Annotated in this window: 61 protein-coding genes (2 of these 61 running past the window's edge); 13 read left to right on the plus strand and 48 right to left on the minus strand. The window is 44.1% G+C overall.

Features of this window, described 5'->3' with window-relative positions; genetic code table 11:
• The 4 genes from HMPREF1534_RS20985 to HMPREF1534_RS09475 all read right to left on the minus strand — a co-directional run.
• On the minus strand, positions 1-158 hold the 5' end (the start) of the coding sequence (locus tag HMPREF1534_RS20985) for a hypothetical protein (RefSeq protein ID WP_258462133.1). 490 nt of this gene lie to the left of the window's left edge; only the first 158 of its 648 coding nucleotides appear in the window; the start codon lies at positions 156-158; the stop codon falls past the left edge of the window.
• A 301-nt stretch (positions 159-459) separates the two neighbouring features.
• A complete protein-coding gene (locus HMPREF1534_RS09485; RefSeq protein WP_005940344.1) occupies positions 460-924 on the minus strand; it encodes an N-acetylmuramoyl-L-alanine amidase in 465 nt (154 codons plus the stop codon).
• A gap of 4 nt (positions 925-928) precedes the next feature.
• Complete coding sequence (locus HMPREF1534_RS09480) at positions 929-1840, minus strand: hypothetical protein (protein WP_005940346.1); 912 nt, start codon at positions 1838-1840, stop codon at positions 929-931.
• A gap of 27 nt (positions 1841-1867) precedes the next feature.
• A complete protein-coding gene (locus HMPREF1534_RS09475; RefSeq protein ID WP_005940349.1) occupies positions 1868-2854 on the minus strand; it encodes an HK97 family phage prohead protease in 987 nt (328 codons plus the stop codon).
• A 172-nt stretch (positions 2855-3026) separates the two neighbouring features.
• Between HMPREF1534_RS09475 and HMPREF1534_RS09470 the strand changes: the two genes are divergently transcribed.
• The 6 genes from HMPREF1534_RS09470 (at position 3027) to HMPREF1534_RS09445 (ending at position 9017) form a co-directional block, all read left to right on the plus strand.
• Positions 3027-3479 carry a helix-turn-helix domain-containing protein gene (locus tag HMPREF1534_RS09470; protein WP_005940352.1) on the plus strand — a complete coding sequence of 151 codons (453 nt, stop codon included), beginning with the start codon at positions 3027-3029 and terminating at the stop codon, positions 3477-3479.
• Entirely contained in the window at positions 3467-4987 is a 1521-nt protein-coding gene (locus HMPREF1534_RS09465) for a hypothetical protein (protein ID WP_005779449.1), read from the plus strand. The genes HMPREF1534_RS09470 and HMPREF1534_RS09465 overlap by 13 nt, the downstream gene beginning before the upstream one ends.
• A 2-nt stretch (positions 4988-4989) precedes the next feature.
• On the plus strand, positions 4990-5415 hold the full coding sequence (locus HMPREF1534_RS09460) for a phage protein Gp36 family protein (protein WP_005779451.1): 426 nt from the start codon (positions 4990-4992) through the stop codon (positions 5413-5415).
• A gap of 3 nt (positions 5416-5418) precedes the next feature.
• Positions 5419-7944 (plus strand): phage portal protein family protein, encoded by a 2526-nt coding sequence (locus HMPREF1534_RS09455; RefSeq protein WP_032932247.1) that lies wholly within the window; start codon positions 5419-5421, stop codon positions 7942-7944.
• A 162-nt stretch (positions 7945-8106) separates the two neighbouring features.
• Complete coding sequence (locus HMPREF1534_RS09450; protein WP_005940359.1) at positions 8107-8583, plus strand: phage virion morphogenesis protein; 477 nt, start codon at positions 8107-8109, stop codon at positions 8581-8583.
• Positions 8584-8585: 2 nt separating this feature from the next.
• Positions 8586-9017, plus strand: a complete 432-nt coding sequence (locus HMPREF1534_RS09445; protein ID WP_005940362.1) for a hypothetical protein — start codon at positions 8586-8588, stop codon at positions 9015-9017.
• Here HMPREF1534_RS09445 and HMPREF1534_RS09440 read toward each other — a convergent pair.
• The 16 genes from HMPREF1534_RS09440 to HMPREF1534_RS09370 form a co-directional block, all read right to left on the minus strand.
• Positions 9014-9361, minus strand: a complete 348-nt coding sequence (locus tag HMPREF1534_RS09440; RefSeq protein WP_005779459.1) for a hypothetical protein — start codon at positions 9359-9361, stop codon at positions 9014-9016. The genes HMPREF1534_RS09445 and HMPREF1534_RS09440 overlap by 4 nt on opposite strands.
• A gap of 107 nt (positions 9362-9468) precedes the next feature.
• Positions 9469-9711 carry a hypothetical protein gene (locus tag HMPREF1534_RS09435; protein WP_005779462.1) on the minus strand — a complete coding sequence of 81 codons (243 nt, stop codon included), beginning with the start codon at positions 9709-9711 and terminating at the stop codon, positions 9469-9471.
• Positions 9695-9979 (minus strand): hypothetical protein, encoded by a 285-nt coding sequence (locus tag HMPREF1534_RS09430; protein ID WP_005940365.1) that lies wholly within the window; start codon positions 9977-9979, stop codon positions 9695-9697. Before HMPREF1534_RS09430 ends, HMPREF1534_RS09435 begins: the two co-directional genes overlap by 17 nt.
• Before the next feature lie 12 nt (positions 9980-9991).
• Complete coding sequence (locus tag HMPREF1534_RS09425; protein WP_005940368.1) at positions 9992-10660, minus strand: DUF3164 family protein; 669 nt, start codon at positions 10658-10660, stop codon at positions 9992-9994.
• Positions 10661-10691: 31 nt separating this feature from the next.
• Positions 10692-11114, minus strand: a complete 423-nt coding sequence (locus HMPREF1534_RS09420) for a hypothetical protein (protein ID WP_005779468.1) — start codon at positions 11112-11114, stop codon at positions 10692-10694.
• A 2-nt stretch (positions 11115-11116) separates the two neighbouring features.
• Entirely contained in the window at positions 11117-11386 is a 270-nt protein-coding gene (locus HMPREF1534_RS09415; RefSeq protein ID WP_005779469.1) for a hypothetical protein, read from the minus strand.
• Positions 11383-11556 carry a hypothetical protein gene (locus HMPREF1534_RS09410; protein WP_227201719.1) on the minus strand — a complete coding sequence of 58 codons (174 nt, stop codon included), beginning with the start codon at positions 11554-11556 and terminating at the stop codon, positions 11383-11385. The genes HMPREF1534_RS09415 and HMPREF1534_RS09410 overlap by 4 nt, the downstream gene beginning before the upstream one ends.
• A gap of 46 nt (positions 11557-11602) precedes the next feature.
• Entirely contained in the window at positions 11603-12313 is a 711-nt protein-coding gene (locus HMPREF1534_RS09405; protein WP_005940374.1) for a DUF7168 domain-containing protein, read from the minus strand.
• Between the two features lie 8 nt (positions 12314-12321).
• Positions 12322-12549, minus strand: coding sequence for a hypothetical protein (locus HMPREF1534_RS09400; RefSeq protein WP_005940377.1), 228 nt, complete (start codon positions 12547-12549; stop codon positions 12322-12324).
• An 11-nt stretch (positions 12550-12560) separates the two neighbouring features.
• Positions 12561-13181: a GTPase domain-containing protein gene (locus HMPREF1534_RS09395; RefSeq protein WP_018452403.1), complete on the minus strand. Its 621-nt coding sequence runs from the start codon at positions 13179-13181 to the stop codon at positions 12561-12563.
• A 3-nt stretch (positions 13182-13184) separates the two neighbouring features.
• The gene (locus HMPREF1534_RS09390; RefSeq protein ID WP_005940382.1) at positions 13185-13628 is read right to left on the minus strand and encodes a hypothetical protein; all 444 of its coding nucleotides are present in this window, start codon (positions 13626-13628) and stop codon (positions 13185-13187) included.
• A 57-nt stretch (positions 13629-13685) separates the two neighbouring features.
• On the minus strand, positions 13686-14555 hold the full coding sequence (locus tag HMPREF1534_RS09385) for an ATP-binding protein (protein ID WP_005940383.1): 870 nt from the start codon (positions 14553-14555) through the stop codon (positions 13686-13688).
• 23 nt (positions 14556-14578) lie between these two features.
• Positions 14579-16651, minus strand: coding sequence for a hypothetical protein (locus HMPREF1534_RS09380; protein ID WP_005940386.1), 2073 nt, complete (start codon positions 16649-16651; stop codon positions 14579-14581).
• A gap of 114 nt (positions 16652-16765) precedes the next feature.
• Positions 16766-17173: a hypothetical protein gene (locus HMPREF1534_RS19825; protein ID WP_005940388.1), complete on the minus strand. Its 408-nt coding sequence runs from the start codon at positions 17171-17173 to the stop codon at positions 16766-16768.
• Positions 17174-17175: 2 nt separating this feature from the next.
• Positions 17176-17394, minus strand: a complete 219-nt coding sequence (locus tag HMPREF1534_RS09375; protein WP_005940390.1) for a hypothetical protein — start codon at positions 17392-17394, stop codon at positions 17176-17178.
• Positions 17391-17576 carry a hypothetical protein gene (locus HMPREF1534_RS09370; protein ID WP_005940392.1) on the minus strand — a complete coding sequence of 62 codons (186 nt, stop codon included), beginning with the start codon at positions 17574-17576 and terminating at the stop codon, positions 17391-17393. Before HMPREF1534_RS09370 ends, HMPREF1534_RS09375 begins: the two co-directional genes overlap by 4 nt.
• 150 nt (positions 17577-17726) lie before the next feature.
• Between HMPREF1534_RS09370 and HMPREF1534_RS09365 the strand changes: the two genes are divergently transcribed.
• Positions 17727-18383, plus strand: coding sequence for a S24 family peptidase (locus HMPREF1534_RS09365; protein WP_005940394.1), 657 nt, complete (start codon positions 17727-17729; stop codon positions 18381-18383).
• A gap of 729 nt (positions 18384-19112) precedes the next feature.
• Positions 19113-19409 (plus strand): thioredoxin, encoded by a 297-nt coding sequence (trxA, locus tag HMPREF1534_RS09360; RefSeq protein WP_005940396.1) that lies wholly within the window; start codon positions 19113-19115, stop codon positions 19407-19409.
• 72 nt (positions 19410-19481) lie between these two features.
• On the opposite strand, the gene HMPREF1534_RS09355 is transcribed toward trxA, so the two are convergent.
• Both HMPREF1534_RS09355 and HMPREF1534_RS09350 read right to left on the minus strand, forming a co-directional pair.
• Complete coding sequence (locus tag HMPREF1534_RS09355; protein ID WP_005940397.1) at positions 19482-20033, minus strand: NADH peroxidase; 552 nt, start codon at positions 20031-20033, stop codon at positions 19482-19484.
• A gap of 56 nt (positions 20034-20089) precedes the next feature.
• Positions 20090-20518, minus strand: a complete 429-nt coding sequence (locus HMPREF1534_RS09350) for a Fur family transcriptional regulator (RefSeq protein WP_005940398.1) — start codon at positions 20516-20518, stop codon at positions 20090-20092.
• Between the two features lie 170 nt (positions 20519-20688).
• On the opposite strand from HMPREF1534_RS09350, the gene HMPREF1534_RS09345 reads away from it, so the two are divergent.
• Positions 20689-22614 carry an NAD(+) synthase gene (locus HMPREF1534_RS09345; RefSeq protein WP_005940399.1) on the plus strand — a complete coding sequence of 642 codons (1926 nt, stop codon included), beginning with the start codon at positions 20689-20691 and terminating at the stop codon, positions 22612-22614.
• Positions 22615-22802: 188 nt separating this feature from the next.
• Here the strand turns inward: HMPREF1534_RS09345 and hisB are convergent, their stop codons facing one another.
• The 6 genes from hisB to HMPREF1534_RS09315 form a co-directional block, all read right to left on the minus strand.
• A complete protein-coding gene (gene hisB / locus HMPREF1534_RS09340; RefSeq protein ID WP_005940400.1) occupies positions 22803-23921 on the minus strand; it encodes a bifunctional histidinol-phosphatase/imidazoleglycerol-phosphate dehydratase HisB in 1119 nt (372 codons plus the stop codon).
• 14 nt (positions 23922-23935) lie between these two features.
• A complete protein-coding gene (gene hisC / locus HMPREF1534_RS09335) occupies positions 23936-24988 on the minus strand; it encodes a histidinol-phosphate transaminase (RefSeq protein ID WP_005940401.1) in 1053 nt (350 codons plus the stop codon).
• 13 nt (positions 24989-25001) lie between these two features.
• Positions 25002-26282, minus strand: a complete 1281-nt coding sequence (gene hisD / locus HMPREF1534_RS09330; RefSeq protein ID WP_005940404.1) for a histidinol dehydrogenase — start codon at positions 26280-26282, stop codon at positions 25002-25004.
• A gap of 43 nt (positions 26283-26325) precedes the next feature.
• Positions 26326-27177 (minus strand): ATP phosphoribosyltransferase, encoded by an 852-nt coding sequence (hisG, locus tag HMPREF1534_RS09325; RefSeq protein WP_005940406.1) that lies wholly within the window; start codon positions 27175-27177, stop codon positions 26326-26328.
• A gap of 228 nt (positions 27178-27405) precedes the next feature.
• Positions 27406-27897 (minus strand): PaaI family thioesterase, encoded by a 492-nt coding sequence (locus HMPREF1534_RS09320; RefSeq protein ID WP_005940409.1) that lies wholly within the window; start codon positions 27895-27897, stop codon positions 27406-27408.
• 10 nt (positions 27898-27907) lie between these two features.
• Positions 27908-28207, minus strand: a complete 300-nt coding sequence (locus HMPREF1534_RS09315) for a Dabb family protein (protein ID WP_005940411.1) — start codon at positions 28205-28207, stop codon at positions 27908-27910.
• Positions 28208-28311: 104 nt separating this feature from the next.
• On the opposite strand from HMPREF1534_RS09315, the gene udk reads away from it, so the two are divergent.
• A complete protein-coding gene (gene udk / locus HMPREF1534_RS09310; protein WP_005940413.1) occupies positions 28312-28923 on the plus strand; it encodes a uridine kinase in 612 nt (203 codons plus the stop codon).
• Positions 28920-30296: an MltF family protein gene (locus HMPREF1534_RS09305; RefSeq protein WP_005940415.1), complete on the plus strand. Its 1377-nt coding sequence runs from the start codon at positions 28920-28922 to the stop codon at positions 30294-30296. Before udk ends, HMPREF1534_RS09305 begins: the two co-directional genes overlap by 4 nt.
• On the opposite strand, the gene HMPREF1534_RS09300 is transcribed toward HMPREF1534_RS09305, so the two are convergent.
• From HMPREF1534_RS09300 to HMPREF1534_RS09240, 13 genes are all read right to left on the minus strand, one after another.
• Positions 30286-31587 carry a sensor histidine kinase gene (locus HMPREF1534_RS09300; protein ID WP_005940417.1) on the minus strand — a complete coding sequence of 434 codons (1302 nt, stop codon included), beginning with the start codon at positions 31585-31587 and terminating at the stop codon, positions 30286-30288. The two genes, HMPREF1534_RS09305 and HMPREF1534_RS09300, sit on opposite strands and share 11 nt — an antisense overlap.
• An 8-nt stretch (positions 31588-31595) precedes the next feature.
• Entirely contained in the window at positions 31596-32951 is a 1356-nt protein-coding gene (locus tag HMPREF1534_RS09295) for a sigma-54-dependent transcriptional regulator (RefSeq protein WP_005940419.1), read from the minus strand.
• A gap of 30 nt (positions 32952-32981) precedes the next feature.
• Positions 32982-34472, minus strand: a complete 1491-nt coding sequence (locus HMPREF1534_RS09290; RefSeq protein WP_018452400.1) for a TolC family protein — start codon at positions 34470-34472, stop codon at positions 32982-32984.
• A 408-nt stretch (positions 34473-34880) separates the two neighbouring features.
• Complete coding sequence (locus HMPREF1534_RS09285) at positions 34881-36161, minus strand: ABC transporter permease (RefSeq protein WP_005940424.1); 1281 nt, start codon at positions 36159-36161, stop codon at positions 34881-34883.
• A 4-nt stretch (positions 36162-36165) separates the two neighbouring features.
• Complete coding sequence (locus HMPREF1534_RS09280; RefSeq protein WP_005940426.1) at positions 36166-37440, minus strand: ABC transporter permease; 1275 nt, start codon at positions 37438-37440, stop codon at positions 36166-36168.
• A 185-nt stretch (positions 37441-37625) separates the two neighbouring features.
• Positions 37626-38291, minus strand: a complete 666-nt coding sequence (locus HMPREF1534_RS09275) for an ABC transporter ATP-binding protein (protein WP_005940428.1) — start codon at positions 38289-38291, stop codon at positions 37626-37628.
• Between the two features lie 173 nt (positions 38292-38464).
• Positions 38465-39778 carry an ABC transporter permease gene (locus tag HMPREF1534_RS09270; protein WP_005940430.1) on the minus strand — a complete coding sequence of 438 codons (1314 nt, stop codon included), beginning with the start codon at positions 39776-39778 and terminating at the stop codon, positions 38465-38467.
• Between the two features lie 15 nt (positions 39779-39793).
• Complete coding sequence (locus HMPREF1534_RS09265) at positions 39794-41098, minus strand: ABC transporter permease (protein WP_005940433.1); 1305 nt, start codon at positions 41096-41098, stop codon at positions 39794-39796.
• A 138-nt stretch (positions 41099-41236) separates the two neighbouring features.
• Complete coding sequence (locus HMPREF1534_RS09260; RefSeq protein WP_005940435.1) at positions 41237-42484, minus strand: efflux RND transporter periplasmic adaptor subunit; 1248 nt, start codon at positions 42482-42484, stop codon at positions 41237-41239.
• 165 nt (positions 42485-42649) lie between these two features.
• Positions 42650-43543, minus strand: a complete 894-nt coding sequence (locus HMPREF1534_RS09255) for a glucosaminidase domain-containing protein (RefSeq protein WP_005940437.1) — start codon at positions 43541-43543, stop codon at positions 42650-42652.
• Positions 43544-43546: 3 nt separating this feature from the next.
• Entirely contained in the window at positions 43547-44518 is a 972-nt protein-coding gene (locus tag HMPREF1534_RS09250; RefSeq protein WP_005940438.1) for a M48 family metallopeptidase, read from the minus strand.
• A gap of 5 nt (positions 44519-44523) precedes the next feature.
• Positions 44524-45081 (minus strand): LemA family protein, encoded by a 558-nt coding sequence (locus tag HMPREF1534_RS09245; protein ID WP_005940440.1) that lies wholly within the window; start codon positions 45079-45081, stop codon positions 44524-44526.
• Between the two features lie 85 nt (positions 45082-45166).
• Positions 45167-45808: a carbohydrate-binding family 9-like protein gene (locus HMPREF1534_RS09240; RefSeq protein WP_005940442.1), complete on the minus strand. Its 642-nt coding sequence runs from the start codon at positions 45806-45808 to the stop codon at positions 45167-45169.
• 184 nt (positions 45809-45992) lie between these two features.
• On the opposite strand from HMPREF1534_RS09240, the gene HMPREF1534_RS09235 reads away from it, so the two are divergent.
• Positions 45993-47963, plus strand: a complete 1971-nt coding sequence (locus HMPREF1534_RS09235; RefSeq protein WP_005940444.1) for a family 20 glycosylhydrolase — start codon at positions 45993-45995, stop codon at positions 47961-47963.
• A 106-nt stretch (positions 47964-48069) separates the two neighbouring features.
• Here HMPREF1534_RS09235 and HMPREF1534_RS09230 read toward each other — a convergent pair whose 3' ends face one another.
• Genes HMPREF1534_RS09230 through HMPREF1534_RS09220 form a run of 3 tightly spaced genes read right to left on the minus strand, consistent with a single transcriptional unit; the run spans position 48070 to position 49490 of the window.
• Positions 48070-48558: a hypothetical protein gene (locus HMPREF1534_RS09230; protein ID WP_005940447.1), complete on the minus strand. Its 489-nt coding sequence runs from the start codon at positions 48556-48558 to the stop codon at positions 48070-48072.
• A gap of 25 nt (positions 48559-48583) precedes the next feature.
• Entirely contained in the window at positions 48584-48946 is a 363-nt protein-coding gene (locus tag HMPREF1534_RS09225) for a hypothetical protein (RefSeq protein ID WP_005940450.1), read from the minus strand.
• A gap of 7 nt (positions 48947-48953) precedes the next feature.
• Complete coding sequence (locus HMPREF1534_RS09220; RefSeq protein ID WP_005940453.1) at positions 48954-49490, minus strand: RNA polymerase sigma factor; 537 nt, start codon at positions 49488-49490, stop codon at positions 48954-48956.
• Between the two features lie 207 nt (positions 49491-49697).
• Here HMPREF1534_RS09220 and HMPREF1534_RS09215 point away from each other — a divergent pair, with 207 nt between their 5' ends.
• Positions 49698-50375, plus strand: a complete 678-nt coding sequence (locus HMPREF1534_RS09215; RefSeq protein WP_005940455.1) for a DUF4476 domain-containing protein — start codon at positions 49698-49700, stop codon at positions 50373-50375.
• A gap of 115 nt (positions 50376-50490) precedes the next feature.
• Here the strand turns inward: HMPREF1534_RS09215 and HMPREF1534_RS09210 are convergent, their stop codons facing one another.
• The 4 genes from HMPREF1534_RS09210 to HMPREF1534_RS09195 form a co-directional block, all read right to left on the minus strand.
• Positions 50491-51834: a sulfatase gene (locus HMPREF1534_RS09210; protein WP_018452394.1), complete on the minus strand. Its 1344-nt coding sequence runs from the start codon at positions 51832-51834 to the stop codon at positions 50491-50493.
• A 121-nt stretch (positions 51835-51955) separates the two neighbouring features.
• Positions 51956-53470 carry an arylsulfatase gene (locus HMPREF1534_RS09205; RefSeq protein ID WP_005940459.1) on the minus strand — a complete coding sequence of 505 codons (1515 nt, stop codon included), beginning with the start codon at positions 53468-53470 and terminating at the stop codon, positions 51956-51958.
• A 141-nt stretch (positions 53471-53611) separates the two neighbouring features.
• Positions 53612-55534, minus strand: a complete 1923-nt coding sequence (locus HMPREF1534_RS09200; protein ID WP_005940461.1) for a RagB/SusD family nutrient uptake outer membrane protein — start codon at positions 55532-55534, stop codon at positions 53612-53614.
• A gap of 22 nt (positions 55535-55556) precedes the next feature.
• Positions 55557-57671: the 3' portion of a TonB-dependent receptor gene (locus HMPREF1534_RS09195; protein WP_005940463.1), read on the minus strand. It continues 1401 nt past the right edge of the window; the window shows 2115 of its 3516 coding nt (coding positions 1402-3516); its start codon lies beyond the right edge, outside the window — the gene reads right to left on this strand; the stop codon is at positions 55557-55559.

Raw genomic sequence — 57671 nt, forward strand, 5'->3', positions numbered from 1 at the left:
TGCTCTCCGGTTACTCCGGTGGTGGTTCCGCTTTTCGTCTGTTCCGTCAGCGTGTGTGACTGCTGGCTCTTGGTTAATTTCGCCGTGGCACATCCCATCAGGCAGAACACGGCTATAAGTAGCACGAGGGTTACCCCTCGGATTGGATTTCTCATCATTTCCTGTTTGTTTATTGATTACTTTTCTTAATCTCTCCACCTCTTTGGTAAGACGGGAGAGCTTTTGGATCATCTCCTCCTGATTCGCTTTCAGGTCGGCATTCTCTCTACGGAGTTGGATATTCTCATCCAATATCTTCCGGTTCTCACTACTGAGCATATTGATGGACGCCTGAAGCTGGGATAACATATCATTGTTCTGCTTTCTACGGCCAACAAACCATGTGAAGATGCTCCCGATAAAACCACCCGGCAGGGCGAACATTAAAAAATCCATCAGACCGTCCATCTCTTTGCTTTGTTATTGGTTAATGCCTATTTTCCTGAGCCATGCCTGAACGTCAAATGACGGGCACGCCTTGGCCGCAATCTCGTTATGACCGATGATTCTCACCCGTGGGAAACGGCGGTGGAAGTCTTTCACGTAATCCTCCAACGCTTTCAGCTGGCCGGGAGTACGGGTGTCTTTGGGAGTCTTGCCGTCAGCGGCCACACCGCCAACGTACACAATGTGCCGGGAAATGGAATTGTACCCTTTTGCTCCATTGGTAATCTCCCACGGATCCACCCGTGCGTCCTCGTTGTTCCGGGCCAATCGCTCCACCGTTCCGTCAAGGTGAAACATATCGGTATATCCCACCTGCTTCCAGCCACGCCCACCCTTACTCACCGGGTTCGTGTGCCATGCCCGGATATCGTTACCCGTTACCTTACGGCCTTGAGGCGTGGCGGTACAGTGGATTACCAAATATTTCAATTCTGCCATAACCTTATCCCGCTGCAGGGGTTCCCTGCACTAAAGCGATTACACCCTTTTTATCTTCCCGCATGATACGGCCACCGGCACGTACAAGGAATGAATAAATATCACCGTAATAGGTTGCGTCACCCTCGTTCTCGAACGCTTTCACCTCACCCAGCGCACGGCAGACGCTTTGCTCGTGCCATGCAAGACCGGCGGCGAGGTCGGTGGCTGCACCGGCGGTACTCCATGTTTTGGGAGCTTTGGCCGCAGTGTAAAGGGCTGCCCTGCTACGCATCATGATATTAAAGCTGAACAGCTTACCGAGGATACCGTTCTGCGCATCGGCGGAAGCGAGGAACGCCGTGTTCTCGTTCTCCGTCAGGCTATTCAACAGCTGGGAGTACATCTGCGCATCCAGCAGCAAATAACGCCCCTCCTGCGGAATATCATCATTATTGAACTTGGTCATCAAGCCCAACACGTCTGCCTTGCAGATACCTTTGCGCTTACCGGTGGCCTTATCTGTGTAAGCATCAATCTCCGCACCGGTGGTTTCAATGCACTGTGCGGCGGCGGGACTCCAGTTGAAAATGAAATCGAGTGCCACATCATCCTGCAGTTTGAGTTTATCCTGACGCAGGACGGACTCCCGTTTGTCATAGCTGAGTTCCACCGTGTCGGCGTTAGGGATAAGTACCGGATCAGTGGTGTATTCATCCAGCGGGAACGTCACATCGATATCCGTTCTTTTGGTTACCTTAGCGGGAAGTTCGGTTCGGTTTTTCTTGGTTCCGGATGCTGCACCGGCATTCGGAATGTGAACAATTTTTCCGTTGTTCACGTACTCATCGGCGTTGAACGCCTTGCTCAGGAAGCTATTGGAGGCAAACAAGCCCTCCACGATAGCCGCCATCCAAATTTCTTTCTGAATTGCCATTTCTATTCTTGTTTTACTGGTTAATAATTACAGATTCGGTTCGATGCCGAAACGTTCCTTAAACTTGGACTTATACAAGTCCGGGGCGGCATCTTTCAGCTCAACGAGCTTACCGGCCTTATCCAGTTCGTCCCATGACTTGTCTTTCCAATCACCGAGAGTCACACCGGATCCTTTATCCGTGTTGATTTGACCGGCCACGTTTGCACGACACGGGATAGCTGCCAGCATAGCCTTTGTTCCCTCGAAATCCTTATCGAAAAGGTTCAGCAGGTTCTCACGGCCTTTCGCATCATAGCGTCCGTCTTTAATGGCCGCATCGGTCAGGGAAACCGCCTCCCGCTTTTGGGATTCCTTTTTGGCCTCGTTCATTTTATCCACTGCGGCGGCCAGCGTCTTGTTTTCTTTTTCCAAGCGGTCGGCATTGGCAATGATTCCCTGAATGGCGGTTACGATTTCCGCCTCGCTTGCAGAGTCCTGCAGCTTCAATACTCCTGTAAGTACGCTCATTTTTAATTGTTTTTTTGGGTTATTACTGTGATCTATCAACCGGATAAGATTACCCTTATCATTCAGGTCGATAATCTGTTTGCTCTCTCTGTCATAGAATACCAGCGCATTGTGATTGGCTCCGATTGTAACGACACTGCCCTCCCGAACCGTCCATCTCGTAACGGTAGGGAGTGTTTGTCCGGGGAGCATCAGGTCATAGGCATCGCTTTTCTCCTCCGGAGGCCACGCACCGATAGAGGCCATACGGATAAAGTCATTCTCAACTTTACGCTTTACCTCTGCGGCACGGGCATCTCCCTCATCGAACACGGCATCGGCTAAAATCTTACCTCCCTCAACACGGATATTTTCCCACCGGCCAATCGGCAGGGAGTAATCATCGTGATTCAAAAGCATCACGGGATTCTTTTTAAACTCCTCCAAATTGGCTCCGCTGGTGAGCATCCTAAACCCGTAGGTGTTCACCGACTCATCGTGTAATACAAAGGTTAATTTACCCATTTCGCTCGTTTGATTTTGTGACAAAATTCAGGGTAAAAAACGGGCTGTACAAATCGGTCTGTAACGGTTTCAGATTAAACTGCAACCATTACAGTTTAAACGTAAAACATTACAAACCAATTATTTTCACTCATTACAAGGCTTTACCTTTGGGCTATTAAATGATATAGTCATGGCGGAAGAATTGAAAGCAAATCAACGGAAAGAATGGGCGAAATTGATGTATCTCAAAGAGAACATCACCCAGCAGGAAATTGCAGACCGGGTAGGTGTTTCCCGTGTCACGGTGAACAAATGGGCTAAGGAATGGGAGGGCTTAAAGCTCAATCTCCTGCAGACACGGGAGGAACGGATCAGCTCCACGCTCACGCAGTTGGACGAACTTGACCGTTCCATCGCAAGCAAGGAGGAGGGCAAACGGTTCCCGTCAGCGGCGGAGGCCGATATCCGGCGCAAGCTGACGGCTGACCTTGAGGCATTGGAGCAGGATGCCTCCATCAGGGATATATACAACGTGTCCCGTGGGCTGCTCGATTGGCTCCGGCAGCAGGATCTCGAAAGGGCAAAGGAATTGAGTGATTATTTCGATGCGTACATAAAGGAGAAAATGAAATGGGTAAAATAGATGATATTCAGGCGTACAAGGAGTGGACTGAATACCACCGTTCACTCAAAAGGGACAAAGCCGCCGACAACCTCTCGCCGGTGGAACGAAAAAAGAAGCTGGAAAAGCTGGAGGCGAACGTCATCGAGTGGATCCTTTTCTTTTTCTCGGAATTCGCAAAGTACCCCTTTACCAAATTCCATAAAAAGGCCATCAAACGCATCACCACGAATATGGAATGGTACGAGGTTCTATCGTGGTCACGTGAGCTGGCAAAATCCACCATCGTGTTCATGTGCATGATGTACCTCGTGCTGACCGGAAAGAAAAAGAACGTGCTACTCATCTCAAACAGTCACGAGAACGCCGTCCGGCTTTTGGAACCTTATAAAAAAGCCTTTGAGAGCAATTCCATGCTAAAGGCATATTATGGTGATTTGAGGGAGTTCGGGAGCTGGACGGCGGACGAATTCACGCTCACTACCGGGGCAACGTTCCGGGCTATCGGTGCGCTGGAGTCACCCCGTGGTACGAGAAAGGACGCTGTACGTCCGGACACGGCTCTCGTGGATGACTTCGATACGGATGCAGACTGCAGGAACCCGGACATCCTGAAAAAGAAATGGGAATGGTTCGAGGAGGCTCTGTTTCCAACCCGATCCATCAGCGAGGATTTGCTGGTGATATTCTGCGGAAACCTGATCGCTCTCGACTGCTGCGTGAAACGTGCCGGTGATAAAGCTGACCATTGGGATATCGTGAACATTCGGGACAAGGATGGCAAATCCAGCTGGCCGGAAAAGAACACGGAGGAACGCATTAACCGCATTCAGTCCAAAATCAGCACAAAGGCGTTCCAGCAAGAATACATGAACAACCCGCTCTCCGAGGGTGACACGTTCAAAGAAATGGTATGGGGCAAATGCCCGCCACTCTCAAAGCTGCAGTTTGCCGTTGTTTACGGGGATCCGGCTCCGTCCAACTCAAAGAACAAGGCCACCTCTTTCAAAGCCTGTTTCCTTATCGGGTATTATGACGGTAAATTCTACGTTTACACCGGTTATCTTGACCATGTGGTAAACGAGGAGTACGTGAACTGGTATTATTATCTTCGGGATTACGTGGGGCAAAAAACGCAGGTATATAATTACATCGAAAATAACAAGCTGCAGGATCCTTTCTATGAACAGGTGTTCGTTCCGCTATTTAGCGAGAAAGGAAAACAACTCGGATTTATCGGGATCATACCGGATACCCGGAAGAAACCGGAAAAGTTTGACCGTATCGAGGGAAACCTTGAGCCGATCAACCGGCGAGGACAACTCATCCTCAACATTGACGAAAAGGATAATCCGCACATGAAAAGGCTGGAGGAGCAGTTCCTGCTCATCAACCGAGCTATGAAATCACCCGCTGACGGCGTGGACTGCATCGAGGGTGGCGTGTGGATCATCAACCAAAAGATAAGCACGCTCTCGGCTGGATCCTACACCGTGGGCGCACGTGTAACCAATAAAAAGAGATTTTAATCATGGCATTTATCACACCCAAAGAATTGGAAACGCACCTCTATAAAGAGAATATAGAGGCTATCAGCAGGGAGGATGAAACAATCCTCACGGCAGCCATAGACGCTGCCCTGCAGGAAGCATACGGATATCTTGGTGCGTATGACCGCAAAAAGATTTTCGAGGCCACAGGGAGCCAAAGAAACGCCCTCCTGCTCATTTTTGTAAAGGACATAGCCGTGTGGCATTTCGTGAACCTATGCAATGCCGGTACTGACCTGCAGCTCCGGCAGGATAGGTACGAGCGTGCCGTGGCATGGCTCCGGCAAGTGCAGAAATCAGACATTAAGCCTAACCTCCCCATTATAGACGAGGACGGTGACGGGAAACCGGATACTGCAGGTGAATATATCTACGGGAGCAATCCCAAGCGTAATCAACATTTTTAATATATGACTATGGCGAACAAGAAAAAAAAGACGGCCACGACAAATGCCGGGGCAAAATCAAAGGAGCAGCTGGTCATCCATCAGATCGTTGTCAAGGCTCCCCAGCGGAAAGTGTATGACGTGGGGAATTGGCGGACGGCTCTCTCCTCTGCAGACAATGGACGAACAAAGCAGCTGTATGACCTGCTCGATGATATCATGATTGACGGCGTTTTGAGCGATGCCGTTCAAAAGCGCATCGATGCGGTCACGAACTCGGAGCTTACTTTCCAAAATGCGGCTGGGGAGGAAGTGGAGGAGATCGCAGACCTGATGGACACCACCGCATGGGAGGATCTGCTGACTGAAATCCTGAAAAAGAAAATATACGGGCGTTCAGGCATTGAAATGACCTTTAATGACGGTTTCAACGTGGAACCGATTCCGGCAAAGCATATCAACCTGAAAAACCGCACAATCCTCCGGCAGGACACGGACGAAATAGGCATACCATACGAGGGAGATTCACAGCTGCTCATTCTCGGCAAAGACCGGGATTTCGGTTTGTTACTCAAGGCGGCTCCCTATGCCATCTACAAACGTGGAGGCTTTGGGGATTGGTCACAATGGATCGAACTTTTCGGGATGCCCCAGCGCATCGGTAAATACAACACGTATGATCCGGAGAGCCGCAAGCTGCTGGAGGAGGCTTTCGATAAAGCCGGATCCGCACCGTATGTGGTCATCCCAAAAGAGGCGGATGTGGAAACCAAAGAGGGCGGAACGGGTTCAGGATCCTCGTACAACGAATTCCGGCAGGCCAACAACGAGGAGATGCTGATCACTATCCTCGGACAAACCATGACCACCGTACAGGGAGAGAAAGGCGCACGTTCATTGGGTGAGGTTCACAAGGAGGTAGAGGAGGGAAAGAATAAATCTGACCTCCGGTACGTACAGCGTGTCCTCAACCAAAAGGTACTCCCCATGCTGGAGGCGAGAGGGTATCCCGTTGCTGGCGGAAAGTTCATTTTCCCCAAAGCGGCGGAGCAGCTCTCCGTTGCCGAGGTGGTGCAGCTCTCCGACATCATGGATATCCCGCAGAGCTACCTGCATGAAAAATATTCGATTCCCGTGCCTAAAGACGGGGAGCCGGTCGCAAAACGTGCCTCCGCTCAGTTCGATATAGGAGAGGATTCGGAGGAGGACACAATCAGTAATGCAGACCGTAATTTCTTTATGCGCTTATGGGATTTTTTCGTGCAAGCCCCGCAGGTCGGGGCATCCATTGGAAAAGCCCCCATCAGGCTGAATGATAACGCTCCGATGTCGGAAAAGCTGGCCGCAAGGATTGCAAACGGCGAAACCGGGAAGTTCGATGCGGAGTTGTTCTCCTTTATTGCTACCGACTTTTTGAACGGTGTTCAAAGTGCGTTCAAACGTTCAATGAACCATGCGGATGTAAGATTCGCATACGGCCTGCAGGATGACGCTTTCATCACCGCTTTGGAGATGAACCTGTTTCATTTCTCCGCCGGTAAGACGCTGGCGGAAATTCAGGAGCTGAACAAGGCGTTCAGGGAGAGCGGTAATTTTCAGGAGTTCTCCAAAAAAGCGGAGCAAATATGTGGCACGTTCAATAAAACGTGGCAAAAGACGGAATACGAAACGGCGGTACTAACGGCGGAGTCCGCCAGCAATTACCACCGGCTCATGGGAAAAACGAAAATGTTCCCTTATTGGAAATATGTCACTGCCGGGGATGAAAAGGTAAGGGAGGAACACCGGAAGCTGGACGGGGTGATATTACCGGCCAATGATCCACGGTGGAAAAAGATATTCCCGCCCAATGGCTGGAAATGCCGTTGCCGGGTGGTTCCGCTCATGAAACACGAGGTAGAGGGTATAGACATCAACGCCATGCGTGCCATTGTCGATGAATACCTCGGTACGAGTGAATGGAAAATGAACGAGGCTCAGGGCTGGGATTCAAACCGGGGAGAAACGGCTGAGGTGTTTTCCAAGAACCAGCATTATATCCGCAAGTTTCCCGATAAAGCCGCCTCCTTGCTGGGTGACCTGCATTATAATGATTACGGGCTGGAGTCCTTTGGAAAGAAAGCGGCGGCAGCGACCGAAAAAGCACCGGTGTTTGCCGGGGATCCGAACCAGTGGAGGGATTCGCATCAGGTGATGGATGACTACAAAGGCCGAAAGGTGCAACTTACGGAGGAGGTGTTCAAACGCCACACCACAAAGAAATACGAGGAGGCTCGTGTTCCTCTCGTGGAGTGCATCCCGGACGTGCTTAAAAACCCTGACGAGGTATGGATAAACGACTATCAAAAGAAGTTCGACAACCTGAACTTTATCAAGTTTTACGAGGATAAGGTGATTAACGTGGTTTGCGAGGTTAAGAACGGAACGCTCTATCAGGTCACGACATGGTTCGAGATAGAACAAAACGCCAACATCAAGGTGAAAGGCCGCAGGAGCAGAAAGATAGATCCACGATGGAGATATCGCCGTGGTCTGCTTATCAAAAAGTAAAAGGAGGCTCTGAGAACCTCCTTTTATATACGGATTAACATCCCGCTCCGCCGTATAAAGCCCGGACTTTTTGATGCCCCCGTCATCCGTCAGGTGTTGGCATATTCGATTCATCCCCGGAGCGATATGCTTACGGAAGCAAATATACAAAATTATTTCAATATGAATATCAAAGAATTAAATAATTATCTGCAATCGCTCCCGGAGGAGATAATCTCCGATGCGGCAGAAATCGTGGTGGAAACGGCCACGGAATACTATAAATCAGCTTTCAAGAAGAAAGCATTTGACGGGAACCCGTGGACTCCGGCAAAAGCACCGAAAACAACCGGTTCCCTGCTGATCGACTCCGGTGCGCTGGTGAACAGTATCAGACCGGCGGTGATAACTCCCCAGCGGGTGGTTATCTCTGCAGGGAATGAAAAGATAGATTACGCTCAGGTACACAACGAGGGATTCAAAGGTATAGTACCCGTACCGGCACACACCCGGAAAACAAAACGGAAAGATGTACCGGTCAAGGCGCACACCCGGAAAACTAACATCCCGAAACGTGAATTCATGGGAGATTCCGAAGAATTGAACGAGCAGATACACGCACGGATAGAGGGATATATTGACTCACTTAACAATGAATAGCTATGAACAAAGAAATTTTTATTGCCGTTTGTGACCGGCTGAAAACAGAAGTACCACAACTCCGGTGGATAGATGCCGAGGAGGGACAACTTAACACGGGAGAGCGGCCTGCTGTGGCTTTCCCGTGCTGCCTGATAGATATATCTTACCCGTCCTGCGAAACCCACATGGGTGGACGGCAAAAGATAAATGCGCAAATACAACTCAGGGTGGCCTTTCAAGCCGGAGGGAGTACAAATGCGGCAGCCCCTAAACTTGTCAGGGAACACGCTCTCTCCTGCATGGACACGTTGGATAAGATACACGAGGCTTTGCAATGGTGGAACGGCGGGAACCTTTTCAACCCGATGCGCCGCCTCCGGGGTGCGCCGGAAAAAAGAGCGGACGGTCTGAAAGTGTATAACGTGATCTATGAAACCGAGTTTATGGATTAGTTCCAATCAAAGCCGGGAAACATCGCTTTGAGCTTGCGGGTGGACGCTTTGGAACGCAGGAGTTCATTGTAAAAATCATCCTGTTCCACCAGCGTGTTGCTGATGGTTCGCTCTTCGACAAAGAACTCGTTATCGGAAAGGATTCTCAGCACGTCATCGAAGCGGCGGCGTTTGATCTCAGTCCAATAGTAATAACGGGCGGTCATGATGCGGTTCCGCTTTTCGAGGCGGTCACGGCGGGAGGTGATGGCAGCATCGGAGGAGGCAACCGTGCGTGTTCTGCGGCGGTTACCGGCTTTCTCTATTTCCGGGCAAAAAAACGGTATTACGAGCTGCTCCTGCATATTGATTTGATTACTTAATACAAAGGTACATTATTTGCACCATAGTACGAAAAAAGTCCGCTGAAAATTAGGATTTCAGCGGACTTTTATTATTGATTAAAGGGCTTTTACATTGCAAGCATACCCTCTTTGTCATCCTTACCCGGAACGAACGGCTTTATAGTGGTTATCACCGAGCTGGTCACTTTCACTCTGCCGGATCCGAGGCAGGTCGGACATTGGCAGGATCCGGATACCTTTGTCCTGTTCTCATCGCTGTACTCGAATACAACGCCTTTTCCCTCGCAACGCTTGCATACAGCCACACGGGTGGGAATATACCGGGCTTTCGCATTATTCGTCTGTTCCATCTGATTCCTCCTTTATTATGGTTAATTCTTCACTTGATTTCGGGTGATACATGAAATCGGTTTTGAGCTTTTTGAAAACCGTCAGTTCCACCTGAAAATCCTCAAATTCCTTGTTCCGGCTGGAAAGCTGGCGTTTGATGAACTCGGTAACGTCACGTTTCATTTCAGGAACCGACATCTCGACACCGGTTTCCGGCACGTATAAGCCCTCAAGCCGGAGCTTGCGGTAACCTCTGCGGTGGATTTGGAATTGAACTTTGTATATCATGACCGTCCCTCCTTATGCTTCTGTCATACCCAGAGGAATGGTCACCCACATACCGTCCTCGTTCTTCATTTCCGCTCTCACAAACTGTTTGCTGATCGCTGGCTGGTATGCCTCCTCGATGATGCGGACACCCTCCATGAAACGGTCATTGTTGCTTTCTTCCGCAATCTTACGGAGCTGGACGATACGGCTGGCTTTTAACGTGCCTTTGGCATCACGTGCCAGCAGCTTCAAAACCATGCTCACGAGTGATTTCGTTTTAGCATTGTCGGCGAGGCTCTCGATGTATTCTTTCACGATCACGATTCCGTCCTCCACCGTGTCACGGTAGCCGTCCGTCACGTACACTCCGAGAGTGATGCGCTTGGTTCCCTCCGAATTGGTAAAGGTATGGCTGCGCTGGTCATCCTTTACGACTTTCAGAACCTCGCATTTCATGTCAAGGATACTCTTAAAGTTCTCCAGCACCGTCTTTTTGGTTTCCTTGATATCCTCACTCAAGGAGAGGAGTACCGGGATTGCGCTGTTCACTTCATCATCCACCATTTGGCGGTACGTTTCACGTTCGGCTTTCGCCTTTTCCTGAGCCTCTTTTTTGGCCTTTTCTTTACGGAAAGCCTCGAATTGAGCCTTTTCCTCTGCCGTCATTTCAACGGTCTGCTTTTCTTCAATCTGTGCCATAATATCACATTTTAAATGGTTTATAAATAAGTTAATTGAGTTCTTTCTTTGCTTTCTGCATATCCTTTTGCCGGATGGAGCGGATCCGGAGCAATACCGCATCCAAATCATCAGCGGACAACTCCCTGAATTTCTTTCCTGCGATACGAACGCCCAAACAAAAGTTATCCACCGCCGCCCAATTTGCCGTATCAATACCCATCAACTGCATTTGGTGGAGAACGGCAGAGCGTTTCTTTTTCAGAACCTCGTAACTGACCGGACGGCTGGATCCGGTCTGCTTCTCCATCTCCCGTATCATCGAGTTATATTCACTCAAAGTCATTTCTCTCAGTGAGTCCGTCCGCCCATTCGTAAAGCTGGATACAAGCTGCAGCTTTAAACCGTCCCTGTCAGAACAGGGCATTTTCGCCAGCAGCGTCCAAAAACGTGAATAACTGTTTGTCTTTGCCATAATCAATCAAGTTCAGGGGTTTCACTCTCTTTTAGGGATTGCAGAACGTACAATTCGGTAATGGCCGGGTTCGTCCCCAAATTACTTTCGCCGGAGTCATAGGCCAACTCAAATTCACGCTGACAAATGGCTCGCTGCTCCTGCAGCTTGGATGCCGCATACTCTTTCATGGCATCGACAATACGTTTCAATTCTTCGGGAGAGAACTTTCTGCCGAGTTCCTCGTTCTTTTTCAGGCTGAATACCTGTCTTAATGCTGATAACGCTTTCATATTTGCACGACTTTTACAGGTTGTTGTACTACTTTTACCATTGCCTCCGGCACATCCTTGATGATAGCTGCGGCCAGCTCCGGGTTCCGGAGTTCAACCACCGCCCAATCATCTTTCTTGGCCGGGCTGATCAGCAATTTCTCCGGTCGGTTAAAGCAAGTCCAATTCATAAGGACTGTACTTAAAGAGGCCACCGGTAAGCCTATTTGATAAAGATCATTTCCCATTGATTTGCTTGTTTAAATTGATCTTTGAACCGTCATCGTACCCGGAACAATAGGCGGAAGTGTTCACTTTATTCCGGTTCTTGGATTTATGGGTGGTTGTGCCTATCGATTGAAAATAATCATCAATCAAATGGTTGTGACACAGCATCAGTCCGGTTTCCTCCGCTGTTTTCCGAATGCTCTCAAATTGTTTCCGCAAACCGGTGCAACATCCCAACAAATAAGATTTTATATAATTCCGTTTAAACTTCTTTGTCCGGTAATACCCTCTGCGGGTAGCCACATACTCGGTGCAACGTTCTACCGACAACCGGCGGAATACAGACCTCAAGTAATTATAAAGCGAGAGCACAACTTCCGCATTTTCCCGTGTACCGACTACCACCATGTAAGTCGTACCTCCATGCAACAAAATCCGGCAAAAATTATACTCGCATATAATCCGCAACAAATCCCTTTTCCAAATATTCCCATACGTGTCCTGATAGGTTATTTTCTCCGATTCACTCACGGATATCATATTCTTTTGTTCTTCCGGGGTAACATCCATCAATGACAAGTTATAGGATGTCAGCAGCCGGTTTACAGCCTCCGCAGCTGCATGGGCTTCTCCCTCGGATCCGATTTTTATGGCGGATTCTTTTAACCGGAGCAGCTTTCTAATTTTCGCCAATATATTTTCAGGTACTTCTTTTTCCATCGTTCATTCTATTTTGCAGGTTTCCACTCGATAGTTATCACGGCATCGAGTTTACCGCTACCTTTGCAGACCGGGCAATCAACTTTCACCCGTTCCCGTTGTTCCTCTCCCCAAAAGAAACCGTTACCGTGGCAATAGCTACACCGGTGGCCTTTGCTGGAGATACTTTCTTTCTGATTTCCCTCTCCGATAAACATGGGAGGCGAAATCGTTATAACTTGATTATTTTTACTCATTTCCGTTCGTTTTAAGCGTTATCTCCCCAATATCTTACCGCACCCTCATCCCAAATTGTAAAATGCCCCACGGAGCCGAAAAAGCGGCCTTTCGAGAAAGCCCGAAACCCCTCCACGTAAATTTTCAGGGCGGCATCATACATCACTTTCTTTGCGCTCCGACCATCAGGGTTCCGGCCATCTGCATGGCTGATAAAAATCAGCAGCTTGTTCCGGTGCGCCTCCTTAAATTTGATGTATTCTTTATAGCTCATTTGGGTGTATTGGAAACTGTCAATGACGTAAAAATCGGGGCTTTTATGCTTATCCATTCTTTCACCAAGCTCGGACATCGGCTCACAGTCAAGCAGCTGGAAACGGCGGTTTACCTCGGCCATGTTGAAACGGCGGAGCGTGTTCTGCATGGTGAGGCTCGCACCCTCTTCGAGGCTGTCATAAGCCACCCGCCCAAACTTTGCCAGCTCTTTACAAAGCTGCATGACAAAGCTGCTTTTCCCGTTACCACTATTGCCCCAAATAAACCAAACGCCAATCCGTTCAGGCTCTCCGAAAACGTCCGCCCATGCGCCTGTCAGCTTGAGCGTTTCTTTCTTCATGCTTACTGCTTCTGTTACCGATAATGCCCGTGCCATAAATCAATATCTGAAATCTGTAAAATGAATAATCACTCCCTCGAATGTGTTGGAGGTCTTAAAAAACCAGCTCACGAAATCATCGAGAGTCATCCCGTCATTAGCAGCCAGCTGCTCCACGTTTAGGATACGTTTTCCGTCTATGAAAACGGTCGGCTGCTCGACATCGGAGTCCCATGTCATTTGCACCTGCTGGATACCGATTTTTTTCAACCTTTTCACCTCCAGCTGCGGAGTATGATAAGGACGGCCAATCCACCGGCGGATAGATAGCTCCGCATTATGGGAGTTGATAAGCTCCATGTTGTACGCCCATTTGCCCGGATCCTCACGAAACGTGTGGATCTTGGTTCCTTTAATCACTTTCTCAGGAAAGCCGGTGAGCTGGCCTCTTTTCAAATGGCCTGCCGGGAACCGGCTTGCGAGTGGTAAAACAATTTGTTTCATATACTTTTTGAATTACGTTCAAACGCCGTTCAACCAGCGTTTGAACAGGGTTTTATACTATTTCGCTGCCGCCACCTTTTTCTCCCGGTGAATGGCATCTTTCACGCATCGCAAATCAAACTCCGATTTTTCCGTCACATCGATCACGTTTGCAATAAGTTTTTTATCCATCAGTCCGTTGGCTTGGCAAATGGCAAATACATCATTATGGGAGGTTGGTTCCAGCTCAAAGAACTTACGCCCAATGCGGGAATAAATCTCGTTATAGCCTTTCCGGTTGTGGTTCAAACCGCAGTCAATACGATGCTGGATGTAATCGGTGGATAAGAAAGTAATCCCGCATTTGCCCTCCAGCCGGTTATACAGGTTGATAAAGTAGTGAAACACGTTATCATTCAACTTATCACCCTCATCGAACACCAAAAGTGGATTTTCCATCTGTATGATGCTCTCGATGGCCAAGTCCAATATTTCACGGATACGCATCCCGCAAGTCTTAAAACCGAGTTTACGGGCGATCTCCCGAACAAAATCACCTTTCCGCATATCCTCATCACAAAGGATGACGAACACCTCATGATTCTTTTGTGCGTACATGGTGGCTGTCGTTGTTTTGCCACATCCCGCACCACCCACGATCCAGCGGACTTTTTTAAATTCCTGCGCATCGCTCAGGGCATACCATATCTCCTGAAAGGAGTTCGTTTCCACGAGCTGCCAACCGGTGGCCGCAGCTGCAGGGGTTATCTGAGAGATGATATTGCGGAACATATCATCACTGATACTCTCATACTTGCCGTTAACCACGGCACTCAATGTCCCGGCAGATACGCCGTTCAAACTTGCCGCAGCCTTTTTTTGGCTGGAATACTTTGCTGCATATACCCGGAGAGCTTCACGGATACTGTCTTTCTCTTGCTGTGTCATTGTACTGTTCATTTTATTTAGAATTATAATTTTCCTGCTACTTTCTTTTCATTCAGGCGGATGTCACCATTCAGCTGGTCAAACGTGATGTTGCTTATTAGCTTTGTCACCTTACCGGCGGAGAGCTGTTCCGGATCCTGACTGTACCGGCGGACTCGGCGTTCAATTTCACGCTCCGTTTCGCTCTTTGCACCTTTCAATTTCGGACGTTTGAGTCCCTGTTGTTCCATACTCACGCCGTGCGCCTGCTCGATGATACGTGCATCAACCTGACGCTCGATGCGATCCTCCGTGTTCGCCTCTATATTCCGGCGGATAAAGGACATTTCGCCCTCGGTCTGTTCCTGAATATTCCGGTGGATGACGATATAAGGCTCTGCAGTTCGTACAAATCGCAGCTCTCCGGCTTTATCTTTCTTGTATAGCCGTACCGAAGTATGGTCATAAGGATCGTACATGGTGTAGAACTTTTGCCCTCTGTTTTTTCTTAGGAATTCATGGTCGGGAACACCCGGAACCTCGTAAACCTCGTATGTAAACTCACGTTTTTTAATGGTTATTTTCAGACCGTTATCTGTGTAAGTGGAGGGTTTATCAGTCATCACCCAAAACATCTCGATCATGTCGAGAACACCCACTGTCGGGGTATCAGGGTTCACGCTATTTTGGTACATCTCGATGCGGTTCACCCCGGTAGCAAAATGCTTGCTTTCGTTCCATTCTTTCCGGGCGGCAGCGTATGCTGCTTTCAGTTCGGCCAAAGTGTAAAGTTTATCCTTGTTCGCCTCGATACGCTCTAAATTCGGGCGGCTCGTGTCCTTTTTGGTGGTGATATTTTGACCGGTGAACCTCCAATCCTTATGCAGAACCTCAGCCTGAAAACGTCCGAAAACGCTCTCTATCGTTTTGGATTGCCCGCTGTATGGAGCCGTGGTTCTATGAACATGGCCGACAATCTTATCAAAGAAATGGCTATTCTGCAGTTTCTTGTGGCCTCCCTGATTATCATGCACCAGCTCGTAAGGCTTATGACCTGATACCTGAATGGCCATGCGGTAGGCATTATATTGCGCCTCGTAGTCCTCGCTGTCTGAAATATGGTATCCCAAAAATACCTCCGAATAAGCATCGATGACCTCGTAAACCTGAGTGGTACGAACCACCAGCTTACCGTCCTTGTCATAGTCTTTATAGTACAAATTGATTTTCGTACCATCACCATACCACAAGGAGTCACGCATCGAGGGAAGCTCGGTTTTATTCTTGCGGCTGTAACGCTGGTGAGCTTTCAGCTCCCCGTGAACGGCATCGTACCATAACGGTTCGATGTCAGGACGGTTCAGGAATTGCCGGAGGCTCTGAATGCTCCGGAGCTGCTTCCAACCTTTCTCATCTGCAATCCGGTTGAATTCCACGAATATTTGAGCATCTGTATAAACGGGAACGCTGCTCCGCTTTAACGCTATAATCATGTTACCGGCTTCCTCGGTTATTTTCAGGGTATTGCCATTTCCCATTTTCTTGCTGATCAAGCAGGAGTAACCCTCTTTTTTGTATTGGTTTATTTTGTCTTTCAGCCGGGCGGCGTTTTCAGGTAGCGTATGGCCATAAGAGTCACGGAGGCGGTCTGCCGTTCCGATAATCGTTTCCCATACTTTCTTTGTACTTCCACCCAAAGCCTTGCGATAGCCCTCCCGGTCATTCAGGATCGATATCAACTCGTTCAGTACCGAGGCGTTTATGGTGTATTCCTCTTTTTTCCTTTCGGTAAGGCTCACCATCTCGCCGGCCTTGTCATACCGGTAATCCTCAAAGAATGTTCGGGCGGCATCATCTATTTTAAGCCTGTCTTTCATGCACTGCTCTTTGATTAGCTCCACCGGATCACCATACTTTTGCTCAAAGCGGATCCGGTAACGTTCAGGTAGGGAGGAATAGACATATAAAGCGATGTTTCCTCCACCGCCTCCACGAGAAATAACATCAACACGTTTCCTGTATTGCAAGGACTTCAATGTTCCGGGTTTTATTACCGGATCATTTCCTGATGTTAATTCATCGTAAGTTGCACATACTGTTTTTCCAAAATACTCCATACCTTTTTAAACTTTGTCCCCGGAGGCGGAGTCGAACCACCTCAAAAGACCGTCCGGGATTTTTCTTACCTTTGCAAAATCAAATCGTTATCATCATGGAAACATCATTTTGTATCACTTTTTACATTGATCAGGAGATTGCCCAGCCTGACAACGTTCGCACAGCGTTTGCAAATCAGCTAAGGAGATTGAACCTGAGATACAGAAGTAAGCCTTATTATCCCGAATCCGGATGGTTAACCCCCGCGTTTGGAGTTCCGGTGGAGTTGAGTTTCTATACGTCAATTCCAAAAGGCCGGCCAAGCGGAAGTAAGGCTCTTCATCAAGCTCTAAAAAACGCCGTGAACGAGATTGAGAGGGAACATAAGGAGGTTGTAAAGACAGCCATAGAGAGGGCGTGTCATCCATCTCGTTGACGATTTCGGGGCATCTTGCGGAGTACAAGGTTCTTTCCGCATCAAGCAGATCTTCAAACGATTTTCTGATAGTGTCATCTTCTTTAACGTGAAATACTCTTTTCATGATTAATCCTCCTTTATATTTAATGGTACTTTTTTAATCAGGCGGGCGGCATTGGCAAAATTCAAGACTACCACTATAATAGCCCATATCGGACTATCATCAGTTATACATAAAAAGCATAAACTTAGGCAGAAATACCACACGTAAAACTTTTGCCTCGCAGTCAAAGAGAAATACTCCCTGAACTCATCTCCAAAGAGAAGTAACAACACCTCTTTCATACCGCCTCCTTTTGATCTCCGATTTCAACACCTCCACGTTCAAGGGCTACCTTACGGATAAGCCTCGCCTTGCTGCTGTTACTGCGATAAACCAGTGCCTCCCAAACGGCTTTGCTCGTGACTTTAAAATCCTTTGAGATTTTCTTGATCTCACCACGATCTACTACTATTCGCTTTCTCATATCACATTGTTTTTAAAAGTTATTCATTGTCATATCAGCCGTTTTCACTACCTTTACAGCCGGTAATATTAATACGGTGATGCAAATATATAGGATAATTATCACAATATAAAGCAAAATCGTGATTATTTTCACAGAAAGAATAAAATTATGATTGAACGAATTAGCCAATTTATACAAAATCAAGGGATTAGCGTTAGATCTTTTGAACAGTCAATATCTGCGAGCGATGGCATGATTAGGCGAGCCATAAATAATAAAACAGATATTCAAAGCAAATGGCTTTCCGTTATTGCGGATAATTATCCTCACCTCAATTTAGAATGGCTAATAACAGGGCGAGGCTCTATGCTAAAGGAAACCCCACAGCCGCTATCACTCCCGACTATTAATTATGAATATAAGGGAGCACCTTACTACAATGTAGATTTTATCGGTGGATTTGATCTCGTTTTAAATGATCAAACAATTAATCCGGATTACTATATAAATTTTGAGCCTTACAATAAACCCGGTGTTGTGTGGTGTAATATTACAGGTCATTCTATGGAACCCGAATTAAGCAACGGAGACTATATCGCCCTCAAAGAAATGACCGATCCCGTCCAATATCTCCCCTATGGAGAAATATATGCCATCGTGACAGAAAGCTATCGGACTGTTAAACGAATAGGAAAAGCAGACCAAAAAGATTTTATTCGCTTAATCCCCACCAATAAAAGCCCGGAATACAGTCCGCAAGACATTCCTATTTCCATGATACAGAAAGTATACGCAGTATTAGGAAGTATGCACAGATTGTTCTAAATAAAAGAGACACACGCACGTTTTCAACACAAATAAAACAGAAATTGCCAGATACCTTTTTATAAATCAGCATATTACTCTATTATATATGCTGATTTGCATTATTCTTTATATGGTATTTTCCCCCCTTGAATAATACATAAAGCCATAAAAACGGGTAGTAAAATGGTAACTTGTATAATTCAACCCATCTTAATTTTGCTTAAATTGCATATCCAAACGCATACCCAATCAACACATTTCGTTTTTTTCTTGACAAATTTGCATACCCAAACGCATATCCTACTGCATATCCAATCCTCAAAAAACGAAATATTCCCGTTAAAATCGCCACTCTCCTCCCCCATCCCTATTTTCGCTATTTTGAGCACTAAATTTCAACTATTCAAAAGTAGGAAGCCAATCTATCTATAAAGCACAAAAAGGGCTGCAAAACGCCTAAATAAAGCATTTCGCAGCCCATGTACCGCATTTCTCCTACCCTACTCTACTCCGTTTATCACATCTCCATTGCCATGTAAAGTTGACGGGCGTTCAAACCGTTCAAAGTAAAGTCCAAAGTAAAGCCAAAGTAAAGCAGAGTAAACTTTTCGTTTTTTCTCTCTCCCCTCTCCTATTCGTACATAACTATTTGTATATCAAAACTATTACCGTTTATGCGGAATAACTCAATTTATCGCATTTCGTTTTATCCCCCTTAAAAGAAATTAATAACGAAAGGAGATTAATATGGAAAAATTCGATGATTTAATTACCTCAAATATCCCTGTACTGGTAGATTTTTATGCCGAATGGTGCGGTCCGTGCAAAATGATGAAACCCATCCTGGAAGATGTAAAAGCGATGAAAGGTGAAAAAGTAAGAGTAGTCAAAGTGGATGTGGACAAACACCAAGAACTGGCTGCTTACTACCAAATACAATCTGTTCCCACACTCATGATTTTCAAAGATGGCAAGCAGTTGTGGAGACAAAGCGGTGTGCTACAAGCCAAAGAGCTAAGCGAACTGTTGGCACAATACGAATAACCGACGAAGAAAAACAATAAAAAAGACCGTGCAAAACAAATCTGCACGGCCTTTTTATTTATAATAAACTTATTATTTCTTGAAATATCTATTGTACAAGCCTTCGAAGCCCTTACCATGACGAGCTTCGTCTTTAGCCATTTCGTGAACTGTATCGTGGATAGCATCCAAGTTCAGAGCTTTTGCACGAGTAGCAATACGCTTCTTGTCAGCGCAAGCACCTGATTCTGCATTCATTCTCTTTTCCAAGTTAGTCTTAGTATCCCATACGCAGTCGCCCAGCAATTCAGCAAATTTAGAAGCGTGTTCAGCTTCTTCCCAAGCATAGCGTTTGAAAGCTTCAGCAATTTCAGGATAACCTTCACGGTCAGCCTGACGGCTCATAGCCAGATACATACCAACTTCTGTACATTCACCCATAAAGTGGTTGTTCAAATCTTTAATCATTTCTTCGTCACAACCTTTAGCAACGCCAATTACGTGTTGGTCAGCAAATTCCAAACCACCTTCTGTTTCTACCATTTCGTTGAACTTAGAAGCGGGTGCTTTACACAACGGACACTTTTCAGGAGCTGCATCACCTTCATGAATATAACCACAAACTGTACAAATAAACTTTTTCATAATTTCCTTTTTTATTAGTTAGTCAATATTTTATTTATTAGTTGATCACCATATTATCAGCCTACTTCTTTTCCCTGCTCTTTTGCAGCACAAGCCGGACATACCCCTTTGTAATATTGATGTATTTCTTCAATAAAGAAACCATTCATGTCAATACGTTCCACCTGTTTCGTTTCGCCACTGAAAGGCAAATCATATATTTTGCCACATTTCTTACATAAAAAGTGAGCATGCAAAGAGGTTTCCGAATCGAAACATGCATTTTTTTCATCAATCGTAAGCATTAAAGCTGCACCATGTTCCACAAAAAGCTTCAATGTATTATAAACCGTAGTTTTCGACAATGTAGGAATATCGTCACACAAAGCCATATAAATCTCATCGATACACGGATGAGTTTTATGAGCCAACAAATAGTCCATAATAGCTATTCTCTGCACAGATGGCTTTATATTATAACTGAGTAAATAATCATAAGTCTTCATAAGAACTCTCTTTCATATTTGTAATTGTTACAACTTTATTTCACGTGCAAAGATATGTACTTTCTAGTAACTAACAAATAATTTCCTTACTTTTTTTTATTTTTTTTCTTTCATGCAATAAATCAATCAGGAATGATTATTTTTGCACCTATATATAATAAGGTATAATTATGAAATATGGTTTTGTAAGAGTAGCGGCGGCTGTTCCGGCAGTGAAAGTAGCCGACTGCAAGTTTAACGCACAACAAATTGAAACTCAAATTGCCATTGCTGACGGGAAAGGTGTTCAAATCATTATTTTCCCCGAACTTAGCATCACCGGATATACTTGTGCCGACCTGTTTGGCCAAACATTGTTATTGGAAGAAGCAGAGATAGCTTTAATGCAGATTATGAATAATACCCGGCAAATGGATATTATCTCTATCATAGGCATGCCGGTCGTCATGAACTCCACTTTACTTAATTGTGCCGTAGTTTGCCAAAAAGGAAAGATTCTGGGTATTGTGCCCAAAACTTATTTACCCAATTATAAAGAATTCTATGAACAGCGCTGGTTTACTTCCGCTTTGAATCATCCCGATACCAATATACGCCTTTGCGGACAAAACGTGCCGGTCAGCGCCAACTTGCTTTTCGATACGCCCGATACTTGCTTCGGCATTGAAATCTGCGAAGACATGTGGGCGCCTATTCCGCCCAGCTCTTCATTGGCACTGCAAGGAGCGGAAATCATATTCAATATGTCGGCCGACAATGAAGGAATAGGAAAACATGCTTATGTACGTTCACTTATCAGCCAACAATCCGCACGCTGTCTGGCAGGATATGTGTTCAGTTCCAGCGGGTTTGGAGAATCTACCACTGATGTGGTTTTCGCCGGCAACGGACTTATCTACGAAAACGGCAGCCTATTGGCCGAATCTGAACGCTTTTCTTTCAAAGAGCAACTGGTAATCAGCGAAATAGACGTAGAGCGCATCCGTGGCGAACGCTTGACCAACACTACTTTTGCAGCCAATATCGGCAATTGTCCCGGTCGTCCTGCCATCCATATCAACACCGAATTTGTCAATACACGCGATTTAACACTAACCCGCCCCATCGAGCCGCACCCCTTTGTGCCTCAAGGAAATGAATTAGACCAACGATGCGAGGAAATATTCGCCATCCAAATAGCAGGTTTGGCCAAACGACTTGTACATACCAACTGCAAGACCGTGGTAGTCGGCATTTCGGGAGGACTGGATTCCACTCTGGCCTTACTGGTATGCGTCAAGACATTTGATAAACTGGAACTTCCGCGCAAAAATATCATCGGTATCACGATGCCCGGTTTCGGCACAACCGATCGCACCTATAATAATGCACTCCACCTAATGGCTTCATTGGGAGTCACTATCAAAGAAATAAGCATTAAGGAAGCCTGCATCCGGCATTTTAAAGATATCGACCACGACATGACCGTTCACGATGTGACTTATGAAAACAGTCAGGCACGCGAACGCACGCAGATTCTGATGGATGTGGCAAACCGGCTGGGAGGTCTGGTCATCGGCACAGGCGACCTTTCCGAACTTGCATTGGGATGGGCTACTTACAATGGCGACCACATGTCCATGTATGGTGTCAATGCCAGCATTCCCAAGACATTGGTAAAATATTTAGTAAATTGGATTGCCTTGAACGGTGTGGACAATGAATCACGCATCACCCTGCTGGATATTGTAGATACACCCATCAGCCCCGAGCTGATTCCGGCAGACGAGCAAGGTAATATCAAACAAAAGACAGAAGATTTGGTAGGACCGTATGAACTGCATGACTTCTTCCTCTATCAGTTCCTTCGCTTCGGCTTCCGCCCCGGCAAGATATTCTATCTGGCAAGCATAGCCTTCCGCGATACATACAATGAAGAAGTCATCAAGAAATGGCTGACCACATTTTGCCGACGCTTCTTCCAGCAGCAGTTCAAGCGTTCGTGCCTGCCCGACGGTCCGAAAGTAGGTTCCGTCTCTCTCAGTCCACGGGGCGATTGGCGTATGCCCAGCGATGCCAGTGCCGCAATGTGGCTGAAAGAATGCGAAGAATTATAACTTTTTCATCCTTTTACCGGGTCATTTGCAAGGCTCCGCTTATGCGTATATACGTGCAGGCTCATACGTACGTTCACGCAGGGCCGCACATATATACGCGTAGGCCTATACGTACGTTCACGCAGGCCTGCGCGTATATACGTGTGGACACCTGCATATTATCGACATTTCCGGCATACTCACCATCGCTAAATACACCCTTTGCTGGACGGCACCTCAAAATGATAAATATCTCTTCTCACCGCCATCTTGATGGCACGCGCCAAGGCCTTGAAGATTCCTTCTATCTTATGATGTTCATTATTTCCTTCTGCCTTGATATTGAGATTCATACGTGCTGCATCACTCAGTGATTTAAAGAAATGAAGAAACATTTCGGTAGGCATCTCTCCTATCTTTTCGCGATGAAACTCCGCATCCCACACCAACCAGGCACGGCCGCCAAAATCCAGAGCTACCTGACAAAGACAATCGTCCATCGGCAGACAATAACCGTAACGCTCTATTCCCCTCTTACTGCCCAAGGCCTGATAAATGCATTCACCCAATGCAATGGCCGTATCTTCGATGGTATGATGTTCATCCACCTCCAAGTCACCTTTCACGCAAACGGTAAGGTCAATGCCGCCGTGCTTGCCAATCTGCTCCAGCATGTGGTCAAAGAAACCAAGCCCGGTGGAAATATCGCACCGACCACTGCCGTCCAAATTGAGGCGGACAAAGATATCCGTCTCTTTCGTCGTGCGGCGCACCTCGGCAATACGTTCTCCGGCAAACAGAAACTCAGCTATCCGGTCCCAATCGGTCGTGGCCAACACACAATATGCTTCCAGGTTCTTTTCCTTCAGTACCTCTTTATCGTCTTGAAGCAAAATAGCCTTGCAGCCCAATTTTTTGGCCAGTTCTACATCTGTAGCACGGTCGCCGATGACAAAACTGTTCGCCAAGTCATAGTCTCCCGTCATATATTTTCCCATCATTCCGGTACGCGGTTTGCGGGTTGGGGCATTATCTTCGGGAAAGCTGCGGTCTATCAGGATATCATCGAATGTGATACCCTCCCCTTCCAATGTCTTCAACACCAGATTATGCACCGGCCAGAAAGTATCTTCCGGGAAAGAATCCGTTCCCAGTCCGTCTTGATTGGTAACCATGACAAACTCATAATCCAGCTTGCTCCGAATGAAGCTCAGATTACGGAACACTTTGGGACAAAACTCCAGTTTCTCGAACGAGTCGAGCTGATAATCCACCGGCGGCTCCACCACCAGCGTACCATCACGGTCTATGAATAATGCTTTTTTCATCTGTTACAATCTTTTTATTTGCCGGACTGCATGCCAAAAGCGTTCAGTGCCTCCAGCAACGTATCATTTTCGGGACGAGTGCCAATAGTGATGCGAAGGCAGTCACGACACAAAGAAACATTGGTGCGATTACGTACAATGATTCCTTTACTTACCAAGTAAGCATATATTTTCTTCGCATCCGTCACTTTTGCCAAAAAGAAATTGGCATCTGTCGGATAAATCTTCTCGCAGCAGGGCAACTGTATAAACTCATCGATAAGACGCGCACGCTCTTCCAGCAATGACTTCACCCAACGTTCCACTTCATAATGGCGATGCATCATGGCAATGGCCTCCTTTTGAGTCAGCAGGTTCACATTATAAGGATACTTTATCTTACTGAAAATCGCAATAATTTCAGGAGAAGCAAATGCCATGCCCAGCCGGATGGCGGCACATCCCCAGGCTTTGGAGAAAGTCTGAAAAACGATGAGATTGGGATGTTTCTCCAAGTCAAGCAGAAACGAAGGTGCATCCGAAAAATCGGAATAAGCCTCATCGATGACGACCAATCCCTGAAAAGCAGACAGAGTCTTTTCCATTTCCTCACGGTCTAACGCATTCCCGGTCGGGTTATTGGGAGAACAGAGAAATATCAATTTGGTATTACCATCCGTCGCCGCCAGCAGCCGGTCTGCAGTAAACTGATAGTTTTCGTCCAGCAATACCTTACGATACTCCACATCATTCACCTCGGCACACACCTGATACATACCGTAAGTAGGGTCGATAGCCACTACATTATCCACCCCCGGACGGCAGAAAGCACGATAAACCAAGTCGATAGCCTCATCGCTGCCGTTTCCCAAAAAGATATTCTCCGGTTTGACTTTCTTGACGGGAGCTATCAGATTCTTCAGCTCTCGCTGCATCGGGTCGGGATAACGGTTGTTCGGAGTATTATAGGGATTCTCGTTTGCATCCAAAAACACAGAGGCTTCTGCCCCGCTATATTCATCGCGCGCAGATGAATATGGCTTTAAAGCCCGGATATTGGGACGCGTCAATTCTTTTAAGTCTTTCATATAGTCTCTTTTTTTATTTTGCTTTTAATCTGACGGTGACGGCATTTTTATGCGCACTCAGTTGTTCGTTGGCTGCCATTACTTCGATGGCGGGACCGATAATCTCTATGCCTTCGCGCGTGATTTCCTGAAAAGTTATTTTACGGATAAAGCTATCCAGACTCACTCCGCCATAAGCTTTGGCATAACCGTTTGTGGGCAGCGTATGATTGGTTCCCGATGCGTAATCGCCTGCACTCTCCGGCGACAGGGAACCCAGAAATACAGAGCCTGCATTGACAATACGCTCGGCTTGCTCCTCATAATCCCGGGTTTCGATTATCAGGTGTTCGGGAGCATATTCATTGGTTAAAGCAATTGCCTCATCCATATCTTTCACCAATATCAGCTTGCTGTTGGCCAAAGATTTCTCCGCTATTTCCCAACGGGAGAGCAAGGCCAATTGCCGCTGCACTTCATATTCCACTTCTTCCATCAGCTTTTCGGAAGTAGTCACCAGCATCGCCTGACTGTCTACCCCATGTTCTGCCTGCGAAAGCAAGTCGGCGGCAACAAAGACGGGGTTGGCCGTTTCGTCTGCCAGCACTTCCACCTCGGAAGGACCGGCAGGCATGTCGATGGCCACATCACACAGGGAAACCTGCTGCTTGGCAGCCGTCACATATTGATTGCCGGGACCGAATATTTTATAAACCTTCGGCACACTCTCCGTTCCGTATGCCATCGCACCGATAGCCTGTACTCCGCCTGCCTTGAATATCTTATTGACTCCCGCCAGCTTTGCCGCATAGAGGATGGCAGGATGAATCTTTCCCGCTTTATCGGGAGGAGTGCAAAGAACTATTTCTTTGCAACCGGCTATTTGTGCAGGAGTAGCCAACATCAGCACGGTAGAGAACAACGGAGCCGTGCCGCCGGGAATGTACAAACCGACTTTCTCGATGGCAACCGCTTTCTGCCAGCAGGTCACTCCCGGAACAGTCTGTACTTTCTTTCCTTCAAAACGCTGCGCAGCATGGAAGGCATGAATATTCTTCTGTGCAAGCATAATGGCCGCTTTCAGTTCAATGGGAACATCTTTTTCTGCCTCCGCCATCTCCGCTTCGGTCACAGCCAAGGCATCAAGTTTCACTTTGTCAAACCGTTCTTCATATTCAATGACGGCTCTATCTCCTTCCGATTTTACACGGTCAAGCACTTCCTTCACGGTATCGCGAAGCGTTTCGGTATGGAGGGCAGGACGACGGAGCATATCCGCCCATTCTGCTTTGTCGGGATATATAATTTTCTTCATATTCTTTATTTCTTTAAAAGAGGAAACACCTCCTCCGGACCCACTATAATATCATCTTCTCTATGGGCAATACCAAAATTCCTTCCGCACCCAATGCTTTCAGCTTTCCGATAATCTCCCAAAAACGTTTTTCATCCAGCACCGTATGCACCGAGCACCAACCTTCTTGTGCCAAAGGCATCACCGTGGGACTCTTCATGCCGGGCAATACTTCTATAATCTCTTTCAGCCGGTCGGCAGGCGCATTCATCAATACATACTTCTTATCTTCCGCTGCTTTCACCGCTTCAATGCGGAACAATAATTCATTCAATATCTCCTTCTTATCCTCGGACATATGCTTGTTTCCAATCAACAATGCCTCGCTTTTCATCACCACTTCCACTTCCTTCAGGCTGTTGCTGACCAGTGTAGACCCCGAACTCACAATATCAAAGATAGCATCTGCCAGGCTGATTCCCGGAGCAATCTCCACCGAACCGGTAATGACATGAATATCTGCATGGATACCATTCTTCTGCATAAATTCCTTCAAAATACCCGGATAAGAAGTAGCAATCTTGCGACCTTCAAACCAAGACAATCCCGGATAATCCACATCCTTGGGAATGGCCAAAGACAAACGGCATTTGCTGAATCCCAGCCGCTTAATGACTTCTGCATCTTCTTTGCGTTCTACAAACTCATTCTCGCCTACGATACCCAAATCCGCCACACCACCGGCTACAGACTGGGGAATATCATCATCACGAAGAAAAAGCACCTCGATGGGGAAATTGGATGATTGTACCAATAAAATTCTTTTAGAAGAGGAAATTTTGATATCCGCTTCCTGTAGCAATGCCATTGTCTCTTCAAACAAACGGCCTTTGGACTGTACTGCAATTCTAAGCATATTTTCTATCTTTTGATTATTATTCAAGCAAATAAAAAAGGGCTTACCGCATCGGCAAGCCCTTATATCAGTATACTACAATATCATCACAGCCCACCGCGTTATTCGTTAGGAAAATGATGATGATGTGTAGCTGTTCTAACCATAGTTTTTCTTTTTATTTGCGACAAAAATAAAGTATTAAAATGAATACAGCAAATAATTATCATAAAAACTTTGATTTTTCTTTCAAATTAAAGGAAGCTGTTCGTCACTCTCCACATCACAATGCAAAAAGTGCATCTCTTCTTTTGCCTTCTCTTGCGAGAAAGTAAAGTAAGTACAAAGCGCTTTGGTACACAATTCCTCCTTATTATTATAGATAGCCGCGTCCACCAGAATGATATTGCGCTTCACTTCCTTGATAGAAGCACGCAGCACGATATGCGAATCATTCGTACTGATAGGTTTCATATAGCGGGTTTCCATCTTCGAGGTCACTCCGGTAGTCTGCATCTTACGCAAAATCACCCACGCACAAATCTCGTCCAGCAACACAGCCTGTATGCCGCCATGCAGTGTGTCAATCCATCCCTGGAATTGTGGCTGAGGTTTCCAAATGCTGATAACCTCATCGCCATCTTCATAAAATTCCATCTTCACTCCGGCCTCGTTATTGGGCGCACAGCCAAAGCAATTATATCCTTCCATCCCTTTCCAGGGATTGATTATCTTTTTCATAGGCTACATCTTAAAATTCGTAATCCACGCAAGCGCGTCCTTCTTTTGCATCTTTCAGAATGCCGGCAGCAGCCACATGGTCAGGATGAACAGCATACGCATTGACGTCTGCCAATGTATCAAACTCGCTCTCCAAACAAATATCCCATGCTTCGGCAGAATTGATATTCAGACCGACAAATATTTTACGAATGAAACCAATCTTTGCAGGCAATGCTTCAATGGCAGCCTTAAAATCATTCATCACTTTCAGTTTTTCTTCCTGCGGAAGTGTTTCTTTCAATTTAAACAAAACTATATGCTTTACCATACTTGATATTTTAATTAATTATTCTACTTTTGTAATTAACATCGGCCAATACAAGTAGCCTGATGCAAAAGTAACAGTTTTGTTTTAAAATACATCCTATTATTATGATAATTATTGGTATAGCCGGAGGAACCGGTTCAGGAAAGACCACTGTAGTCAAGAAAATAATAGAGAGCCTGCCCGAAGGTTCCGTTGCCGTTATTCCACAAGATTCTTACTACAACGACCAATCTTCCCTCCCTTTGGAAAGGCGCAAGCAGACTAACTTCGACCATCCCGATGCATTCGACTGGGCACTTTTCGAACAACAGATAGCCGAATTACGCCAAGGACGTTCCATCGAACAGCCCACCTATTCCTATATAGTATGTACACGTCTGCCCGAAACCATTCATATAGAGCCGAAGGAAGTCATTATCGTAGAAGGTATCATGAGTTTATATGACAAGGAATTGCGCGACCTGATGGACTTGAAGATTTTCGTAGACGCAGAACCCGACGAACGCTTGTTGCGTGTCATTACCCGTGATATGGTGGAACGGGGCCATCCTTTGGAAATGCTGATAGACAAGTATCGCAACGTTCTGAAGCCGATGCATGATGAATTCATCGAGCCGACCAAACAATATGCCGACATCATTATCCCCAATGGAGGCAACAATCAGAAGGCGATTGAAATTCTTAAGCTATATATCGAAAAGATTTTGGGCAAATGAAACTAGTCCGGCTCCTGCTCCTCGCCTGCATCTGCATGATGGCATGCCGCCAACAACCGCAAAGCAATGAAGTGACAAACTACGATTTGCCGCAAATGAAAGACAGTGGAGAATTGGTGGTGCTGACCCTCAACAGCTCGACTTCTTATTTCAATTACCGGGGCGAACCCATGGGATTCCAATATGAATTGGCCGAACAGTTTGCCCGCTCGCTTGGTGTGAAGCTGAGGATGGAAACAGCCAAGAACACACACGACCTGGTACATAAATTACTGACCGGTGAAGGCGATTTGATAGCCTATAACCTCCCTATCACGAAGGAATTCAAAGACAGTGTAGAGTTTTGCGGCGAAGACATCATTACCCACCAAGTACTGGTGCAACGAAACAGCAACAAAGTCCCCCCTCTGCAGAATGTAACCGAACTGATTGGCAAAGAAGTATATGTGAAACCCGGCAAATATCTTGACCGCCTGATAAATCTGGACAAAGAACTGGGCGGAGGTATCCTGATTCATAAAGTAGAGAATGACAGTGTTACCACCGAAGATCTCATTATGCAGGTTTCCAACGGCACCATCGATTATGCCGTCTGTGACAACGACCTTGCCAAGCTCAACAAAACATATTATCCGAACCTGAATATCTCTATGCCCATCAGTTTCGACCAACGCGCTTCGTGGGCGGTCAGAAAAACATCTCCCCTGCTGGCAGCAGCAGCCACCCAATGGCATCGGGAAAACATGACTTCCCCGTCTTACCGGGCAAGCAGCAAACGGTATTTTGAAATCAGCAAACGAATACCGCACGGTTCCATCCTGTCCATACAGAAAGGAAAAATATCCCACTATGACGAATTGTTCAAAAAGTACGCCAAAGAAATTGACTGGGACTGGCGGCTGCTGGCTTCGCTGGCCTACACGGAATCGAACTTCGATACGACCGCCGTCTCATGGGCAGGCGCCAAGGGATTAATGCAACTGATGCCGCGCACCGCACGTGCCATGGGCGTCCCTGCCGGAATGGAACAGAACCCGGAAGAAAGCATCAAAGCCGCCGTGAAATACATTGCCGCCACTGCCAACTCTTTCCGCCGCATTCCCGACCCCGATGAACGAATCAAGTTTATCCTGGCAGCCTATAATGCCGGCATCGGACACATCACAGATGCTATGGCCCTGGCCGAAAAATATGGAAAAAACAAATACATCTGGGACAATAATGTAGCCGACTATATTCTCTTGAAAAGCAACGAAGAATATTTCAATGACCCCCTCTGCAAGAATGGTTACTTCCGCGGAGTAGAAACCTTCAAGTTTGTAAAAGAAGTGATAAGCCGGGGCGAAGTCTACAAGAGCAAAATCAAGCACTGAAACGGATACGGAACCGTGTCAGTCCGTCGGAATAGGTGCGCAAAGAGAACGTGCATCCGTGCTTCATCAGCACTTCACGAATAAATATCAGACCGATACCCTGTCCGTTGGGTTTGGTAGAAAAGAAAGGACTGAATAATTTCGCTTCCACCTCTTTGCTGATGCCGGCTCCCGTATCGGCAATCTCAAGCATGGTAGGAAAGACAGAAGTACGAATAAAAATATTGCCTTCCTCACCGATACTCTCGGCAGCATTCTTTATGATATTCACCAATACCTGTTCAAACAGGGAAGTATCCATGCGTACATGCGGATTTTCATCGCACAAAGTCAAGTGCAGCGTTATATTACGGTTGCGGCAAACAGTCTCCATAAACATTTTACAAGCCGCCACACGGTCGTTCAGAGAGACCAATTGCAATTGCGGTTCAGGAATTTTCACCACATTGGCAAAGTTAGTAATGAAACGGCTCATGCTATAACAGCGGTCCACGCATACTTTCATCACCTCACGAAGGTCTTCGGTATCGTCCATACACTCCAAAGCACCATCCACTGTATCAAGAGTGGAAGTAATGCCCGCCACCGTATTGTTGACTTCATGCGCAATCATGCGAATCACCTTTTCGTAAGCCTTCTTTTCGGCCTTCACCACTTCGGAGGTCAGACTTTCTATCAGGATAAACGGATGCGCAAATCCCCGGTCTACAAACGAAAGACGCGAACAACGATAAATCATGGAGTCACTCAGACGAACCGTCTTGCTGGCATCTTTCGGTATGCGCTCTATCTCTTCTGCCAAAGGCGAGGTAAGTTCACAAAGCAAACGTCCCTTCACTTCATCGTCTGTCACATAATCCAGATAACGGAGCGCGGCAGCATTAATCATGGAGACATGTCCGTCAAGAGTCAGAATGATCAGTCCCATAGGAGATACGCTGACCAGCAAATCAAGAAAATGATTTTGCTCGCGCAAGCGCAGTCGTTCGTCTTTCAACTGTTCCATCATGCGGTTGAATACAAGCACAATGCGGTCGGCTTCCTTCTGTCCCACCGGAGTGAGGCGACTGCTGAAATCCTGTTCGCGGAGTAAATCCATACCATTGCCGATAGTATCCAATGGTTTAATCACCTTGCGGTAAAAAAAGATAAGAAAGATGAGACTGAAAGTGATAATTCCCTCCACCATATAAAAGAGCATGCCGCGTTCCTTGAAAGAAAGTACCAACAGGACTCCCCAAACCGCCACCAACAACAATGATAGAATGAAGAAAAAGAACTTCAGTTTCATTTTTTTATTTAATCGTTTATCATAATATTATATTTTTCCAACCTACGATAAAGAGCAGCGCGACTGATACCGAGTGCTGTTGCCACCTGTGACATGTTATTATTGTACTTCTCCAATGCCTGCAAAATCGTCTGCCTTTCAATCTCTTCCAACGTCATACCCTGCAGATTAGAGCTCACTTTCGGCTCCACCGGGCATTGATATTGCGCTTTGAAGTCTTCGGACATCAACACCTGTTTGCCGCTCACCAGCAACGTACGCTCCACCAGGTTCTTCAATTCGCGGATATTCCCCGGATAAGGCAATCTGCTGAGATACTCCATCGCTTCGACCGTAAAATCCACTTTAGGCAAACCGTTGGCTTCACATTGCTTATCGGCAAAGTAACGCACCAGCAACGGAATATCCTCACGGCGCTCGCGCAAGGCAGGAAGATGTACCGTTATCAGATTAATGCGATAAAACAAATCTTCACGGAAAGTATGTTCCCGAACCATCCGGGAAAGGTCGGCATTGGTGGCACTCACCACACGGATATCCACCTTTCGCGGACGACTGTCGCCCAAGACCTCAAAGGTTTGCTCTTGCAGCACCCTAAGCAATTTGACTTGGCAACTCAAGTCCAAATCTCCTATCTCATCCAAGAAAATAGTTCCCTTGTCCGCCAGTTCAAAACGCCCCATACGGTCGGAAGTAGCATCCGTAAACGCTCCTTTTTTATGACCGAACATTTCACTCTCGAACAAAGTATGTGAAATGCCGCCCAAGTTCACTTTCACAAACGGTTTCTTGGCACGGGAACTGTTGATATGCACTGCTTCTGCTATCAACTCCTTGCCGGTCCCGCTTTCACCGGTAATAAGTACGGAAGCATTGGTACGGGCTATCCTTTTAATGGTAGCCAGTACATCCATCAGCGGTTTACTCTTTCCGATGATATGGCTGCGGTCAAAGCCGTCATTATCCACCACCGGAGCTTCCGGTTTCTGCTTATCGGCAGTCAGTTCGAGAGCCGTTTCTATACGTTGCATCAAAGCGACATTGTTCCACGGCTTCGTAATAAAGTCAAAAGCACCTGCCTGCATACCCTGAACAGCCAACTGAATGCTTCCCCATGCGGTCATCAATATCACAGGAACATCGGGCCGGAATATCTTCACTTGCTTTAAAAGCGTCAATCCTTCTTCTCCGGTGGTAGACAAGGTAAAATTCATATCCATCAATATCAATTGAGGAGCCACGGAACGCACAATCTCTATCGCTTCCCGAGGTCCTGCAACTGCCTGAACCTCATACTTTGCCCTCTTCAACATGAAGCTGAGAGAAGAACGGATGGCACTATCATCATCTATAATCAATATCATAATGATGCAAAAATAAAAATTATTATTCAATTACTGCTTGATAATCTTCTCAAAATCGGCATCAATACCCGTATTGTCCGTAAAGTCCCACAAAGTAAGACTGCGAATCTGATAGTAATAAGACCAATAGGCATACAATTCATTGATGTGTTTCTGTCTTGCCTCATCCTTCTTCAACTGAGAATCGTTCAGGTCGAGCGTGGAAATCTTTCCAATCATAAAAGTCTCCACATTGGTATTATAACGCTTCTCGGCAATCTTATCTGCTTCATTTGCTATCTGAAGCTGCATCTGCTGATTATTAAACTGCTCTACGAGGATAAAAAGGTCTTGATTGAAGTTCATGGTTTCCTGACGCAATCTGCTTTCCACCACATCGCGGTTACTCTTTGCAATCTTCACCTTTCCCCGACGTTTCCCCCAGTCCAGGATAGGAATCTTGAAACCGACTTCCACTATCTGATTATCCTTCAGATTATGATAAACGGTATTCAGTTCATTATTCGTTCCCGTAAAGCCGACCTGCGCATACAAGGTTATCTCACGAAGATCACCTTTCGCCTTTGCTACTTCATAATCAGCCTCCAACTGACGGCGGCGGATATTCTGGGCAAAAGAGTTATTGGTCAACGCTTTATCGAGCACATCATCATAATTAAGCAAAACCGAAGGAATACTTTCCGGAACCACCGGCTCCAAATCTTCATCCTCACTCAATGCCAAAAAAGAACGGAGCTGAAACATACGGCTTTTCAGAGTACTCTCATTATCAGTCAGAGTAGAACGGGCATCCAGCACATTCAATTCCAACTGCAACAAATCATTTTCACTAATTTGCCCCATGCTGCGCTTGGCCTTCGCCACTTCATGCAGCTTTTGTGCATTTTCCAAATTCTGCCGGGCTATATTCACATTCTCTTTTGCCAACAAAAGATTGAAAAAATAATTAATGGTCGTTCTTGTCACATTCTCGGTAGCACTGAGGAATGAGGCTTTTGCTTCAGCATATCTCACAGGCTCTATGCGACGATCCCACTTAATATTATTTACACCGAAAATAGGCTGGTTCAACGTCAGGGCAATAGGCACGGACATATAGCGTTTGGATTTATCGCCATCCAACTGTTTCAAGAAATCAAGAGAAGAGTTCAACGAAAGCGTACCACCCGTAAACCAAATACTTTGATCAATGGACAGTTCGCCACTCATCTGCAAATTATTGTTACGGACATACGTATAAGTACCATCTTCCTGCTGGTATGAATTATATTTCTTATTATAGCTGGGCAGTGTTGCCTTCAAATTCATTTCCGGCAAAAGGTTGGCGCGAAATGTGCGGTATTCCCAATAAGCAGTTTTCAACTCATTCAATGCCACAGCTGCATCCACACTCTGAGTGCGGGCTATCACAATGGCCTCGTCAAGCGTAATGGAACGTCGATGTTCTTTAACTTGCGTCTGCGCTCCGGCAGTCATCGAAAGAGCGATGACCATAAACAAAGATATTACTTTTTTCTTCATTGTCTTATGCTTCTTTTTTGCAAGAGAGTAAACAAATGGTATGCCAAAAACATATATCACTGAATAATAACAAGTTAATATAAAAATAGAGTGTCCGATTTCGGACACTCTATTCATATACGAACAGCTGATTATAGCTGTTTCAGAAAAGACCTTGAAGTTTTCATTAAAGATGGAAGAGTCTTTAAAAAAGACCTTGAAGTTTTTTAAAAAGGTCAAGGTCTTTTTAGGAAAGGAGAATTGATGAAATCTCCTTTCACACATAACGGTGCTCAAACGTCCTATTCATGGGGACTTTCGTGTGAAAGCAACCTTCATTGTTTCTCTTCACATCAAACCCCGATGAACAAAGGAATTCAATGAGTGCGATGCGTGAAAGCAACTTTTATCAACTTCCTTTTCATACTCTTATTCCCCATGCAAAGCCTCAGCCGGCTGAATCTTCATGGCCTGGCGAGCCGGGAACCAAATACTGAACACCACTACTACCAACAAAAGGAAATAAGTAAGTATTCCTCCGACAATAAAACGTCCCAAGCTCCATTCTACCGGCCACGTATTCACCAAATCGGCAACGCCTAAATTGTAAGCAACAATCAATGCCGGAATATAAGCGAAAGTAACCAACAAAATCCCCTCTCCCATCAAGAGCCGCATAAGGCTGTGAGGAGTAGCTCCCGAAGTGATTCGGATGGCAAGTTCCTCCCGACGGTGTTGGGTACGGAACCAAAAAGTGCCAAGTACCGCCAAGAATGCATTAATCAAGAAGAAACCGGCAATAGCAAGGTAAGTATAAAGTTCACTGCGATAGTCCGACAATTGCTCATTGCGGAACTCACTCATCGGACGCATATCTGCCAAATAAAGATTGCCTACACGAAGCTGTTTCTTCATTTCCTTGCGGAAAGCCTCTACAAAACCGGGGCGATCGGCATCCGCCTTTACGCGAATAAACAAGTCCTGATAAGGAATGCTGGCATAGGTGCATTTAAATCCATCATTACGGACATAATAAAACGCTGCTTGTTGCGAGGTATATTCATTGTACTTCTGATTTTCACAAACAGCAGATACCCGGACAGAATCACTTCCATCTTTATTAAAGCTCACAAGCTTACCCACCATTTCCACACCTTTGCGGGGCGTATATTCTTTGCTTCCTTTTCCACTTATCAGGTAACGGGCAAGATTGTCCGTCATCACCATTTCTTCTGGACGGGCACGTTTTGAAAGTTCTTCGGGAGAGCATCCGTCTGCCCCCTTTACTCCAAACACAGAGAAATAACCGGGGCTGACCATGCGCGTATAAGCACCTGCCTGCAAAGTATCATAAAAAACAGTCTTAAACCCATTCTTCCACACATAATGAAAATGCATGCGGGTATAGCACAAATCCTTCACGGCAGGATGACGCTTCAAGCGATTACAGAACTCCAGATATTCACCGGTCATCATCTCGGGAGAGCGAGTGGTTGTATCTCGTTCCAGACTCTCCTGAGGTAATACGCCCACTTGGATGTAATAGACATTTTCCCATTCAAAGCCAAGAGATTTCTGTCCGTTGACCGCCACGGCATATACATAGTCCACAGCATACCACAAGGAAGTGGCAATCACAAATATTCCGGCCACCAAAAGAAGATTGGCACGAAGGTTGTTCTTTATAATTTTTAATATATGTATCAACATGGTTTCAGAGTTTTTCATTCAACGAATCTACAATTGGAGTATGCGCCACTCTCCATGCAGGCACGTATGCCGAAAACATATTGAGTATCAAGCAAAAGCCAAATGCAATGAGAAATATCACAGGACTTACCATAGAGGCATTCATTGTGGCAGTGGCTCCCCATACGGTTTGCAACAACCAGTCGCTCATCAACCACAAGAACAGATAAGCCAATGCCAACCCCAATAATCCGCCCATAACCGTCAGTACCAGATTTTCGTTCAGCACTTGCCATACTAGCTCATTGCGAGTCGCACCAAAAGCCTTGCGGATGCCAAGTTCTTCCAAACGACGGCGCATACGGGTATTGGTCAGTCCACTCAAATTGATGGCAGGAACCAAAAGAATAATCAGTATCATAATACCATATTTCCAGAAATTGGCATTCAGATTCTCGTATTGATTGGCAAACTTACGATTGAGCTGCATACGGAAATTATCAGGTTGTCCCATCAATTGCAATTCCATATCACCCAATGTCGTGTTTATCTGCGCCACACCGCGAGCCACTTCATTGCGAATAGCATCGAAATCATCGGTAGAACGGGCAAGAATGGTAATAACATTATTACCACTGGTTTGACCTGCCTCCGCTTCACTGGCAATAGCGTTTGAGGTATAAGGAGCATATACTTCACTCCATGTAAACTCACAAAAACGATTCACGTCATCCACCACTCCACATACTGTATAGGCAGCAAAGTTAACCAGAATATCCTTTCCTATGGCATTCTCTGCCCCTCCGAAAAGCCGGCGTGCCACACTCTTGGCTATGACAGCTTGCTTCATCCCCGATTGGAAATCAGCTTCCGTAAAAGGCTTGCCCGCCAAGAAACGGAATTGATATACTTTCCAGAAGGCGGCATCGGTCAACATAAGCGGAGTATTCATTTCTTCGTCGGAACCGACGGTACCCACAAGAACCTCTCCTCCCTCGTAAGTGGCAGTAACTGCTTCCGGAGTAGTCAATGGATAAAATATCTCCTTTACCAACCACAACGAAGGACGGGAATGCCCTGCACTATTGGGGTCTTTTTTATCATAAACAGTACGTTCCCACTTGACATAAAGCGAACGGGAACGGTTCACTTCGGGGGCATAATCTGCCGTCTTTGCCTGATACACAATCAATATCACCATAATCAGAGCTATGGCAAGTGCGGTGCCCAAAACGGTTATCACACTCAACAAAGGTTGATTACGCAACTGAAAAAAGGCTTGTTGTATTATCTTTTTCATTTACACTAAAATTTATTTCATCATTTTATTTATATATATTCTTATTCCTCATACAGCGCTTCGGCAGGCTGAATCTTCATAGCTTGTGTAGCAGGCATCCAAATGCCAAAAACAATCATTAGCGCCATCAATAACCGATAACGCTAATGGCAAAGAAGCAACAATCCTATCTACCAAAACAGGTTTTACATCACCTGACGTCCGTCAAAGAAGCGAATCGTGCGTGAAGTCTGTTTGGCTTGTTCTTCATTGTGAGTTACCATTACAATGGTGCGTCCGTCTTCCTTATTCAGTTTATGCAACAATTCCATCACTTCCGCACCCATCTTTGAATCCAAATTACCGGTGGGCTCATCGGCAAGGATTATTTCAGGATTACCGACAATGGCACGCGCAATGGCTACACGCTGGCATTGACCACCCGACAATTGAGTGGGCATGTGGCGCATACGATGGCTCAGCCCTACACGCTCCAACACTTCCTTAGCCAAACGGGTACGTTCTTTGGCCGGCATCTTTCTATAGAGCAAAGGAAGCTCTACATTGTCAATCACATTCAATGAGTTAATCAGATGGAAAGACTGGAAAACAAAACCAAGTGTCTTGTTACGAAAAGCCGCCAATTCTTTGTCTTTCATATTTTCTACCGACGTACCGTTTATCTCAATCTTACCGCTACTGGGTGCATCCAACAGCCCCATGATATTCAAGAGAGTAGATTTTCCACATCCTGAGGGACCCATGATACTCACAAACTCACCTTTTTCCACATCCAGATTTACATTCTCAAGTGCCAAGGTCTCAATTTCATTTGTACGGTAAATCTTGTTGATGCCGGTTAATTTAATCATTGCCATAATCATTTTATTTTAAATTGTTATTATTATCTTCATTAAAAGTTCGCTGTTGTCTTTCAACATTCAAAAGTTATGCCAAAAGTATAAATTATTTATTATCAATATTTTGTGCTTCATACAAAGTGTCCGTTATCGAACACTCTGCCCGATTTTGTGCGCATCGGAAACTATTCGTCACGCAAAGCATCGGCAGGCAAGATATGCGAGGCACGCTTCACCGGTATATAAGTACCTATCAATGCGATAACAAGCAAGATGATATAAGTCATCAGTGTAACAATGCAGAAATGCATCACCGGCTGATTTTGCCAATAACTCATATCAAGTATTGTCCTCGTTACTCCCGAAGAGAAAAATCCACTCTCATGCACCTGATGGAAAACCACCGGAAGAGCTACCACAAAAGCAACCGTTACCAATAAAAATGCTTCCGCTAAAAATTGATTACGCACAGCATTTTCAGATGCTCCCATACTGCGCATAATACCTATCTCCTGACGGCGCGCATTGCAACGAATCCAGAAAGTACCTACCATACCCAAGAAAATACAGAGCAACGCAAATCCGGCTAACGAATATTTCAGGCGGAGTTGATTGATGACACCGCTTCTCTGCGCATACATATAACTCACCTCTTCAAACGATTCAAGCCCGGAACAATAGAAATTACCAGCCTTAAGCAAAGGCATCACTTCCTTTTTGAAACGCTGTTCAAAAGCGTTGGCATCTACTCCTTCTTTCAGCGAAAAAGTGATGCTGTACCTCCAATTCATATAAGTCTTCCCTTGTATCTCATTATATACCCACACCAATAAAGGATAAGGTTGTTCATAATTGCGGTGCTTATAATCTTGAAAGACACCTGCAATTTCATAACTGCTCTTATCATGAGAATATACTTTTTGCCCTGTCACATCCGTCTTTCCAAAAAGAGCCCGGGCCAGAGCCTCTGATAAAAATACTTTTTGACGTGTCCCCGCATCTGCCGGTATATTTATATCAGCCCCTGTAAAAGCATCTTTCATGCCATAAGTGCGAAACATATTACTACCGTCTTGCAGATAAAATTCATAATATTGTGTATGTATATATTTATCATTCTTGATATCCGCCGTATCATTATATATTTGTGTTCCATTCCATGAACCGGAATTAGGAAAGCTGGCACTGGAAGCAATAGAGAAATCTTTCATCTCAGGCAGGTCGCGCACCACACGAATAATACGATTATAAGATTCTTTACAAATGGAATCTGTATTCATTTCTGCTTGATAATTCCCATTGGAAGATTCATAATTCCCTATCTTCACCACATATCTGTTATGGGCATCATACCCCGAAGCTATAAGTTTATCGGCAGTCAGAATATAAATGGGGTCAATCACTGTCCAAAGGAAAAAGCTGACAATGACCAATTCTATAAATATCCAGCCATTCATTCTGCGCTGGTTCCATAGTTGGCATATTATTTTCTTTATCATAATCGTATTTTTGTATTAACGTTTAGTATTAAGAGACTGAATAATGGTATGGCGCAAAGACCATAAGGCAGGCACGAATGCCGATATCAGATTGAGCAACACACAAAGCACAAAAGCAAAACTGAAAATCCATGGGTTGAACAGCATCTCAAAAGAAAGAAACGGTGTTTTGGCAGGGTCATTTACCCAATCGTCAAACAAATTAAGTATCCAGTCACTTGCAGTCAGTACAATTAAATAGGATAGTAAAATACCAATCAAACCACCCAGACAAGTCAGTAACAGATTTTCCCATAACACCTGTCCCAACAATATTTTATTGGTGGCTCCATACGCCCGGCGTACCCCCAACTCACACAAGCGATGATCCATACGCGATGAAATCATGCCACTCAAGTTCATGGCGGGAATAAAAAGCAAAGCCAGCAATATATAAATCAATCCTTTCAACAGTTCACCCCAATCAGGCGCCTCACAGGAATTCTTTCGGAATGTACTTTTCCAGAAATCATCGGGTTGTTGCATTAAATCATTTTCATATTCGGAAGTCTGAAGATTGTATTTACGAAAAACATCCTGTACTTCGGCACGCAAAGCTTCTTTATCGGCCGGTGTCGGAGCAAGCATATAAATATGGACATTACCTATCAGTTTCTCACCCTCAGACGTTCGGGACACCCATGAGTGTAAAAACAAAGGTATCCATAAGTCACCTGCCGTATCAGGAGTGGCATTCGACACATCTTGCACAACTCCACACACACGAAACTCCTTACCATTGAAGGTAAAATATTTCCCTACTACATCTGTCGAAGCAAAAATGCGTTTAGCAAGGCTTTCCGACAAAACAGCTACAGGCAAATCGGCATCTACATCAGCCTGAGTAAAAGGTTTTCCGGCCAAAAAGCGAAAAGAAAACACAGACCAGAACCCGGAATCAGCATAGTATGGATTTACCTCCATTACCTCTTTCTTATCAGGCAAGGCTATCGTATTATTACCCATAAAATCCTGCTTACCAGCACCGATAGCTTCCAAATGAGGCAAATCTTTCAACATTTTATCCACCAGATAGTAGGAAGCACCGCCATTGCAATTCCAACTTTCCTTATTTGTCTTAGGATAGCATTTCATTGCCTTAATCGTTAGCATCCTATCGCGGTTGTATTCCGGATAAATCGGAGCAAATTTCACATAAAAGATAATAAACATAGTCATGGTTAAAGCAATGGAAAGACCCGTACCCACCACATAGATAGAAGTAAAAAGTTTGTTTTGCTTTATCAGTGTCCATGCTTGTTTTAAATATAGTTTTATCATATCAAGAATAAATATTAAATTACATTTTATTTAGATGAAGAACCCGGTTTCTTTGCCGGATTCTTCATCAATCCCCCACGAAACACTTATTTACTTTAAAAAGAGAGTTTTATTTCTTCGTTTATGTTGCAACTGTTCCTACTTGACTTTCAACTTGCTTTTGTTTTTATAATTGCTCATATCACTGACCACCACTTTATCACCGGGTTGCAATCCGCTCACCACCTCCACATATTCAAAGTTGCTGTCGCCAAGTTGTACCTTACGCTTTATTATCTCATTATCACTGTCCTGCACGAACAATTCATATTCGCCACGGCCTACATAATAAGAAGCATTTGCTATTCTCATCACATCTTCTTTCACGGCATTCATTACATATACATCTGTTTTCAATCCTGAACGGAGACGTTTGTTATTATCCTCCACCAACTGGACTGTAAACGAAATTACACCATTCTTTGACAACGGTGTAACACTGCTCACGATGCCTTCCAATTTTTCATTGCCGATTTTGACAATGGCACGTCCTCCTGCCGCCACACGGTCGCCATAAGTATCGGCTATTTCACCTTCCACTTTAAAATGACTCAAATCTGAGATGACAGCCACCTGTGTGCCTTGCGGCACCTGTGCACCGACCTGATTATTAATATAAGTAAGAATAGCTTTGCGTGGCGAACGGATTTGGGCATCATCCAATGTCCGCTTCATTTCGGCCAGACTCTTTGCGAAGATATTAAATTCCAGTTCTTTCACTTTAAGGTCGGCTGCCTTGACTTCTTTTTCATTTGCATATTGCTGGCGGAGCTGTTCCAATTCCAATTTTCCCGTATTAAAGTTCAACTCTGCCTGACGCACCTTATCCGTAGTACCGGAACCCAAACTATCCAAATAACGTTCATTACGAAGCTCTACTTCCATACGGTTCAACTTCATGGCAGAAATTTTCACCTGCATTGCCAAATCACTCAGATACGTATTATTGTTCACCTTCAACTGTTCCAGCTGATAACGCTTCATCTGCTCTTCATCCAGCAATTTCTTATATTCCGTTTCCGTACTCTGAAGGTCCAGTTTAAGAATCGGCGTCCCCACATCCACACTGTCTCCTCCCTTACGATAAACTTCCACAATACGGGTATTGATGGGAGAGTTGATGATTTCCTCAAAAGCCGGAACAACCTTACCGGAAGCACTCACACTTACCTCAATTATCCCCGTATCCACTTCCGAGAATACCAAATCCTTCCGATTCACACTACTCCGCATGAAAGAAATCAGCAAAGCGATGCATACGATGCCGGCAACACCTATAACACCATATTTAATCAACATTTTCTTACGCTCTTTATCACGTACTTCTTTTGGAATTTCTCTGTCCATAATTTATCGTTATTTTATTATTTTTTTCGTATCAAATCTAAAGCAACATTCATGCCAAAACACCAATAATCTGATTATCAATCATAAAACAAAAAGAAAGGGTGTCCGATATCGAACACCCTGTACGTTTTTAAACTTCTGCAAACGGACATTCATGATTCCGTTTCATCGCAGACGCAATATATCTCCCACCTTCGGCGCTGCATCCTCAGGCTTCATTTTATTCATTTTATATAAATTCTTCAGACGAATTCCGTATTTCTGTGCAATGGAGTACATTGAATCTCCGCTGCGTACCACATGAACAACATGCTCTTTGTCGGCACGACGGTGTTTCTTATCCAAATAGATAATATCTCCCGGTTTCAACACATATCCTTTATACAAGTCATTGTACTTTCTCAGTTTACGCTGACTGATATCAAACTCTTTCGACAGACTTTTAAAAGTATCTCCGCTACGCACCACAATATACAGCAAATCATTTGCCAAATAAGGCTGATGCGGATTTGGAAACTCTTTCATCCACTTGATACCGTCACGGGTATCGAATTTATGTAAATCATACAGTTCGATAATGTCAATCAAACGATAAGCATAGCGAGGATCTGTTGCATATCCGGCTTTTTTCAACCCATGTGCCCAACCTTTATAATCTGTTATCTTCAATTTGAACAAAAAGGCATAACGCGAACGCCCTTTTAGAAATTTGGAATGGTCTTCATAGGAGTCACGCGGATGCTTGTAAGCACGGAAGCATTCATTACGGGCATCATCATCATAACGCACTGTACGCCCTGTCCAGTCACCTCCGCACTTAATGCCGAAATGATTGTTCGACTTACGGGATAAAGCACTTTTTCCGGCTCCCGATTCCAACAATCCCTGTGCCAATGTAATGCTGGCAGGAATGCGATAACGCTTCATTTCCTCCACAGCTATATCCTTATACTTATGAATGTATTCTTCGTATTGACGATTACGCGTCTGCGCCTGCGCCGTAAAAAGACAGAATCCGCACAACACAACAATGATAATATATCTCAACGTCGTTTTCATCTTTCAGAACTGTTCCAATATTTGTATTCGTTTTTCGATGGGAGGATGTGTCGCAAAAAGCCCGCTCAACCCACTCAATGCACTTGTTGCCTGCTTGCCCGGATGCTGAATAAAAAGTTGAGCCACATCTTCACGCTTCACAGCTTCTATATCGGGATCGGCCGATATTTTACGCAAAGCACTCGCCAAAGCCAAAGGATTCTTGGTCATCTCCGCCGAACCTGCATTTGCCAAATACTCGCGTTTGCGCGAAATGGCAAAGCGCATCAAGATGGCAAAGAAATAACCGACAGCCGCAACCAACATGGTCAGCAGAAGAATCAAAGCCGCCCCTCCCTTGTCATCACGTTTACGTGTAAAGGAAGAATAATAAGCAGAGCGCAATGCTATCTGTGCCAGCATCGAGAAAATTCCCACAAACACGATGGAGATGATAAGCAAACGTACATCATGATTACGGATATGAGACAATTCATGGGCTATAACTGCCTCCAGTTCTTCATCATTCAGCTTCTCAATGATACCTTTAGACAATGTTACGGTATAACTCTTTTTATTTATACCACTGGCATAAGCATTCAGTGAATCATCATTTATGATGTTGATTTTAGGCATCGGCATCCCCTGACTCATACAAAGATTCTCCACCAGATTATAGACACGTTTATTTTCTTTCCGTTCCAACGGTCGGGCACCCGTAGCAGCGTTGATGATGGAAGTATTGGCAAAGTAGGCAATCAGAAACCAAATGAATACGCCTCCCAATACATAAGGAGCCATTTCTATAAATAAAGCCACTGACCGGTCGGTGACACCTACCTGATAATAATGGGGTGCATCACCTTGTGTCAAATAAACCAGCAAATAACAAAACACGAACAAAAGCCCTACTACCAGGCAGGGAAACAAACAGAGCAGAAGCAGCGAACGAAAGTTATTCCTGCTCTGCTGTGTGTGTATGCCAACATATTGCATCGTCCTTAAAATTTAATTTTAGGAGCTTCCTCCAAAGCTGCGCGTTGCTCTCCCAAGTCAAACATCACTTCTTTACGGAAACCGAACATACCTGCCAGAATATTGGAAGGGAATGTCTCTACTGCATTATTATATTCTTTGGTAGCAGAATTAAAATAACGGCGCACGGAAGAAAGCTTATTTTCCAAATCGGCTATTTCCTCCTGCAACTGAAGAAAGTTTTGGTTTGCTTTCAAGTCCGGATAGGCTTCCAATGTTATTTTCAATCCACTCAAAGCAGAAGACAAGGCATTCTCTGCTACAATTTTCTCGTCAATGGTTTTGGCACCGATAGCCCCGTTGCGGGCATTGATAACCCGCTCCAACGTATCTTTTTCGTGAGCCGCATATCCTTTTACGGTTTCCACCAGCTGAGGTACCAGGTCATGGCGCTGCTTTAGCTGAACATCGATGTCAGCAAACGCATTCTCGCGGTTATTACGCATTTTAACCAATGAATTATACATGGAAACCAACCAGGCTGCCAAGATAACGACTACTACAATCACAATAATTGCTGTCATAATTTTCTCGTTTTAAATTGTTGTTACCTGCAAACATACTGATTTTATCCGGCAGTATGTATTCTTTTTCAAATAATTTACGTTTTTACTCAAATTCCAATGAACCAAAGAAATCGGGTCTGTGGAAATCCGGCTTTTCTATGTTGATGGGGTTCCACGACAAGAAATGTGGAGTTTGCAATTCATCACCGCACTTATAGAAGTTAGCCTTTATCGTCTGTCCGTCCAATGAAGTAATCTGGTGCTTAAAGAATACTGTATAAGGAATGACCAAAGCCACTTCCCAAGTACATTCCCCTATCCGTTCTTCAAAAGGCGTACGGCCCAAGCTCGACCAACGAGACACTTTTTCCATCACTTCACGCGGTGCATGTTCCCGATTATTCCGCTCTGCTCCTGCCCCGACCAAAAATGTGCCGATACAGCTGCACTCCATATTGTAATACACACCATCGCCTGCGGGAATTGAAAAAAACTCCATACACGAATCAGTCCAGACCGCTCCGTTATCTTCTCCATATTTGGCACGAACACTGCCTTCGGTCACTTTGTAATGTATTAAAATGGAATCGGCCGTATGCGCGATGCGAAAAGCAGCTTCAGGATGATAAGGATATTCCTTCCAATTTACAATATCTATCTTTTGAAACGATACGCCTTCATTGTCCAATACTTGAGGCACGGCTTGTGCATCATTGACTGATGCAGTTATTTTCTTGACTTTCATGGTTTTCTTTTTTAGATTATTGAATTTGTTTTGATTTTGTTCTCGCAAACATACAAAAAAGAGTCGACACTCGGAAAGAATCTTTCTTTTTTCGAGAATGATGAAAGGATTATTTTCTATCTTTGTCCTGCAAAACAAAAACTTAATTTACATTTTACACAATATCTAAAAAACTACTTAATTTATGAAATCAGTTAACCGAATCTGTTTAATGATGATTCTTTGCTGTGTATGTTGTATAAACATTGCACAAGCTGCTGTTAATCCCAAACCTTTTGTTATCCCGGAACTGAAAGAATGGAAAGGCAACGAAGGCAAATTCATTCCTACCGAACAAACCCGCATTGTTTACCCAAAAGGAAATTCTGAATTGCAACGCATCGCCCGGATGCTGGCAGATGACTGCAATACCTTATTTAATCATACTCCGCAGATAGTGGAAGGAAAAGGAAAGAAAGGCGACCTCATTCTTTCACTTAAAAAAGACAAATCATTAGGACAAGAAGGATACGCCATTCGCGTTACCGACCGAATCGAGCTGACCGCCCCCAAAGCCATCGGTGTATATTGGGGAACACGTACCCTGCTGCAGATAGCCGAACAAAACAAAGAAGACCTGGCTCTTCCCAAAGGTGAAATCCGTGATTATCCCGACTATGCCATGCGTGGATTTATGATTGATTGCGGACGAAAATTCATTCCTATGTCTTATTTGCGCGATTACGTGAAAATCATGGCATACTACAAAATGAACACACTGCAAATTCATCTGAACGATAATGGATTTAAACAGTATTTTGAACAGGACTGGAACAAGACTTATGCAGCTTTCCGCCTGGAATCGGATACTTATCCCGGACTCACGGCACGTGACGGATTCTATACAAAAAAAGAATTTATCGATTTGCAGAAGTTGGCAGAAGAATGTTTCGTCGAAATCATCCCGGAAATAGATGCGCCTGCCCACACATTGGCATTCAGCCATTATAAACCCGAGATAGGAAGTAAAGAGTATGGAATGGATCATCTGGATTTGTTCAATCCCGAAACATATAAATTCATGGACGGACTCTTTAAAGAGTATTTGGAAGGAGAAGAACCTGTCTTCCGTGGTCCACGCGTACACATCGGCACAGATGAATACTCAAACAAAGACAAAAAAGTAGTGGAAAAATTCCGTGAGTTTACAGACCATTATATCCGTTATGTAGAAGGCTTCGGAAAACAAGCCTGTGTATGGGGAGCATTGACACATGCCAAAGGAGAAACTCCCGTAAAAGCCGAAAATGTAATTATGAGCGCCTGGTATAACGGATATGCAGAGCCTAAAGAAATGGTTAAACAAGGATACAAACTTATTTCCATTCCCGACGGTTTTCTTTATATCGTACCTGCTGCCGGTTATTATTATGATTATCTGAACACGGAAGAGCTATATAACTCCTGGACTCCTGCCCACGTAGGTAAAGCTGTCTTCGAAGAAAAAGATCCTGCCATTCTGGGAGGTATGTTTGCAGTATGGAATGACCATGTAGGAAACGGTATCTCTACCAAAGATATTCATCACCGCACGTTCCCGGCTTTACAAACTTTAGCCGTAAAAATGTGGACGGGAACTGCAACTTCACTTCCGTATAATGAATTCAATCGCATGCGCGAAATGTTGAGCGAAGCACCGGGAGTAAACCAAATGGGACGTATCGGCAATGCGCCGGGACTGGTATACGAACAAGCCAATGTTGCTCCCAAAAGCCGCACACCACATCGTGAAATCGGTTACGGTTATCGTGTGACATTTGATGTGGAAGGTGCAGCAGAAACACCGGGAACCGAACTGTTCCGTTCACCGGATGCCGTATTCTATCTGTCCGACCCTATACGTGGAATGTTAGGTTTTGCACGTGACGGATATTTAAACACATTCAGTTACAATATCCAACCGGGCCAACGTTTAAATATCGGTATAGAAGGAGATAACAAAGCAACACGTCTGTTCATCAATGGGAAATTAGTAGAAGAACTGAATATCCAGCAACGTTTCTTTGATAAAGAAGGAAAAACAAAAATGAATTATGTCCGCACACTGGTATTCCCATTAGAACAGGCAGGAGAATTCAAAAGTAAAATATCCAACTTGAAAGTTTACAAGAAATAAACTGAAATCGACCGTCTTTTATTATCCGGACACGGATTTTACGGACATAAGGAGCCGAGCTCTTGAATCCGTAAAATCCGTGTTGTTTATTCGTGAAGAGCAGGAATTATCTCCTGCTGTTACTATTATTATTCTTCTTCATTCCTTGTCTTTTACCCATCTCCTTTCTCATTTTATCTCCGATTCTTTTTTCCATATTATACATTTTCTGTATTTGTTTCGGTGATAGGAATTTACGGAATTCATTATAATATTTCTCACGAATATCCAGCATCTTGCGGCTCTGAGCAAAACGAGCCTTTATTACTTGTTCTACTTCTGCATCCGTAAGCGTAGAACGAGGAGCACGCGGATTCATATCGCGGACAGCACGCATTTCTTCCATATATTTGGTGTATACAGGTTTAAACTTAGCAGTCTCCGCATCATCCAATGCCAGTGCATTTATGAGCTGATTACATTGCATTTTCTGCATCTGTTCCTGACCGAACTGCTTTCTGTCCATCTTTCCTTCTTTTTTACCTTGTGCAAATATTGCCATTTGACTACCCATAAAGAGAGCTACCAACACCATAAAAAACTTTTTTGTCTTCATAATCTATTACTTTTTAAATAAATAATTAATTCATAAATATGTCATACTCTGATAATTCCACCCATTCCTCTAACTCATCATCCGGCATTTCGGCTATAAAATTATCCATTGCATCCGAATATGAGTAGTCAATACCGGTTGCCACAAGTAAAGAGTTGGAAGATACTTGTTCCGCTTCCGGAGTACCGGCAGGAAAGAAAACCAATCCCAACACCATCGCTGCCGCTGCCAGTGTTGCCGCAATCACCAACCTCATCCGAAGTTGTTTTTTATGTTTTTCCACTTTCGTACGTGCCGATACCTGTTCCTGCATCCGGTCAAAGAAACCATCCGGTGTACGATAAGGCATCTGCTTTCCTATGTTTTTAAAATCAAATTCTTTCTCCATTCTATCCTTAATTATTAGTCATATATTCTTTTATTTTCTCTTTGGCATAATGATAATTCACCTTCAACGTTTCCGCCCGCGTATCGGTTATCCGGCTAATTTCCTCATAATCCAATTCATCATAGTAACGCAGGTTAAACACGATACGTTGTTTTTCAGGTAACGAAAGAATGGCTTGTTGAAATTTCACTGCCATTGCATTATCGTAATCCACATAGTCGGATGCCATCAATTTATTCATTAATTCCTCTTGCACTTCCTCGGCAGAAACAGCCTGCTCTTTTCGGCTGTTCAAGAAACGGAGACATTCATTGGTTGCAATCCGATACATCCATGTGCCCAGCGAGCTCTCTTCCCTAAACCGGTCAAGGTGACGAAAGACACGGATAAATACTTCTTGCAGTATATCCTCCGCATCTTCGTGGGAAACCACCAAGCGTCGGATGTGCCAATATATAGGTTGCTGAAAATTCTCCATCAGCAATTTGAATCCATGTTCCTTATCAGAAGCGCAAGCTTCCCGGATTTTATCTTCATTTATCATCTGTTTCTTGCAATGTTTATCAGTTAGAACCTTTAAAAGTAACGAAGTTAAATGTGCAACGGTGGATTTTACATTAATTAAATATCCGAGGCGCATTTCTTCCAAACAATAACAATTGTAGGGAAATCCCTATAATCAAATAGGGAAAAGAACCCAATCATATCGAATTCCCTGCCTATCTTTGCCTACACATAAAAACAACATTATATGAAAAGAGTAAAAGAAACACTAGCCGTTTTATTTTTAAGCCTTGTTCTCGGAAGTTGCGGGAGCTTAATGGACAATAACATATTACTATCCATTCACAAAGGTATGACACAGGAAGAAGTGACCAAACTGCTGGGACGCCCCGACTATCGCCGGTTCGACGAACAAGGAGAGCAATGGGAATACAGGAAAGGAGGAGGAATAGGACACTATGGAACCACTATCCTGATTGATTTCAAGAACAACCTGGTAAGCAATTTGGATTCTTTTGAGAGTGTCCCCACTCCTCCTGCGGTGGCAGTATGTCCTCCCGCACAGGTGGAATCTACGGTTGTTGCTCCTCGTCCGCCACATCACAACGGACACCGTCCTAATTATCCCCAAATAACGAGTGACAATGATTTCCAACAATTATACAATAAGATAAAACAGAAACCTTTCAAAGATGAACAATTGGATATATTGTCATTAGCCGCCGGACACCGTTGGTTCAGCTGCCAACAATGTGTCAGACTCATGTCTATCTATACCTTCGACGATGATAAACTGAAAGTACTGCAAATACTGGCAACCCGCATTGCAGACAAAGAGAATTATGATAAGATTATCAACTCACTTGACTTTCTATCCAGTGAAGACAAAGCCAAAGAAATGCTTGGCATTCCCAAAAAACGATAATCATTTTCTTCACTCGTATATAAAAAAGTCCTGCCATAACCTACTTAAAACAAATAGTAGCTATGGCAGGCATTCTTCTGAAAAGGCAAAGGGAATATGCCCTATTCATCAAAAATTACTTTATGCCCTGATAATACGGATTAGGTTCGGTAGGAACAGGCGCATGTGTATCATCAATCCACTTCATAAGCTTGTTATAAAGTTCTTCCTTTTTTTGAGGATTAAGTCCTGCCATATTCCTTGTCTCTCCCAAATCTTCTTTCAGGTTATACAATTCCATTGACTTATCCTCGTAATTATAAATTAATTTCCAATCACCCGAACGAATACTTGAATAAGGTCGCGCTCTGAAATCCTTACCGCCATTGAGATACGATTCCAGATATGCCGGAAAATGCCAAAATAAATCCCGTTCTGTCTCCTTATTTTTCACAACCTCAAAGATATCTCTTCCATCCGGATTTCCCGATGTTTCTCCTTTGGCAAGATGAACAAAAGTAGGATAGAAATCTACTCCGATGACCGGAACAGAAGTGCGTGTGCCTGCCGGTATTTTCCCGGGCCATTTGATAATCAAAGGAACACGCGAACCTCCCTCGTATGGCGTCCCCTTCCCGCCGTGAAGAGGATAATTATCAGTCACCGGTTCGGAACCGCCATTGTCGGAATAGAATATAATAATGGTATTCTCTTCTATTCCCATCTCTTGAATGGCACGACATATCTTTCCTACTCCATCATCCAATTTCTCAATCATCGCAGCATATACAGGATTAGTATGGTACTTTCCTACAGGTTTATTCTTGTATTTATCAACGACCGATGCAGGAGCCTGCAAAGCCGTATGAACCGCGTGGTGAGAGAGATGAAGAAAGAACGGAGCATCTTTGTGGGATTTTATAAAAGAAACAGCCTCATCCGTCAAGCGGTCGGTAAGGTATTCTCCCGGTGTTCCTTTCTCCAATCCCAAATGGCATTTACTTTTATCGGGCAGACAATAAGGATAAAAATAAGAATAAGGCGAGCCGGCCCGGTTTCCTCCTACATTCCAAATGAATCCTTGAGAAAGAGGGCCTGTTCCGTCTGCGTCATCTCCCAAATGCCACTTTCCGATATGCCCACACCGGTATCCCTGTTGCCGTAGCGCTTCAGCCATCGTCACAAAATCGGCACGGACATCATCCGTATTGGCGATTGGAATCAATTTTCTCAGCCTACGGTCACCCCGGTCGGGAGGACTAACGGTATATACACCGTGACGGGGTGTGTACATGCCTGTCATCATGCAAGCCCGGCTGGGTGCAGAATTTGCTGCAGCAGCATAGGCGTTATCGAAAAGCAATCCTTCCGCAGCCAAACGGTCTATATTCGGAGTTTCATAATAGTCACTTCCCATCACTCCCAAATCAGTCCAGCCCAAATCATCTGCAAGAATGAACACGATATTAGGTTTCGTCAACTTCGTCCTTGGCTCCTTTTGAGCAAATGCAACCAATGGCGTAAAAGATAGCGCACAAAATAAAAATCGGACAGTCCTTTTTTCCATTATATTATTATTCCCATAAAATCTATACAAACAGTTACATCCTAAATTTCTTATTTTCAGCCGGAACGGTAGACTGCTTCATCATTATTTCCATTTTCTTCACTACATCAGGGTATTTAGCTGCCACATCATGCTCTTCTTTGATATCATTATCCAAATCAAACAATAACATTTTGGTATTGCCTTTCTTTATATTCTTCAATAGACCTTTCCATTTTCCCCAACGTATCGCCTTTTCTCCATCCAGATCTGGAAATTCCCAATATAAGAATGCATGTGCTAATTGCTTATCCTTCTCACCTAATAATGTAGGTAAGAAACTGATTCCGTCCGTTGGCGGGCATTTCCTCTTTACAATTTCGGCAAATGTAGGCATTATATCCTGAAAAGAACAAATATGATCAGTTTCAGTATTTGGAGCTATTTTTCCAGGCCATATAAAAATGGCCGGAACCCGTATACCTCCTTCATGCAAAAAACATTTACCCCAACCATACTCTGAATTGAATAAACCTCCACTATTAAACCAAGGCGAGTCTGAACCTCCATTAAAAGTCGGACCATTATCAGACGTATAAACAATTAACGTATTGTCATATAGCCCATCCTTTTTCAATTTGTCTAACAACTTACCAACTTGCTCATCAAAATAGCTAATCATAGCTGCGTAAGTCGCATGAGGATAACGACATGGCAAATATCCCTTTTCACCGGTATAAGGTTTTTCATCACCAAATTTTTTTACATAATATTGTACCCATCTTTCAGGTGCCTGCAAAGAGACATGTGGCAATGGAGTAGTCCACATAACAAAAAAAGGAGAAGTTTTATGTTGATCAACAAAACTAAGCAACCTGTCAAAAATCAGATCATTAGCATATTCTTTTTGCACATATTTATCATAACTGGCAGAATTATATGGATCAGCACCTGCTTCTAATAACTCTGAATGTGGATTCATTACCCTATTTTTCAAATATATACGTTGATCATTATCATACAAAAACGGTGGATAGTAAGTATGTGCTTGACGCTGACAATTATATCCGAAAAAACTATCAAACCCTTGCTTGTTAGGAACTCCTTCAGAACCCGGATAACCCAATCCCCATTTTCCAAAACATCCCGTAACATATCCCGCTTGTTGCAACATTCTTCCCAAAGTCATCGTTCCTGCCTTTAATGGATATTGCCCTTCTAATTCCTTATGCACATACATAGAATCATAGTTACTTACAGCTCCTCTCGACGCCATTTCGTCATTTCCACGAATCTGTGAATGCCCCGAATGCATCCCTGTCATCAGCACACAACGAGATGCTGCCGAAACAGGAGAACCAGAATAATGTTGAGTGAACTTCATTCCATTCTCCCTTAGTTTATCTATGTTGGGAGTTTCTATTTTCTGTTGTCCATAACACTGCAAATCTCCATATCCCAAATCATCCATCAATATATAAATAATATTAGGACGTTGAACGACCTTCTGAGCTTGCATTACACTACACGAAAATAAGGAGCAAGCTATTATCAGCTTTTCAATATTCATATTATTTTTCTAAAATTTAATTAATCAACAAAACACACATAAAAATGAAACAAAAAAAGAAGACAAGAAAGACCCTCTCGTTTCCTTTTCAAGAAACCAAACAGTCCTTCTTGTCTCAATTTATCAAAGATAAAACATAATTTACCAACCAGGATTCTGTTCTAACTCAGGATTCAACAATATTTCAGTTGTCGGAATTTGATATAAATAATATTTTTCCAACCAACCCTTACCTTCTTTCAACGGATCATTAAAGAGGAATATATTTCCTTCCGTCATGGAACCATTTGTCCCGTCAGAATAGCCCGTAGAGGGATTATACAAAGTCATATTATTTTTCGTTGCATCATCTTTGCTCATCCAAATACCTATTGCTGGTTGATTTACAAACCAGGGTGCCATACGCCAACGACGTACATCATAAAAACCAAATCCCTCACCCATTAATTCTATAATACGTTCACGACGAATCTCCCACAATACTGGGTCAACCATGATACCACTATCATTACCCTTCGGATAATATTTACCTCGCCCCGGATCAAAACTTTCATTTATTTCTGCTACGACCATCTTAGCAACACCAGCACGATCACGCAATTTATTAATTGTTTTGTCAGCAACACCTTGATCAAAAGCTCCTAGTTCAAACTTGGCTTCAGCTTCATTCAGCAAAACCTCTTCAATCTTAAAAATAGGCTTATCAGATGTATTCACTGCACCATTATTGAAGTTCTTTTCCCAATTACTCCAATGTTTCCATACATAATAGCCAGAACGACAAGTTACAAATGCCCCTGTACCCAAACGAGGAATTTCAGAAACAAGAGATCCACCCCAGTTTTGTCCCGGTAAACGTTTCATACCAACACCTGGATTACTACAACTTGTATTGGCACCCATAATATCAATATATTCACGATCTGCCGGATTATCTGTATACGACCAAGTTTCATAATCACCCTTTCCGGATTTAACTTTATAAGGAGGCATAACAGTATGATACAAACGAGGGTCACGATCACGGAATTCAGCATACATATCTTTTTCACCGTGATAACCGGATGTTTCATTCATAATAGGCTTTCCATTCTTCATTAAATAAAGATTAACTGTGTTATGGCTCATTTCTACATAATGAGAAGAAGTATGTTCAACATGCCCCATGCTATGCTCATTCATATTCTCTACATAAGATTTATAGAAAATAACTCCAGGTATTCCTTCCAAATCGGGACTAATCCACATTTCACCATATCCGGCGGCAGGTTGGTTGTCTGTTCCTTTATACAATATTGGATAGTCCTTCATTAATAGTTCCGAAACACGTACACATTCCTGAAGATATTTTTCATAATCACCCAGTTCATGATATTTTCTCCATGTACCTTCACGCAGAGTAAAACGTGAAAGAGCAGCACGTACACAATCCTGATTGATAGTATTCTTTCCATCTTCTGAGGTGAAATTACCAATATTCTCTTCTGCCCATTTCAAACGCTCCAAAACTTTATCTGCTACTTCCTTTCTATCCATTCGAGGTCCATAAACTTCAGGAGAATCTTCTTGTAAAACTTGATCTACCCAAGGTACCGCACCGAAACGATCTATTAATTCCATATACCAATAAGAATGGAAGAAATACCCCACAGCACGCCAATGATTTTTTTGTTCTTCTGTCATGCTTGAATCATCAATATGAGAAAGCATAATATTGATACGGCGAATAAATGATTTAAAATCCCAACCATTACCACTTGCTACATTGGCAACTGTCTGATAAGCAAATTTATTATAACCACTTTCATATTTTTGCTCTAGATAACCGGCGTCTAAATCAGCTTTATAACTTCCATCTTGTGCATAACTCTTAAAAGAGGTGCGGATGGTATTATTTGTAAACATTTCATAACAAGGCCACATAAAAGCCTTGAAGTTATCGTAGGAATTAAATGCATTATCCTCTGTCAAATCTGTCACTGGTGCTTTTTCCAAAAAGCTATCGTTACAACCGGAGAGGCCGATTCCTGCGAGAATAGCTAAACTTATAAATAGTTTTTTCATATACTCGTACTAATTTTAAGGTTTACAATGTTATATTAAGTCCGAAAGATACGGTACGGAATGCTGGGTAATCCCATGATAAAGTTTCCGGATCAATACCTTTCGGTAAAGATGAAAATGTTGCCAAATTTTCTATACTAACAAATGCTTTCAATTGTGACAACGCAATTTTTGTAATCCATGCCTTCGGGAATGTATACGCTAACGTAACATTCTTAATACGGAAATAAGATGCATCCGACAAATACCTGTCTGACTGACGGTAATTAGAACCCTGATTGCCATAATTACCATAAATACGCGGAAACTCTGCATTAGGATTAGCAGCTGTATAATCTCCGTTCGCAGCATCTACCGGTTGCCAATAGTTACCCAAGTCTTTATACAAAGGAATGAACTTAAAATCAGAATACATCGGGAATGTCAACGTATTTGCAATCCATGCATCACGTTTTCCCGTTCCCTGCATGAAGACATTCAAATCAAAGCCCTTATAATTGGCACCCAAATTAATTCCGTAGAGATAACGTGGAGTTCTGTTACCAATCACTTTACGGTCGCCCGGATTACTGACCGTATTATCACCACTGGAAATCATATTGGTTCCACGGTCATCATCCATCAGATTTTTAAACTTCACATCACCCGGACGAGGATTATAACCATCAATACTAGGTACACCCTCTTTCAACTTCCATGAAGATGTATCGGTAAAATCATCCACGGTATAGAAACCGTCGTATTCATATCCCCAAATTTCTCCTAAATCTTTTCCTTCATAATAGTTCCAGAAGGTAGAACCATTGCTCAAAGTGCTGGTTAATATGCCGGATTCATTCGAATTATACTTCATAATCTTTGATTGGCTGTCTGACAGGTTAAAACCTACACGATAACCAACCTTTCCGATTTGATCACGCCAATTCAAACTCACTTCCCAACCACGAGTACGCATATCTGCCGTATTCTGATAAGGAGCATCAGCCCCTACTACCCCCGGCAACTGCATACCCGGAGCAAGCATACCGTTGGTATTACGCTGGTACCAGTCAAAAGTACCAGTAAAACGATTATTAAACATAGAAAAATCAAGACCGAAATCCAATGTCCCTACTTTTTCCCAAGTAAAATTATTACTTACTAATGAAGGTATAGAAGTAATGGCAGTCACTTGATTACCATCGACTAACCAACCATTATATTTATTATTAATACCCATTGTCGGAATAAACGAATAAGCCGGCACATTCTGATTACCAATCATACCATAAGAAGCACGTATTTTTAAAGAGCCTAACCAATTCTGAGTACTTTCCATGAATTTTTCCTGAGCTATATTCCAACCCAATGAAACGGATGGGAAGAAACCATAACGTGAATCTTTGGGAAATTTAGAAGAACCGTCATAACGTCCGTTTACTTCTAGTAAATATCTATCCATATAATTATAATTTACTCGGAAAAAGCCACCACGCACAGAATACTCATTATACTTATCAGTAGCCTTTAAGGTAGAAGTTCCAGCACCTAACGAAGGGACTTCAACCACTGCTTGTCCATATGAATAAGCTTCCATCGTTTCGCGATAACTTGATTCCTGATTAAAACCTACCATTACTTTAAATTTATGATCATCTAAAGCAAAATCATAAGTTCCATATAAATTAATAGAATTGTAATCTGTGTATCTTTTCGTTTTCTGCAGATAATCATTGGTCGGAGTTATATTTTTACCACCCTGAACGGTTGTATAAGCCACTTTACCTGTATACCAATGATAATCATACATATTCTTATCATAAGTATATTCAAAAGCAACTTGAAATCCTTTAAATGGTTTCAAGATAGACTTTAAAAATATACGAGGATTATCATACAATGTTTTAGCCGGATTCGACCAACGAATCTGATTACTCGGAGTAAAAAATGGCAAACCGTCTGATGCTGCATCCGACATACCCTCCGGCATATTTCCTTCCGGATAAAAAGAAGCCAAACGTGTTGAGTAGATTGCCCCTAAAGCAGACTTAGGTTCCATATTTTTACTGTGTGCGTAACTGAATGTAGCTTCCTGAGTAAACCATTTGGTAATATCCGCCGAAATAAATCCACTTACATTCATACGCTCATACTTATC

Origin of the sequence: Phocaeicola massiliensis B84634 = Timone 84634 = DSM 17679 = JCM 13223 (genome assembly GCF_000382445.1) — a bacterium.
Taxonomy (GTDB): Bacteria; Bacteroidota; Bacteroidia; order Bacteroidales; family Bacteroidaceae; genus Phocaeicola; species Phocaeicola massiliensis.

Coding starts and splice junctions, on each gene's coding strand:
- HMPREF1534_RS09485 (WP_005940344.1), bottom strand. CDS start 924: ATGGCAGAATTGAAATATTTGGTAATCCACTGTACCGCCACGCCTCAA.
- HMPREF1534_RS09480 (WP_005940346.1), bottom strand. CDS start 1,840: ATGGCAATTCAGAAAGAAATTTGGATGGCGGCTATCGTGGAGGGCTTG.
- HMPREF1534_RS09475 (WP_005940349.1), bottom strand. CDS start 2,854: ATGGGTAAATTAACCTTTGTATTACACGATGAGTCGGTGAACACCTAC.
- HMPREF1534_RS09470 (WP_005940352.1), top strand. CDS start 3,027: ATGGCGGAAGAATTGAAAGCAAATCAACGGAAAGAATGGGCGAAATTG.
- HMPREF1534_RS09465 (WP_005779449.1), top strand. CDS start 3,467: ATGGGTAAAATAGATGATATTCAGGCGTACAAGGAGTGGACTGAATAC.
- HMPREF1534_RS09460 (WP_005779451.1), top strand. CDS start 4,990: ATGGCATTTATCACACCCAAAGAATTGGAAACGCACCTCTATAAAGAG.
- HMPREF1534_RS09455 (WP_032932247.1), top strand. CDS start 5,419: ATGACTATGGCGAACAAGAAAAAAAAGACGGCCACGACAAATGCCGGG.
- HMPREF1534_RS09450 (WP_005940359.1), top strand. CDS start 8,107: ATGAATATCAAAGAATTAAATAATTATCTGCAATCGCTCCCGGAGGAG.
- HMPREF1534_RS09445 (WP_005940362.1), top strand. CDS start 8,586: ATGAACAAAGAAATTTTTATTGCCGTTTGTGACCGGCTGAAAACAGAA.
- HMPREF1534_RS09440 (WP_005779459.1), bottom strand. CDS start 9,361: ATGCAGGAGCAGCTCGTAATACCGTTTTTTTGCCCGGAAATAGAGAAA.
- HMPREF1534_RS09435 (WP_005779462.1), bottom strand. CDS start 9,711: ATGGAACAGACGAATAATGCGAAAGCCCGGTATATTCCCACCCGTGTG.
- HMPREF1534_RS09430 (WP_005940365.1), bottom strand. CDS start 9,979: ATGATATACAAAGTTCAATTCCAAATCCACCGCAGAGGTTACCGCAAG.
- HMPREF1534_RS09425 (WP_005940368.1), bottom strand. CDS start 10,660: ATGGCACAGATTGAAGAAAAGCAGACCGTTGAAATGACGGCAGAGGAA.
- HMPREF1534_RS09420 (WP_005779468.1), bottom strand. CDS start 11,114: ATGGCAAAGACAAACAGTTATTCACGTTTTTGGACGCTGCTGGCGAAA.
- HMPREF1534_RS09415 (WP_005779469.1), bottom strand. CDS start 11,386: ATGAAAGCGTTATCAGCATTAAGACAGGTATTCAGCCTGAAAAAGAAC.
- HMPREF1534_RS09410 (WP_227201719.1), bottom strand. CDS start 11,556: ATGAATTGGACTTGCTTTAACCGACCGGAGAAATTGCTGATCAGCCCG.
- HMPREF1534_RS09405 (WP_005940374.1), bottom strand. CDS start 12,313: ATGGAAAAAGAAGTACCTGAAAATATATTGGCGAAAATTAGAAAGCTG.
- HMPREF1534_RS09400 (WP_005940377.1), bottom strand. CDS start 12,549: ATGAGTAAAAATAATCAAGTTATAACGATTTCGCCTCCCATGTTTATC.
- HMPREF1534_RS09395 (WP_018452403.1), bottom strand. CDS start 13,181: ATGGCACGGGCATTATCGGTAACAGAAGCAGTAAGCATGAAGAAAGAA.
- HMPREF1534_RS09390 (WP_005940382.1), bottom strand. CDS start 13,628: ATGAAACAAATTGTTTTACCACTCGCAAGCCGGTTCCCGGCAGGCCAT.
- HMPREF1534_RS09385 (WP_005940383.1), bottom strand. CDS start 14,555: ATGACACAGCAAGAGAAAGACAGTATCCGTGAAGCTCTCCGGGTATAT.
- HMPREF1534_RS09380 (WP_005940386.1), bottom strand. CDS start 16,651: ATGGAGTATTTTGGAAAAACAGTATGTGCAACTTACGATGAATTAACA.
- HMPREF1534_RS19825 (WP_005940388.1), bottom strand. CDS start 17,173: ATGAAAAGAGTATTTCACGTTAAAGAAGATGACACTATCAGAAAATCG.
- HMPREF1534_RS09375 (WP_005940390.1), bottom strand. CDS start 17,394: ATGAAAGAGGTGTTGTTACTTCTCTTTGGAGATGAGTTCAGGGAGTAT.
- HMPREF1534_RS09370 (WP_005940392.1), bottom strand. CDS start 17,576: ATGAGAAAGCGAATAGTAGTAGATCGTGGTGAGATCAAGAAAATCTCA.
- HMPREF1534_RS09365 (WP_005940394.1), top strand. CDS start 17,727: ATGATTGAACGAATTAGCCAATTTATACAAAATCAAGGGATTAGCGTT.
- trxA (WP_005940396.1), top strand. CDS start 19,113: ATGGAAAAATTCGATGATTTAATTACCTCAAATATCCCTGTACTGGTA.
- HMPREF1534_RS09355 (WP_005940397.1), bottom strand. CDS start 20,033: ATGAAAAAGTTTATTTGTACAGTTTGTGGTTATATTCATGAAGGTGAT.
- HMPREF1534_RS09350 (WP_005940398.1), bottom strand. CDS start 20,518: ATGAAGACTTATGATTATTTACTCAGTTATAATATAAAGCCATCTGTG.
- HMPREF1534_RS09345 (WP_005940399.1), top strand. CDS start 20,689: ATGAAATATGGTTTTGTAAGAGTAGCGGCGGCTGTTCCGGCAGTGAAA.
- hisB (WP_005940400.1), bottom strand. CDS start 23,921: ATGAAAAAAGCATTATTCATAGACCGTGATGGTACGCTGGTGGTGGAG.
- hisC (WP_005940401.1), bottom strand. CDS start 24,988: ATGAAAGACTTAAAAGAATTGACGCGTCCCAATATCCGGGCTTTAAAG.
- hisD (WP_005940404.1), bottom strand. CDS start 26,282: ATGAAGAAAATTATATATCCCGACAAAGCAGAATGGGCGGATATGCTC.
- hisG (WP_005940406.1), bottom strand. CDS start 27,177: ATGCTTAGAATTGCAGTACAGTCCAAAGGCCGTTTGTTTGAAGAGACA.
- HMPREF1534_RS09320 (WP_005940409.1), bottom strand. CDS start 27,897: ATGAAAAAGATAATCAATCCCTGGAAAGGGATGGAAGGATATAATTGC.
- HMPREF1534_RS09315 (WP_005940411.1), bottom strand. CDS start 28,207: ATGGTAAAGCATATAGTTTTGTTTAAATTGAAAGAAACACTTCCGCAG.
- udk (WP_005940413.1), top strand. CDS start 28,312: ATGATAATTATTGGTATAGCCGGAGGAACCGGTTCAGGAAAGACCACT.
- HMPREF1534_RS09305 (WP_005940415.1), top strand. CDS start 28,920: ATGAAACTAGTCCGGCTCCTGCTCCTCGCCTGCATCTGCATGATGGCA.
- HMPREF1534_RS09300 (WP_005940417.1), bottom strand. CDS start 31,587: ATGAAACTGAAGTTCTTTTTCTTCATTCTATCATTGTTGTTGGTGGCG.
- HMPREF1534_RS09295 (WP_005940419.1), bottom strand. CDS start 32,951: ATGATATTGATTATAGATGATGATAGTGCCATCCGTTCTTCTCTCAGC.
- HMPREF1534_RS09290 (WP_018452400.1), bottom strand. CDS start 34,472: ATGAAGAAAAAAGTAATATCTTTGTTTATGGTCATCGCTCTTTCGATG.
- HMPREF1534_RS09285 (WP_005940424.1), bottom strand. CDS start 36,161: ATGTTGATACATATATTAAAAATTATAAAGAACAACCTTCGTGCCAAT.
- HMPREF1534_RS09280 (WP_005940426.1), bottom strand. CDS start 37,440: ATGAAAAAGATAATACAACAAGCCTTTTTTCAGTTGCGTAATCAACCT.
- HMPREF1534_RS09275 (WP_005940428.1), bottom strand. CDS start 38,291: ATGATTAAATTAACCGGCATCAACAAGATTTACCGTACAAATGAAATT.
- HMPREF1534_RS09270 (WP_005940430.1), bottom strand. CDS start 39,778: ATGATAAAGAAAATAATATGCCAACTATGGAACCAGCGCAGAATGAAT.
- HMPREF1534_RS09265 (WP_005940433.1), bottom strand. CDS start 41,098: ATGATAAAACTATATTTAAAACAAGCATGGACACTGATAAAGCAAAAC.
- HMPREF1534_RS09260 (WP_005940435.1), bottom strand. CDS start 42,484: ATGGACAGAGAAATTCCAAAAGAAGTACGTGATAAAGAGCGTAAGAAA.
- HMPREF1534_RS09255 (WP_005940437.1), bottom strand. CDS start 43,543: ATGAAAACGACGTTGAGATATATTATCATTGTTGTGTTGTGCGGATTC.
- HMPREF1534_RS09250 (WP_005940438.1), bottom strand. CDS start 44,518: ATGCAATATGTTGGCATACACACACAGCAGAGCAGGAATAACTTTCGT.
- HMPREF1534_RS09245 (WP_005940440.1), bottom strand. CDS start 45,081: ATGACAGCAATTATTGTGATTGTAGTAGTCGTTATCTTGGCAGCCTGG.
- HMPREF1534_RS09240 (WP_005940442.1), bottom strand. CDS start 45,808: ATGAAAGTCAAGAAAATAACTGCATCAGTCAATGATGCACAAGCCGTG.
- HMPREF1534_RS09235 (WP_005940444.1), top strand. CDS start 45,993: ATGAAATCAGTTAACCGAATCTGTTTAATGATGATTCTTTGCTGTGTA.
- HMPREF1534_RS09230 (WP_005940447.1), bottom strand. CDS start 48,558: ATGAAGACAAAAAAGTTTTTTATGGTGTTGGTAGCTCTCTTTATGGGT.
- HMPREF1534_RS09225 (WP_005940450.1), bottom strand. CDS start 48,946: ATGGAGAAAGAATTTGATTTTAAAAACATAGGAAAGCAGATGCCTTAT.
- HMPREF1534_RS09220 (WP_005940453.1), bottom strand. CDS start 49,490: ATGATAAATGAAGATAAAATCCGGGAAGCTTGCGCTTCTGATAAGGAA.
- HMPREF1534_RS09215 (WP_005940455.1), top strand. CDS start 49,698: ATGAAAAGAGTAAAAGAAACACTAGCCGTTTTATTTTTAAGCCTTGTT.
- HMPREF1534_RS09205 (WP_005940459.1), bottom strand. CDS start 53,470: ATGAATATTGAAAAGCTGATAATAGCTTGCTCCTTATTTTCGTGTAGT.
- HMPREF1534_RS09200 (WP_005940461.1), bottom strand. CDS start 55,534: ATGAAAAAACTATTTATAAGTTTAGCTATTCTCGCAGGAATCGGCCTC.